Source organism: Bacillus sp. AG4(2022) (assembly GCF_031844465.1).
GTDB classification, from domain to species: Bacteria; Bacillota; Bacilli; order Bacillales; family Cytobacillaceae; genus Bacillus_AB; species Bacillus_AB infantis.
In genome coordinates this window covers 284,727-341,553 of sequence record NZ_JAUZVH010000001.1, presented here as the reverse complement: position 1 = coordinate 341,553, position 56,827 = coordinate 284,727, and the positions used below count along the sequence as shown (strand labels likewise).

General features: G+C 45.7%; 57 protein-coding genes, 1 pseudogene and 1 riboswitch (2 of these 59 only partly in view). Of the genes and pseudogenes, 49 read left to right on the top strand and 9 right to left on the bottom strand.

The annotated features are described in order from the left end of the window. The 8 genes from Q9R36_RS01705 to Q9R36_RS01670 all read left to right on the top strand — a co-directional run. Window positions 1-582, top strand: partial view of a carbon starvation CstA family protein gene (locus Q9R36_RS01705; RefSeq protein WP_009791052.1) — the final stretch only. It extends 1,164 nt beyond the left edge of the window; only the last 582 of its 1,746 coding nucleotides appear in the window; its start codon lies off the left edge, out of view; the stop codon is at window positions 580-582. 55 nt (window positions 583-637) lie between these two features. Continuing rightward, window positions 638-901 carry a cory-CC-star protein gene (locus Q9R36_RS01700; protein WP_009791053.1) on the top strand — a complete coding sequence of 88 codons (264 nt, stop codon included), beginning with the start codon at window positions 638-640 and terminating at the stop codon, window positions 899-901. A 10-nt stretch (window positions 902-911) separates the two neighbouring features. After that, window positions 912-1,865, top strand: a complete 954-nt coding sequence (locus Q9R36_RS01695; RefSeq protein WP_311224436.1) for an ArsA family ATPase — start codon at window positions 912-914, stop codon at window positions 1,863-1,865. A gap of 96 nt (window positions 1,866-1,961) precedes the next feature. Next, on the top strand, window positions 1,962-2,255 hold the full coding sequence (locus Q9R36_RS01690; protein ID WP_022543779.1) for a DUF3817 domain-containing protein: 294 nt from the start codon (window positions 1,962-1,964) through the stop codon (window positions 2,253-2,255). A gap of 514 nt (window positions 2,256-2,769) precedes the next feature. Further along, complete coding sequence (locus tag Q9R36_RS01685; protein ID WP_094767325.1) at window positions 2,770-2,988, top strand: DUF1659 domain-containing protein; 219 nt, start codon at window positions 2,770-2,772, stop codon at window positions 2,986-2,988. 30 nt (window positions 2,989-3,018) lie between these two features. Continuing rightward, on the top strand, window positions 3,019-3,237 hold the full coding sequence (locus Q9R36_RS01680; protein ID WP_022543780.1) for a DUF2922 domain-containing protein: 219 nt from the start codon (window positions 3,019-3,021) through the stop codon (window positions 3,235-3,237). 91 nt (window positions 3,238-3,328) lie between these two features. Beyond that, complete coding sequence (locus Q9R36_RS01675) at window positions 3,329-3,496, top strand: YvrJ family protein (protein ID WP_022543781.1); 168 nt, start codon at window positions 3,329-3,331, stop codon at window positions 3,494-3,496. Window positions 3,497-3,696: 200 nt separating this feature from the next. Continuing rightward, the gene (locus Q9R36_RS01670) at window positions 3,697-3,897 is read left to right on the top strand and encodes a cold-shock protein (protein ID WP_009791059.1); all 201 of its coding nucleotides are present in this window, start codon (window positions 3,697-3,699) and stop codon (window positions 3,895-3,897) included. Between the two features lie 69 nt (window positions 3,898-3,966). Here Q9R36_RS01670 and Q9R36_RS01665 read toward each other — a convergent pair whose 3' ends face one another. Then, a complete protein-coding gene (locus Q9R36_RS01665) occupies window positions 3,967-4,119 on the bottom strand; it encodes a hypothetical protein (protein WP_009791060.1) in 153 nt (50 codons plus the stop codon). A 255-nt stretch (window positions 4,120-4,374) separates the two neighbouring features. Here Q9R36_RS01665 and Q9R36_RS01660 point away from each other — a divergent pair, with 255 nt between their 5' ends. Together Q9R36_RS01660 and Q9R36_RS01655 are read left to right on the top strand one after the other, a co-directional pair. Further along, entirely contained in the window at window positions 4,375-5,520 is a 1,146-nt protein-coding gene (locus Q9R36_RS01660) for an exonuclease SbcCD subunit D (protein ID WP_311224435.1), read from the top strand. Continuing rightward, window positions 5,517-8,657, top strand: a complete 3,141-nt coding sequence (locus Q9R36_RS01655; RefSeq protein WP_311224434.1) for an SMC family ATPase — start codon at window positions 5,517-5,519, stop codon at window positions 8,655-8,657. The genes Q9R36_RS01660 and Q9R36_RS01655 overlap by 4 nt, the downstream gene beginning before the upstream one ends. Before the next feature lie 425 nt (window positions 8,658-9,082). Here Q9R36_RS01655 and Q9R36_RS01650 read toward each other — a convergent pair whose 3' ends face one another. Together Q9R36_RS01650 and Q9R36_RS01645 are read right to left on the bottom strand one after the other, a co-directional pair. Then, window positions 9,083-9,262 (bottom strand): hypothetical protein, encoded by a 180-nt coding sequence (locus Q9R36_RS01650; protein WP_311224433.1) that lies wholly within the window; start codon window positions 9,260-9,262, stop codon window positions 9,083-9,085. 1 nt (window position 9,263) lies between these two features. Next, window positions 9,264-12,317, bottom strand: coding sequence for an efflux RND transporter permease subunit (locus tag Q9R36_RS01645; RefSeq protein WP_311224432.1), 3,054 nt, complete (start codon window positions 12,315-12,317; stop codon window positions 9,264-9,266). 174 nt (window positions 12,318-12,491) lie between these two features. Here Q9R36_RS01645 and Q9R36_RS01640 point away from each other — a divergent pair, with 174 nt between their 5' ends. The 7 genes from Q9R36_RS01640 (at window position 12,492) to selB (ending at window position 19,484) form a co-directional block, all read left to right on the top strand. Then, on the top strand, window positions 12,492-13,373 hold the full coding sequence (locus tag Q9R36_RS01640) for a TetR/AcrR family transcriptional regulator (protein WP_101547599.1): 882 nt from the start codon (window positions 12,492-12,494) through the stop codon (window positions 13,371-13,373). A 99-nt stretch (window positions 13,374-13,472) separates the two neighbouring features. Then, window positions 13,473-14,150 carry a Dph6-related ATP pyrophosphatase gene (locus Q9R36_RS01635; RefSeq protein WP_248139256.1) on the top strand — a complete coding sequence of 226 codons (678 nt, stop codon included), beginning with the start codon at window positions 13,473-13,475 and terminating at the stop codon, window positions 14,148-14,150. 24 nt (window positions 14,151-14,174) lie between these two features. Next, window positions 14,175-14,882: a YwaF family protein gene (locus tag Q9R36_RS01630; RefSeq protein WP_311224431.1), complete on the top strand. Its 708-nt coding sequence runs from the start codon at window positions 14,175-14,177 to the stop codon at window positions 14,880-14,882. A 694-nt stretch (window positions 14,883-15,576) separates the two neighbouring features. Beyond that, window positions 15,577-16,272 carry a hypothetical protein gene (locus tag Q9R36_RS01625; protein WP_311224430.1) on the top strand — a complete coding sequence of 232 codons (696 nt, stop codon included), beginning with the start codon at window positions 15,577-15,579 and terminating at the stop codon, window positions 16,270-16,272. 103 nt (window positions 16,273-16,375) lie between these two features. Then, window positions 16,376-16,597 (top strand): hypothetical protein, encoded by a 222-nt coding sequence (locus Q9R36_RS01620; RefSeq protein WP_009791070.1) that lies wholly within the window; start codon window positions 16,376-16,378, stop codon window positions 16,595-16,597. 130 nt (window positions 16,598-16,727) lie between these two features. After that, entirely contained in the window at window positions 16,728-17,564 is an 837-nt protein-coding gene (locus tag Q9R36_RS01615) for an acetate and sugar kinases/Hsc70/actin family protein (RefSeq protein ID WP_257964152.1), read from the top strand. A gap of 36 nt (window positions 17,565-17,600) precedes the next feature. Continuing rightward, a complete protein-coding gene (selB, locus tag Q9R36_RS01610) occupies window positions 17,601-19,484 on the top strand; it encodes a selenocysteine-specific translation elongation factor (RefSeq protein WP_101547604.1) in 1,884 nt (627 codons plus the stop codon). 30 nt (window positions 19,485-19,514) lie between these two features. Here selB and Q9R36_RS01605 read toward each other — a convergent pair whose 3' ends face one another. Continuing rightward, complete coding sequence (locus Q9R36_RS01605; protein WP_101547605.1) at window positions 19,515-20,909, bottom strand: M28 family peptidase; 1,395 nt, start codon at window positions 20,907-20,909, stop codon at window positions 19,515-19,517. A gap of 417 nt (window positions 20,910-21,326) precedes the next feature. On the opposite strand from Q9R36_RS01605, the gene Q9R36_RS01600 reads away from it, so the two are divergent. Together Q9R36_RS01600 and Q9R36_RS01595 are read left to right on the top strand one after the other, a co-directional pair. After that, window positions 21,327-22,316, top strand: coding sequence for a C40 family peptidase (locus Q9R36_RS01600; protein WP_311224429.1), 990 nt, complete (start codon window positions 21,327-21,329; stop codon window positions 22,314-22,316). A 471-nt stretch (window positions 22,317-22,787) separates the two neighbouring features. Next, window positions 22,788-23,297, top strand: a complete 510-nt coding sequence (locus Q9R36_RS01595) for a M15 family metallopeptidase (protein WP_232217729.1) — start codon at window positions 22,788-22,790, stop codon at window positions 23,295-23,297. Window positions 23,298-23,332: 35 nt separating this feature from the next. On the opposite strand, the gene Q9R36_RS01590 is transcribed toward Q9R36_RS01595, so the two are convergent. Next, window positions 23,333-24,382 (bottom strand): M42 family metallopeptidase, encoded by a 1,050-nt coding sequence (locus Q9R36_RS01590; protein WP_224951828.1) that lies wholly within the window; start codon window positions 24,380-24,382, stop codon window positions 23,333-23,335. Window positions 24,383-24,538: 156 nt separating this feature from the next. Here Q9R36_RS01590 and Q9R36_RS01585 point away from each other — a divergent pair, with 156 nt between their 5' ends. After that, window positions 24,539-25,963, top strand: a complete 1,425-nt coding sequence (locus Q9R36_RS01585; protein WP_306009955.1) for a PAS domain-containing sensor histidine kinase — start codon at window positions 24,539-24,541, stop codon at window positions 25,961-25,963. Between the two features lie 63 nt (window positions 25,964-26,026). Here Q9R36_RS01585 and Q9R36_RS01580 read toward each other — a convergent pair whose 3' ends face one another. After that, window positions 26,027-27,112 (bottom strand): AI-2E family transporter, encoded by a 1,086-nt coding sequence (locus Q9R36_RS01580; protein ID WP_101547611.1) that lies wholly within the window; start codon window positions 27,110-27,112, stop codon window positions 26,027-26,029. Window positions 27,113-27,277: 165 nt separating this feature from the next. Between Q9R36_RS01580 and Q9R36_RS01575 the strand changes: the two genes are divergently transcribed. Next, window positions 27,278-28,312, top strand: coding sequence for a mechanosensitive ion channel family protein (locus Q9R36_RS01575; RefSeq protein WP_094767308.1), 1,035 nt, complete (start codon window positions 27,278-27,280; stop codon window positions 28,310-28,312). 47 nt (window positions 28,313-28,359) lie between these two features. On the opposite strand, the gene Q9R36_RS01570 is transcribed toward Q9R36_RS01575, so the two are convergent. Continuing rightward, complete coding sequence (locus tag Q9R36_RS01570; protein WP_009791081.1) at window positions 28,360-28,551, bottom strand: hypothetical protein; 192 nt, start codon at window positions 28,549-28,551, stop codon at window positions 28,360-28,362. Between the two features lie 215 nt (window positions 28,552-28,766). Here Q9R36_RS01570 and Q9R36_RS01565 point away from each other — a divergent pair, with 215 nt between their 5' ends. The 4 genes from Q9R36_RS01565 (at window position 28,767) to Q9R36_RS01550 (ending at window position 33,924) form a co-directional block, all read left to right on the top strand. Beyond that, window positions 28,767-29,213 (top strand): C40 family peptidase, encoded by a 447-nt coding sequence (locus Q9R36_RS01565; RefSeq protein ID WP_009791082.1) that lies wholly within the window; start codon window positions 28,767-28,769, stop codon window positions 29,211-29,213. Between the two features lie 103 nt (window positions 29,214-29,316). Then, complete coding sequence (locus Q9R36_RS01560) at window positions 29,317-31,608, top strand: helicase C-terminal domain-containing protein (protein ID WP_311224428.1); 2,292 nt, start codon at window positions 29,317-29,319, stop codon at window positions 31,606-31,608. A 102-nt stretch (window positions 31,609-31,710) separates the two neighbouring features. Then, window positions 31,711-31,817, top strand: a riboswitch (SAM riboswitch). A gap of 80 nt (window positions 31,818-31,897) precedes the next feature. Then, on the top strand, window positions 31,898-32,944 hold the full coding sequence (locus Q9R36_RS01555) for an LLM class flavin-dependent oxidoreductase (RefSeq protein WP_009791620.1): 1,047 nt from the start codon (window positions 31,898-31,900) through the stop codon (window positions 32,942-32,944). A 14-nt stretch (window positions 32,945-32,958) separates the two neighbouring features. Continuing rightward, window positions 32,959-33,924 carry an ATP-grasp domain-containing protein gene (locus tag Q9R36_RS01550; protein WP_101547613.1) on the top strand — a complete coding sequence of 322 codons (966 nt, stop codon included), beginning with the start codon at window positions 32,959-32,961 and terminating at the stop codon, window positions 33,922-33,924. A gap of 575 nt (window positions 33,925-34,499) precedes the next feature. Here Q9R36_RS01550 and Q9R36_RS01545 read toward each other — a convergent pair. Beyond that, entirely contained in the window at window positions 34,500-35,114 is a 615-nt protein-coding gene (locus Q9R36_RS01545; protein WP_094767304.1) for a YczE/YyaS/YitT family protein, read from the bottom strand. A gap of 369 nt (window positions 35,115-35,483) precedes the next feature. On the opposite strand from Q9R36_RS01545, the gene ltaS reads away from it, so the two are divergent. The 9 genes from ltaS to Q9R36_RS01500 all read left to right on the top strand — a co-directional run bounded on the left by ltaS (window position 35,484) and on the right by Q9R36_RS01500 (window position 43,402). Further along, window positions 35,484-37,454, top strand: coding sequence for a lipoteichoic acid synthase (ltaS, locus tag Q9R36_RS01540; RefSeq protein ID WP_094767303.1), 1,971 nt, complete (start codon window positions 35,484-35,486; stop codon window positions 37,452-37,454). A 133-nt stretch (window positions 37,455-37,587) separates the two neighbouring features. Continuing rightward, on the top strand, window positions 37,588-37,821 hold the full coding sequence (locus Q9R36_RS01535; RefSeq protein WP_009791624.1) for a hypothetical protein: 234 nt from the start codon (window positions 37,588-37,590) through the stop codon (window positions 37,819-37,821). 444 nt (window positions 37,822-38,265) lie between these two features. Further along, on the top strand, window positions 38,266-39,228 hold the full coding sequence (locus tag Q9R36_RS01530) for an RNA polymerase sigma factor (RefSeq protein ID WP_101547614.1): 963 nt from the start codon (window positions 38,266-38,268) through the stop codon (window positions 39,226-39,228). A 91-nt stretch (window positions 39,229-39,319) separates the two neighbouring features. Beyond that, the gene (locus tag Q9R36_RS01525; RefSeq protein ID WP_101547615.1) at window positions 39,320-39,691 is read left to right on the top strand and encodes a VOC family protein; all 372 of its coding nucleotides are present in this window, start codon (window positions 39,320-39,322) and stop codon (window positions 39,689-39,691) included. 22 nt (window positions 39,692-39,713) lie between these two features. Further along, window positions 39,714-40,436 carry a nucleotidyltransferase domain-containing protein gene (locus Q9R36_RS01520; RefSeq protein ID WP_101547616.1) on the top strand — a complete coding sequence of 241 codons (723 nt, stop codon included), beginning with the start codon at window positions 39,714-39,716 and terminating at the stop codon, window positions 40,434-40,436. Between the two features lie 34 nt (window positions 40,437-40,470). Next, window positions 40,471-41,655: an alanyl-tRNA editing protein gene (locus Q9R36_RS01515; protein ID WP_248138229.1), complete on the top strand. Its 1,185-nt coding sequence runs from the start codon at window positions 40,471-40,473 to the stop codon at window positions 41,653-41,655. Between the two features lie 430 nt (window positions 41,656-42,085). Continuing rightward, window positions 42,086-42,301 (top strand): helix-turn-helix transcriptional regulator, encoded by a 216-nt coding sequence (locus Q9R36_RS01510; RefSeq protein ID WP_101547618.1) that lies wholly within the window; start codon window positions 42,086-42,088, stop codon window positions 42,299-42,301. 4 nt (window positions 42,302-42,305) lie between these two features. After that, the gene (locus Q9R36_RS01505; protein ID WP_148949588.1) at window positions 42,306-42,680 is read left to right on the top strand and encodes a permease; all 375 of its coding nucleotides are present in this window, start codon (window positions 42,306-42,308) and stop codon (window positions 42,678-42,680) included. A gap of 86 nt (window positions 42,681-42,766) precedes the next feature. Further along, a complete protein-coding gene (locus tag Q9R36_RS01500; RefSeq protein ID WP_009791632.1) occupies window positions 42,767-43,402 on the top strand; it encodes an FMN-dependent NADH-azoreductase in 636 nt (211 codons plus the stop codon). 46 nt (window positions 43,403-43,448) lie between these two features. Here the strand turns inward: Q9R36_RS01500 and Q9R36_RS01495 are convergent, their stop codons facing one another. Then, complete coding sequence (locus Q9R36_RS01495) at window positions 43,449-44,075, bottom strand: FMN-dependent NADH-azoreductase (RefSeq protein ID WP_101547620.1); 627 nt, start codon at window positions 44,073-44,075, stop codon at window positions 43,449-43,451. A gap of 706 nt (window positions 44,076-44,781) precedes the next feature. Here Q9R36_RS01495 and Q9R36_RS26085 point away from each other — a divergent pair. From Q9R36_RS26085 to Q9R36_RS01420, 15 genes and pseudogenes are all read left to right on the top strand, one after another. Next, a pseudogene (locus Q9R36_RS26085) lies at window positions 44,782-45,174 on the top strand (PAS domain-containing protein); the annotation flags it as partial. Between the two features lie 48 nt (window positions 45,175-45,222). Further along, the gene (locus Q9R36_RS26080) at window positions 45,223-45,717 is read left to right on the top strand and encodes a methyl-accepting chemotaxis protein (protein ID WP_253619078.1); all 495 of its coding nucleotides are present in this window, start codon (window positions 45,223-45,225) and stop codon (window positions 45,715-45,717) included. A 223-nt stretch (window positions 45,718-45,940) separates the two neighbouring features. Further along, window positions 45,941-46,597, top strand: coding sequence for a helix-turn-helix transcriptional regulator (locus tag Q9R36_RS01480; protein WP_224951842.1), 657 nt, complete (start codon window positions 45,941-45,943; stop codon window positions 46,595-46,597). Between the two features lie 39 nt (window positions 46,598-46,636). Next, window positions 46,637-47,680 carry a PTS sugar transporter subunit IIC gene (locus Q9R36_RS01475; RefSeq protein WP_101547621.1) on the top strand — a complete coding sequence of 348 codons (1,044 nt, stop codon included), beginning with the start codon at window positions 46,637-46,639 and terminating at the stop codon, window positions 47,678-47,680. Window positions 47,681-47,709: 29 nt separating this feature from the next. Further along, a complete protein-coding gene (sdaAB, locus tag Q9R36_RS01470; protein ID WP_094767293.1) occupies window positions 47,710-48,369 on the top strand; it encodes an L-serine ammonia-lyase, iron-sulfur-dependent subunit beta in 660 nt (219 codons plus the stop codon). A 26-nt stretch (window positions 48,370-48,395) separates the two neighbouring features. Then, window positions 48,396-49,268, top strand: coding sequence for an L-serine ammonia-lyase, iron-sulfur-dependent, subunit alpha (gene sdaAA / locus Q9R36_RS01465; protein WP_009790789.1), 873 nt, complete (start codon window positions 48,396-48,398; stop codon window positions 49,266-49,268). Between the two features lie 222 nt (window positions 49,269-49,490). Next, window positions 49,491-50,543, top strand: coding sequence for an ArsR family transcriptional regulator (locus tag Q9R36_RS01460; RefSeq protein WP_224951844.1), 1,053 nt, complete (start codon window positions 49,491-49,493; stop codon window positions 50,541-50,543). Between the two features lie 15 nt (window positions 50,544-50,558). Beyond that, window positions 50,559-51,275: a class I SAM-dependent methyltransferase gene (locus Q9R36_RS01455; RefSeq protein ID WP_224951845.1), complete on the top strand. Its 717-nt coding sequence runs from the start codon at window positions 50,559-50,561 to the stop codon at window positions 51,273-51,275. Between the two features lie 10 nt (window positions 51,276-51,285). Continuing rightward, on the top strand, window positions 51,286-52,176 hold the full coding sequence (locus tag Q9R36_RS01450) for a phosphotransferase family protein (protein WP_311224427.1): 891 nt from the start codon (window positions 51,286-51,288) through the stop codon (window positions 52,174-52,176). A 109-nt stretch (window positions 52,177-52,285) separates the two neighbouring features. Further along, window positions 52,286-53,233 (top strand): Gfo/Idh/MocA family protein, encoded by a 948-nt coding sequence (locus Q9R36_RS01445; RefSeq protein WP_101547625.1) that lies wholly within the window; start codon window positions 52,286-52,288, stop codon window positions 53,231-53,233. Between the two features lie 23 nt (window positions 53,234-53,256). Continuing rightward, window positions 53,257-54,105 (top strand): GNAT family N-acetyltransferase, encoded by an 849-nt coding sequence (locus Q9R36_RS01440; protein ID WP_311224426.1) that lies wholly within the window; start codon window positions 53,257-53,259, stop codon window positions 54,103-54,105. Window positions 54,106-54,164: 59 nt separating this feature from the next. After that, window positions 54,165-55,094, top strand: a complete 930-nt coding sequence (locus Q9R36_RS01435; protein ID WP_311224425.1) for an aminoglycoside phosphotransferase family protein — start codon at window positions 54,165-54,167, stop codon at window positions 55,092-55,094. Next, window positions 55,085-55,531, top strand: a complete 447-nt coding sequence (locus tag Q9R36_RS01430; RefSeq protein ID WP_311224424.1) for a GNAT family N-acetyltransferase — start codon at window positions 55,085-55,087, stop codon at window positions 55,529-55,531. The genes Q9R36_RS01435 and Q9R36_RS01430 overlap by 10 nt, the downstream gene beginning before the upstream one ends. A 146-nt stretch (window positions 55,532-55,677) precedes the next feature. Further along, window positions 55,678-56,085 carry a GNAT family N-acetyltransferase gene (locus Q9R36_RS01425; RefSeq protein WP_101547628.1) on the top strand — a complete coding sequence of 136 codons (408 nt, stop codon included), beginning with the start codon at window positions 55,678-55,680 and terminating at the stop codon, window positions 56,083-56,085. A gap of 54 nt (window positions 56,086-56,139) precedes the next feature. Beyond that, window positions 56,140-56,827 carry the 5' portion of an MFS transporter gene (locus Q9R36_RS01420; RefSeq protein ID WP_198018088.1) on the top strand. The gene runs 554 nt beyond the window's last position, so 688 of the gene's 1,242 nt are visible here — the first part of the coding sequence; it begins with the start codon at window positions 56,140-56,142; the stop codon falls past the right edge of the window.

The window sequence follows — 56,827 nt, the reverse complement described above, 5'->3', positions numbered from 1 at the left end:
AATGGAGCGGCCCAGCTGGCAACCGGCGTCTGGATACCTGCTGATATTGCAAAGACGATTGTTTCTGTCATTGTCGTCAGTTTTGCTGCGACAACGCTTGATACATCAGTCCGGCTGATGCGCTATATCATTGCGGAAATAGGCGAAGAATACAATTTCAAGCCGCTCACAAAAGCCCATGTCGCCACATCGGCAGCTGTTGTTGCAAGTGCAGCGCTGGTGCTGCTTCCTAAGGGTCCGAATGGATTTGGTTCAGGCGGGTATCTGCTATGGCCGCTCTTCGGAACAAGCAATCAGCTTCTGGCAGGAGTCAGCCTTTTGCTGATCAGCATCTGGCTGAAGCGCCAGGGCAGGAATTTCCTCGTTACTTTCATACCGATGGTTTTTGTATTCATTATGACTCTGTGGGCGATGATCAAGCAGGTTGTATTTGACTGGTCAGGATTAGGTACAGCAGACGCCAATATGCTTCTGTTTATTTTGGGAGGGCTGATACTTGTGTTTGTTTTCTGGATCATCCTGGAAGCATTTGCAGCTTTCAGGAGGGATGCCCCGCCAGCAGACACAACCCATCATTTCTAAAGCCTGGCCGGCATTGCCGGCCATTGCTTTTTCTGACTGAGAGGAGGCGAAAGTGATGGACTTGCTGTCACAGCTGAAAAAGGCTGCTGCTTTTTATGATGAGGTGCTGAGGCTCCCGCATCGGGCCGAAATTGTGAGGGAGCTCAGGGATGAAGAGGATTTATTCATTCTTTTATGCTTCTCGGAAATGGCAGGGCTGCCCAATCCAGCTTTTTATTACACGCTGGAGCTTTATCCGCATATCATCGAGAAATTCCATGAGTGGCATCTCCGGATGGGGATGGAAAAGTCTCCGCTTGACGGAATCCGCTGCTGCTGAAAAGGAGGCTATGAAACTGATACTGGATAAAAAGGTTTATTTTGTCGGAGGAAAAGGGGGAGTAGGGAAAAGCACCTGTTCTGCGGCGCTTGCCCTGCTGCTTTCAGAAAAAGGAAAAAAAGTTCTGCTCGTTTCAACGGATCCTGCCCATAATACTGGGGACCTGTTCCATCTTAAGCCTGGTCAGGGTATCATGAATGTCAGCCGGAACCTCGATATTCTTGAAATTAATTCTGAGAGAGAAGCTAAAAGATATATTGAAGAGGTAAAAGGCAATCTCAAAGGCTTGGTCAAAGCGTCTATGGCTGAAGAGGTATACCGCCAGATCGATTTGGCCGCATCTTCTCCAGGCGCCGATGAAGCGGCCGTATTCGACCGGATCACTTCCCTGCTGCTTGATGAAATGGCCGCCTACGATACCATTGTGTTTGATACTGCCCCGACAGGACATACAATCCGGCTGCTGACACTTCCTGAGCTGATGAGTGCCTGGATAGACGGGCTGCTTCAAAGAAGAAAGAAAAATAACGATAACTTCGCCCAATGGATGAATGACGGGGAACCAGTTGAGGATCCCATATACGAAAAGCTTCTCATCCGCAAAAATAAGTTTGCCAAAGTGCGGGAAATCCTCTTGGACAGCCAGTCTGCAGCCTGCCTGTTCGTCCTGAATGCCGAGCGTCTCCCGATCCTCGAAACAGAAAAAGCGGTTAGGGTCCTGGCTGGCCATGGACTTCATACGGAGGCAGTCATAGTCAATAAAGTGATACCGGAAGAAGCAGACGGCCGTTTCATGAAGATGAGAAGAGAAAATGAAAATCAGCATCTTAATGAGATCAGCAAGGTGTTCTCTGCTATGAAGAATATCCATATTCCCCTGTTTCATCATGATATATCAGAGCCTGCTCATCTAGGCGTGTTTGCCAGGCATTTAAGCTCCGAACTGGTGAAAAGCATAGAATAACAGGAGTGGTTCAAGAGCCACTGGATTTTTTGTAAGCAAGCCTATATGATAGCAATGAAAGGGCTTTGACCTTGATTGGAAAGGGGAGGATTGACCATGAACACACCGATAGGACGCTTTCGCATCATGGGGTTTCTTGAGGGAGGCTCGCTGCTGGTCCTGCTGTTTATCGCGATGCCTTTGAAGTATTTTGCCGGATTTCCGGAAGCGGTTACTGTAGTAGGTTCCCTGCATGGATTTTTGTTTGTTACATACCTGTTCATCATCGCCTATGTGACCTTTAAGGTCCGCTGGTCCTTTATATGGGTCGCAAGTGCATTGGCTGTAGCTTTTATCCCATTCGGCAATTTCGTTTTGGATTCAAGGCTGAGAAAATCGAGATTTGCCTGAAAAGCCGGTTTCCCGGCTTTTTTTGTTTTGAAATTTTTAAATTGTAAGTCCTATGGATAATGATCAGTGCTTGATCAACCTACAGCAGCTTCAATACATTGAAGTAATAGTTATATTTATTAAAGGGGGCTGCTGATTTGCGTTCCAGGCACTTCGCTTTCCGCGGGGCGGCGCTGAGCCTCCTCGTCGTACCTCCTGCGGGGTCTCAGCTCTGCCGCTGCAATCCCGCAGGAGTCTGCGTGCCTTCCACTCCAATCATCAGGGCTTCTAGAATTCGATAGCGATCTCACATATCTTATATTTTTTTAGACTCGCAGACAAATTCATTTTCTTCGACGGCTTCCCCGGCCATTACGCCTGCCTCTATCTGTATTCCGACCATTTTATTATTTTAAGCGTCTGAAACACTATTTCACACGCCCCATAAGATAGACTTCATTTTTAAAAAATTTCATCACCCATGTCCTTTTCGCCGGCAAATCTATATATAGAAGGTGAAAGGAGGTGATGCACGATGGCACAAACAGTTGCAACAGCTACCAGCCTTCGAATCTACTTCGAAACAGGAATGAACGAAAAAGGCGATCCGATTTACAAGTCCAAGACATTGTCCAATGTAAAAAACTCAGCTACCGCTGACCAGCTTCACCAGGCAGCCCAGGCGTTCGGATCTCTAAGCGAACATCCTGTCAACTCTGTTCAAAGAAACGACAGCTTTGATGTAATCGCCTAATAAAAATGAATCGGGAAAGGAGGTGAGATGATGGCTAAAACACTGGAAATCCAATTTCTCACTGAAAACGGCAAAACCGCATCCCTGACAGTAGATTCACCAAAAGAACCAATCGATACGGCCGCCGTGAAGCAGGCAATGGAAGAGCTGATCGCAGCTGACATTTTTGCAGGGCCTAGCGGAAAGCTGGTTTCTGTCAAAGGAGCCAGAGTAATTGACCGCAATGTAACTGACTATGAACTAGTGTAATAGAAGCAGGGCCGGTGCCGTCATGGGCCGGCCTCTTTCTTTATTAGAACTCTTTGAAGAAGAGACCAAAAGCCTTAGGAGGAGGAACAGTATGGACCAATTAATTCCATTAATCAGCGATGTAGGATTCCCGATTGTTGTCACTTTGTATCTGCTTCACCGGATTGAGGCGAAGCTGGATTCAGTGGTGCAATCCATACAGAATCTGCCCGGCAGTTTAAAGGAAAAAGCCAGGCATGACAGTGCTTCCGGCCTATAATGAAACAGGTGCCAATCCTTGACAGTAAATTGGAATAATGCTACATTTAAATCAGCCGTTCTGCACCGTGATAGATTTGCAAAGCTGCTTGTTCCAGAGGTTAATACTTGCTTGGAGAAGTTTAGATTCGTAAAAGCTATATGCGCTGTAAATGGTGAATTTACACATGGCTGAAGCTGGCCATTAGGAGGATTTTTCTTATGAAAAACGGTAAAGTAAAATGGTTTAATGCAGAAAAAGGTTTTGGTTTCATCGAAGCTGAAGACGGAAACGATGTATTCGTTCACTATTCTGCTATCCAATCAGAAGGTTTTAAATCCCTGGAAGAAGGCCAAGAAGTTTCTTTCGAAGTTGTTGAAGGAGCTCGCGGACCTCAAGCGGCTAACGTTACTAAACTATAATTAGAAATACCATATATCGCAGTTCAGCCTCCGCGGCTGGACTGTTTTTTTATTTAAAAAGCAGGGGCTTCAAGCGGCGCGGCCTTCATCCATATTGGCAAATGCCCTGCAGATCAGAAGGATATCTTTATAAATAGCCTTTTTGACCGGCTTTACATTGCAGCGGCAGTATTCATTCAATAACTCTTTCAATTCATTTAAAAAAATCATTTGTTCTGTCATTTTTTCTCTGCCCCCATTTTAGTCTTATATTACTACTACTATATACCCATCATGAGCCATTTGAAACCTGCCTAAGTAAATTCAGTCTTTTCTGGAAAAATTTCCTCGGTGAGAAAGTGCGTTTTCTGTTAAAATAAGAGAACAAACATTCTGGATGAAAGATTCCTATTTTTTCAGAAACCATCACTATCCTCTTTTTGATATAATGATAGGATTCTGAAATAGAAGCAATAAGGTTAAAAGAGGGGGAGAATCATGAAGTTTATCCATACGGCAGACTGGCATCTGGGCAAGCTTGTCCATGGTGTGTATATGACAGATGATCAGCGGGAGGTGCTGCAGCAGTTTGTCAAACTGGTGGAGGAAGAAAAGCCGGACGCCATTGTTATAGCAGGCGACCTTTATGACCGTTCTGTCCCGCCGACAGATGCTGTACGCCTGCTGGACGAAACCCTGTTTAAGCTTAATATTGATCTTAAAACGCCGATTGTGGCGATTTCCGGGAACCATGACAGTGCTGAACGACTGTCTTTCGGCAGCTCGTGGTATCAGCACAGCCAGTTTTATCTGAACGGCAATATTGAAGCCAGCTTTCGTCCTGTACATATAAATGGCGTTAACTTCTACCTGGTCCCTTATGCAGAACCCGGTACTGTCAGGCAGCTATTGGGAGACGATTCCATCCACTCCCATCAGGATGCCATGAAGAGCCTTATCGGAAAAATGGAAGAAACAATCAATCCTAATGAACCGAATGTGCTTGTCGGCCATGCCTTCGTGCTGGGAGGACAGACCAGCGATTCTGAAAGGACTTTATCTGTCGGCGGTTCCGGCTGCGTCACTGCGGATCTTTTTGCGCCTTTCTCCTATACGGCGCTCGGCCATCTTCACAGCCCGGACGCCATCAAGCATGATACAGTCAGGTATGCCGGCTCACTGCTGAAGTACTCTTTTTCTGAAGCCAAGCAGAAAAAGTCAGTTTCCATCATTGAGATGAATGATAATGGCTCTTTTGACATCCGCGAACACTCTCTTGCTCCCAAGCAGGATATGCGCGAGGTGGAAGGCTATCTGGAGGAGCTTCTCGATCCATCGTTTGCGGAAGGGCAGAATCATTTGGATTATCTGAAAATCACCCTGCTGGATGACGGCAGCCTCATTGATCCGATGGGCAAACTGCGGCAGTTATATCCGAACGTCCTCCATCTGGACAGAAAAATCGAACAGACCGACCTGAAAAGGAAAATAGCCTTCCAGGCTGTGAAAGAAGAGAAAAAATCCGAACTGGATCTTTTTGAGCAATTTTATAAAGAAATGACAGAAGCTGAATTCACAGAGGATAAAAAGTCAGCGATTGCGGATATCATCCAGTCTGTGCTGAAGGAGGAGGGATTGAAATGAAGCCTTTGAAGCTGGCAATGCAGGCATTCGGGCCTTATGCAGGGACCGAAGAGATTGATTTCTCCTCACTCGGCAGCAAAACCATGTTTGTGATTTCAGGAAAGACCGGCGCGGGCAAAACCACTATTTTTGATGGCATCAGCTATGCCATCTATGGAAAAGCAAGCGGGGAAGACAGGAACGGTCCTGAGCTTAGAAGCCAATTCGCTGAGAATAATCTGCTGACAGAGGTATCGCTTCAATTCTCGCTGCGCGACCGGACCTACTATATCACACGTTCTCCACAGCAGGAAAAAAAGAAGGAGCGGGGCGAAGGCTTCACGTCAATCGGCGCCAGGGCCGAGCTTTATATGTATGATGAAAAAAATGAGAAAGTGCTGCTCGCTGCCAATGTCAGGGATGTGGATGAGAAGATAAAAGAGATCATGCTCATCGACAGCAGCCAATTCCGGCAGATTCTGATGATTCCACAGGGGGAATTCCGCAAGCTGCTCACATCAGACAGCAAAGAAAAAGAGGTTATCCTCCAAAGGCTGTTCCATACGGAGATCTATAAAAAAATCGAAGAAAAGCTGAGGACTGAAGCGACAGAGCTGAAGAAGAGTGTCGAAAAGCAGGCTGACAGGAGAAACCAACTTCTGCATGGAATCCATGCCTCCTATCAGGAAGACCTGATCGTAGCTCTGGAAGAAGATACGCTGAACGACAGCAGAATCCTCCGGCTGCTCGAAAAAGAGATCGAGCTTTTAAACGGGGAAATGGATAAGCTTGTCCATGAGGGCCGTAAGAAGCAGGAGGAAAGGGATTCTCTCCAGCAGAAAATCTATGAGGCAGAAGCAGTCCTGAAGCAGCTGGCTCAAAAAGAGGAGCTCAAGGCGAAAAAAGAAGAGCTGGAAAGCCGGAAGGAATGGTCAGAAGCAAAAGAGCAGGAAATCATCCTCGCTCAAAAGGCGGCAATACTTGAGCAGCAGGAAGAGCTGTGCCATAAGCTGAAAAGTGATTTGGACTCTTGCAAAGCTGAATTTGAACGGCTCGAGAAAAGTACGGAGGCATTATATCAGCTTCTCCAGCAAAAAGAAGCCGCATATCAGCATGAAAAGAACAGGGAAGCTGAAAGAAACGAGTCAGCGGAAGCAGTCTCAAGGCTGCAGGTGATGAAAGAAGATGTCCTCGCCCTGTCCAAAACTAAATCAGAGGCTGAAATACTAAAAAAGAGGCTCGATTCCACGAGACAAACAATAGAGAATCTTGAAGCAGGCCAGAAGCAGTGGGAGGAAACATTAAAAAGGCTCAATGCTGAGAAAAAAGAGGCCGATGGAAGCCTCCTGCAATCCGTGGAAATGGAGAGGAAGCTTGAAGGCTCCCAATCTCTTCTTGAAAATATCAATAAATATGAGAGTCAGGAACAGAAGCTGGCTGATTCTCTTGAAAAATTGGAACAGCAAAAACAGCTGCTGGAAAAGCAGCAGGCCCGCGCTGAAGATGCCAGGCAGCTCGTGGCAGAGCTTGAGCAGAAATGGCTGCATGGCCAGGCGGCCATACTTGCCGGCAAGCTTCAGGATGGAGAAGCATGCCCTGTATGCGGATCCATGGAGCATCCATTGCCTGCCGTATCCGGCGGCCCGGATTTTCCCGATGAAAAGGATATTGAGGCAGCAAAGAAGCAGCAGCTCTCTTGCGAGGAGGACCGCTCGAAGGCAGAGTCACGCTATTATGAAATCCAGTCGGCAGCCACCAGCCTGAAAGAGTCGATTGCTGAACTTGCTGCCAGAGTGGCAGAACAAAAACCGGGGCTTTCAGAGGATAGCATCACGTCCTATAAACAGGAGCTCCTCTCGGAAAGAAGCAGGATGGAAAGTGAGCTTGCAGGGTTCCGCAGGAAAGCGGCTCAGGCTGACAGGCTTGAGCAGGAAATCAAAAGAGCTGAAAGTGAGAAAAGCAGGCAAGCTGATGAGCTTCGCCAGGCCGCAGCGGACAATCAGGAAGCAGGCATTCTTTTTGCGGAGAAAAATACAGTGCTTTCCAGAATGATGGAAACTGTTCCTGAAAACCTCCGCTCCCGGCAGGCATATGAGGAAGAGCTGCAGGCGGCCAAACAGCATCAGCAAAAACTTACTAAGAGGCTGGAAGAGGCACAGGCTGCCTATACCGATACAAGGGAAAAGCATTCTAATGAGAAGACTCGCCTTGAGGTTGCGGAAAACCAGCTGAAGCAGACCGGCGATAAGCTTTCCGCCGAGCGGGAGCTGTTCCGGGACAGGATGGTCGGGCAGGGCTTTACTGTATACCAGGACTATCATCATGCCAAAAGGAATGAAAGGGAGCTTGAGGGCCTGCAGGCAGAGCTCAGAAGCTATCGGGAAGAACTCCGCTCCGCTGCCGACAGGTACCATGAGCTTACAGAATTACTGAAGGATGTTAAGGAGCCTGATATCCAGGCCCTGAAGGAGCAATTCGGGGAAGTGGACAAGCTGCTGGCTGCACTGCAGGAGCAGTATACCGGCCTGCTCGTGAAAAAGCGGGAAAACGGGGAAATCCACAAAAAGGTCACAGAAATCAACGAAGACATCAAACAGCTTGAGGAGCAGTATCACCTCCTTGGCCATCTGTTTGAGATTTCCAAGGGACAGAATACATTCAGGATTACATTTGAGCGCTATGTGCTTGCAGCTTTCCTTGATGATATCCTGCGGGAAGCAAATGTCAGGCTGGGCAAGATGACGAGCGGCAGATACCGGCTTCTAAGGAAGACGGACCGTTCCAAAGGAAATGTTCAAAGCGGACTTGAACTGCTCATTTTTGACCAGTACACAGGCCAGGAGCGCCATGTAAAGACACTGTCTGGCGGGGAGAGCTTTAAGGCGGCATTGTCGCTTGCGTTGGGTCTGGCAGAAGTTGTCCAGCAATATGCTGGCGGTGTCTCGCTTGAAACGATGTTCATCGACGAAGGGTTCGGTACTCTTGATCCTGAATCACTTGACCAGGCCATAGAAGCCCTGATCGACATCCAGAGCACAGGAAGGCTTGTGGGCATCATCTCCCATGTGCCTGAACTGAAGGAGCGCATCGATGTCAGGCTTGAAGTCACCGCAACCCAGCAGGGAAGCAGGACTGAATTCCACTTTTTAAACGGATAAAATGAACGGGGCAGGAATTGGATTCCTGCCCTGTTTGGTTTGCGTTGGGATGTTTGATGATTGGAGCAGGAAGGGCAAGGGTGTTGTTTTATATAGAAAAGTGTAATTGATGAACGAGTGTAAGGGGAAAGAGCAGAGCCATGTATAGAATAGAGAGTAATCGATGCATGAGAGCAATGGAGAGAGCCGACACATGCATAGAATAGAGGGTAATCGATGCATGTGTACATTAGACCGGGCAGAGTCATGTATAGAATAAAGAGTAATCAATGCATGATACCCGTGAGAAAAGCTGCGTCATGCATAGAAAAGAGAGTAATCGATGCATGAGACTCACGAGAAAAGCTCCATCATGCATAGAATAGAGCACAATCAATGCATGAGTCCTCTGAAAAGAGCCAAGCCACGCATAGAATAAAACAAAATCAATGCACCAATACCGTAAGGAAATCCAAATCATGCATAGAAAGAATCCAAATCAAAGCAAGATCCACGTTCAAATCCCCACATGTATTGAAAAAGCCAAATTCCATCAATTCCAACCAAATAATCCTCCCCACATCAAAAAAAACATCCTGCAGCACACCGCAGGATGTTTTTCCCATTCTACTTGCTCTCAGCCGGCACTTTCTTAAATCCAAGATAAAGCATCGGCACGATGATGACAGTAAGGATAACTGAGAACAGTATCCCTGAAATGATCGTTATGGCCAGCGGTGTAAAGAGGGCATCTCCGCTGACTGCGACTGGTATCAGCGCCACGATGGATGTTAAAGCAGTCAGAAGGATCGGCCTCAGTCTCACACGGCCGGCTTCCACTACAGCATCCTTAATGGCCATTCCTTCACGCAGGCCCTGTTCCATAAATTCGATCAGGACGACAGAGTTGCGGACAACGATTCCCGTCAGTGAAACCATTCCCATGACAGCGAGGAAAGAAATCGGCGTCTGTGTAACGAACAGGCCGAGGATGCTGCCGGCAATTGCCAGGTAAACGGCTGTCAGAACCAGGAACGGAAGGCCCAGTGAATTGAATTGGAAGGCGATCAGCAGATACACCAGGAAGATGACAATGATGAACAGAACGGTGATTTCGGCAAAGAAGTCATTTTGCGCCTGGTTCTCTCCGCCTAATTGGATGCTGTAATCATTGCTGTCCAATGCTTCCCGCTCTTCCTCTACGATTTTCTGGACATTCTCCTTGAAGCCTTCCTCCTCTTTAGGGAAGGCCCTTATGGTAATCGCCCGGTCTCCATCCTGGTGGGGGATGCGCTGAATTTCTTCAGTCCTTTCCTCAGCCACAAGCTCTGAGACAGGAACAAGTTCCGGCGGCCCGGCCTGTGTGCTGCCGGCAGCCGGAATCTCGAGTTCTTCAAGGTTCAGGGGTTCTTCAGGGTCCCCAAGAATGATATTCATATCGCGCTTAGATACACCATTATCAAATGCCTGCAGCGGAATGCCTTCAGTTGCAAGGCTGATCTGTTCGCTGATCTGGTTGATGGTAATGCCGTATTCTTCTAATTTGGCACGGTCAGGGACATATTTTACAGCCGGCTCTGGAGTTCCGATATTGTCGACTACAAAGTCTGCCCCAGCGTCTTCTATTTTCCCGGACAGTGTATCCCTGAGCTCAAGGAGCCTTTCTATTTCAGGCCCCTTTACCGTGACTGTGACAGGGGCGCCTGCAGGAGGGCCCTGCTGGATGGTTTCCATGAATATTTCAGCATCTGGATATTTTTCCCTCAGAACAGATGACCAGTCGTCAATAAGCCCCTGGGCAGTCTGGTTCTTGCGGTCAACCCTTGCGACGATCTGCCCCGTATTCTCTCCGGTTGCCTGCAGGGAGCTGTTGAAAAGGTTAGGCAGGCCGGTTCCGGCAAATACGCTTGTTTCCTTGACGCCAGGGTCAGTCAGCAGCATTTCTTCAATGTCCCTAAGCTGCCCGGCTGTGTCCTCGAGGGTCACACCGATTGGGAGTGTAACGTCAATGGTCACCTCTTCACGGTCGGCGGCTGGGAAGAACTCAAAGGGAGTCAGTACAGCGAGCCCAAAGATCGCCGTTGTAAAAATTAAGCCAAGAAAACCGACAAGCTTCGGCCTTTTGGAAAATGGCTTAAGGATTTTGTCTGCATAAATATCTGCCATTAGATTGAGCGGCCTCCCGAGCAGCCCGGGAGCGTCAGAAACTTTTTTGCTCGTTTTCCGGTAAAGCATAAAGCGCATCATTGGCACGAATATCAATGCGACGAGTGTTGATGCCAAAATGGTCGTTATTAAAACGGTCGGCAAAGCTCGTATGAAAGCCCCGTTCCCCCCGGAAAGAAAGACGAGTGGAAGGAAGGTGAAAACAATCGCCAGCGATGATGTGACGATGGAAACCCAAATCTCCTTTGTGCCATTGATTGCGCCAAGCATCGCCCCTTCACCCATTTTATAGCGCCTTTGGATATTATCATTGACGACGATACTGTCATCAACAAGGATACCTAGCGCGATGATCGCCCCGATGACGGAAATCTGGTTCAAGTCGACATCGGCGAACGGAAGGGGGATCAGCCCCATCAATACGGAAATCGGGACAGCGAGTGCAACGACGAATGCCCCTGAGGCGGTCAGTCCAAGAGCCGTAGTCAGGATGACTGCCGCAACTGATATGGCAAGAGACAAATAGAGGCCGTCAAAAATATCGGATACCTGATCTGCCTGTGAATAATATGGCTGAAGTTCAATATCGTCAGGCAGTCCTTTTCCCAAATCTTCGACCAGGCTGCTGACTGATTCGTCAACGGAGGGGATATCCTGTCCTGCTTCGACAAAGGCAGTAAAAGATATAGAAGGCTTTCCATCAATAGTGACAATATCCTCCGTTTCCTGCTGCACGACTTCAGCTTTTCCGATGTCGCCAAGCAAAACGGATTCACCCTGCGGCGATTTGCCGACAAATAATTTTTCCATATCCTCAACAGAGCTGTAATGCTCTAATGTAAGCTGCACGATTTCCTGATCCATTTCCTGCTTTCCTAATGGTGCAGGATAGAATTCATCATTGATGCTGCTGATTACATCCGGCAGAATAATGCCTTTCTCCTTCAGCAGCTCGGGATCCAGCTCAATAGAAATTTTCTCGTCAGGCAGGCCTTTGATTACAGCGCCCGAAATCCCAGGTACAGATTCAACCTCTTCTTTCCAGCGTGAAAGTTCGTCCTGAAGAGCAAAAAGGCTTTCACTGTCGCTGCCCGTCAAATGGTAAGATACAATTGGCATCTTGACATTTGCTTCACTGACTTCCGGTTCAAAGGCTTCTTCCGGGAAAGAAGCTGTAAGGTCAGAGATAGCCTGGCGCACATTGCCGAACACTTCTTTTTTGTCTTCTCCGTCGGCAACCGTTACGATAATAGAAGAAAAGCCTGCGCTTGAGGATGAGTTTAGTTCCTCGATTCCCTCAATGGACTGCAGCTTTGTTTCTATCGGGTTGGTAATATTTCTTTCCACACTATCGACCGTTGCTCCAGGATAGACGGTGCTGACCGTTCCGATATTGATGGAAGTCTCGGGAATTTCCCTTTGCGGAAGCTGAAGAAAAGTGAAGACGCCAACGATAATAAATAATAAGAACAAAATGATAAAGATTTTGGATCTCTTTAGTATCCATTCAAGCATAATGCATTCCTCCTGAGGTTTGACTGGTCGGTCAAATTTTGTTTAATGTAAAATGAAATCTAATATTATCAAGGGGAAAACTCTTGACTACATGGTCATTTTTGCATGACTCCATTTAAATAGTCAAGAATGAATGTGTTTATAGAATGTGCTGGCATAAAGATATGAGGTGTGATGATGAACAAACGCGAAGCGATTTTAGAAACAGCTGTTGAACTTTTTGCTGAAAAAGGGTACAGCCAGACATCCATGCAGGAAATTGCGGACGGTGTAGGGATTGCAAAAGGATCACTGTATTCTTTTTTTTCATCAAAGGAAGATCTGATTATTTCCATTTATGAGCATTACCAGCAGCTCGTCTTTGAAAGAGTCCTTGTCATCGGACTGGATGGGGACTTGGAGCCTAAGCATAAGCTGGAGAAGCAGTTCAGTGCCCAGTTTGAAGGGATTCTGGAATATAAGGCTTACATGAAGATGCAGATGAGGGGAGAGACGGCTGTTAACAGCGAAAAGATTGCAGGGATGGAGCACAGGATGAGGGGAAGATTGTTTTCCTGGCTTCAAAAAAGCCTGCTGGAGCTGTATGGGGAAAGAATCAGGACTTATCAATGGGATCTGCTGTTCATGATTCAATCAATCTATCGGACATATATGATGCTGATGGTGTCTGACCAGGCAAAGATCGAACCGGATGAGATCGGCGTCCATTTAGTCCGGCAGCTTGATGCGGTGGCGAATGATTTTCTTGAAAAGGGCGGATATCCGGTTCTTACGGATGAAATGATGAAGCATTTTGTCGTTCATATGGATAAGGAAGGCGCTTTTGTATCATTTGAAAAAAGGGAACAGGCATGGAAGGATCTTTATCAAAAGCTGAACAGTCTGGAACCGCAGAAATCTTCATGGTTAAAAGAGATCGCAAACCGGATTTCCGAAGAAACCAAAAAATCCAATCCTGAACAAATCATCCTGGAAGGGCTGTTTGCTTTGCTGAAGGGTGAGGAAGATATCCGGAAGGAAGCCAAGGAACTGGAAAGGGAAATCCTGAATGACTGACTGTGGAAGTGAATACAGGCAGTCAACACTGTTCTGCCATACAGTGCCTTTTCATGGTAAAATGGTGGCAGAAGATTCAAATAACAGGGAGTTGGAAAGATGAAGAAAGCAGCACTTTCGTGGAGCGGAGGCAAGGACGGCTGCATGGCTCTTGATCTAATGGTCAAGAAAGGGATAAAGGTTGAGTGCCTTCTGACAACAGTCCCTAAAGAGCTGGGAAGGACTTTTGGACATGGTGAGAAGCAGGAGCTTATATCCCTTCAGGGGGAAGCTCTCGGGATTCCGGTCCGCTTCATAGAATGCACGTTTGACGGATATACGGATTCCTTTGTCGCGGCTTTAAAAGAGGCAAAAAAGGAATACGGACTTGATGCGATTGCGTTTGGGGATCTTTATTTAGATGAGCACAGAGATTGGGGCGAAAAGGCGGCGGCAGCGGCAGGCCTGGAAGCATCCTATCCCTTATGGATGAAAAAAGAGGAAGCGCCATCAGCCCTGGAAGCATTCACGGATTCTGGATACAAGGCTAAAGTGATCAGGGTAAGAGATGAGATTCTTGCTACTGAGTGGCTTGGCCGCGAAGTGGATGCATCCTTTGCCAGGGATATTAAAGATACAGCCAGCTGTCCGATGGGTGAAGCAGGGGAATATCATACTTTTGTCTATGACGGCCCTCTATTCCGTAAAAAAGTCAGCTTTGACACTGGAGAAATTATTCAGCTGGAGACAACCAAGCGGCTTGAGCTTGAAAACTTCGCTTTAAAAGAAAAAGCTTAATACATAAGTAAGGAGGATCCCCCTGTGGCAGAGCTATTCGGGCAAAATTCGGATCTCTATCCTTTTGCGGCTTTTTCGGCAGGCCATTGGACCATGCTGTTTGTGTTTGCGGCAGGCTCTTTTGCTTTATACTATTACCGGCAGTTTTTCGCAGCAAATGAATTAGCGGTCAGATGGACGTTCTTTTCAGGCTTATTCATCCTGGAGTCGCTTTATCACTATTGGCTGTATCGTGCAGGAATATGGGATGTTTCCTTCACACTGCCGCTTCAGCTGTGCTCCATCAGCCTGATTCTTTGCATGATCCTTCTCGCATCAGGATCAAGACTCGTTTTTAACATTGTTTATTTTATCGGGATAGCAGGTGCCTTAATGGCGGTGCTGACGCCAGAATTATTTTTTGGCTATCCGCATTTTCGTTATTTCCAATTTTTCATCACTCATATACTGATCATATGGACCTGCCTTTTCTATGTATTTGCAAAGGGCTTTGCACCAGATCATAAAGGGATGTGGCTGAGTTTCCTGTTCCTTAATTTATCTGCAGGCATTGCATACCTGGCCAATAAATGGACCGGGGGAAATTATATGTTTCTTGCCTATAAGCCTTCCAATGGCTCGCTGATTGATTTTCTGGGGCCTTATCCATTTTATATCCTGTCCCTTGAAGGGATTGCACTTTTCTTATTTTATGTGCTGCTTGCTCCGTTTGGTTTTCGGAAGAGAAAGTAAAAGAAAAGCCCTGCCTCTGGCAGGGTTTTAATTTTGGCTCTTTTGGTAAGAGCGTTGTTAAGGAAGAGAGGAAGGAATGATTTTGCAAAAAGTCTTAACCTTATTTGAGTGAGTGACCAGCAGGCCATTAAATAAGCGGAGAATTTTCGGTTAAGCTGTTGAAAATGGCACTAGTGGGTGTAAATAAAGGGAGAATTTCCGCTTAAACGAAACGCAGTAGCCCATTTTCCAGTTTTTTGGGTTGATAGCCGGAATTTCTCCGTCTATTTGAGCTATTTTTAGAGGTTTTTCGAAATTAGGGGAAATTTCTCCGTTTATTTTTACCCTGTCCCGGACTTCCTCTTCTTGTCCGGGAAGGTCCGTTCTTTTATGTCAGTACGGGGGAATGACCCATCAACTAGCTTAATGAACAAACGGGAGTTATTTCGTAATAAGAAATACAGTCATTCCATCATAGAAGTGGCTGCTTTTTACACCTCATGCAGGAAGGGTATGGGAGTTGAATGTTAGCAAGCACGAGCAGCATCCGCCTCCTGGAAGAGTATTTTAGCACCTTTTTTAAGGGTGGCAAAATAGCAGCAAAATATGCGTATTTATGGCAGGCTGACTGCACATGCCGGGATTAGAAGGCATCTTGCTGGGGTAGAGCAGGAGAAACAGCCAAGATGAAATCATTTTAGAAAGAAGGGTGCATATGAAGAAATTTTACATCCTGCACAGCATCAGCTGCCTGGCATTCCTTTTCGTTTTATGGGCTTCTTTTTTGTCTCCAGTATCAGAGAGCGGGGATAACAGGCAGATGAATGAAACGCTATTCCAGCCGGCGCCCTATGCTTTTTCCATCTGGGGGCTGATATATGTGCTGATCGCCATCTGGCTGGTCAGGGGATTTCTCTCATCAGGAGATGAAAGGGAGCTTTATAGGGACACAGCACCTTGGTTTTCAATCAGCGCCGTCTTGAGCGGGCTGTCGATTACAGCTGGATTGGCTGTAAAAGGTCTAGATGCCATTCTGCTCATTGCTTCACTGGCAGCACTTTGTATGGTTTATGTAAAAATCAAGAAAAGCCAATACCATCGGACTTTTTTCAGAGTTCCGTTCTCATTCTATCTTGGATGGACCTCCATTGCTGTTATTGTGATTATCTTTCAGCAGTTTACAGACTTTGGCATCGGGGAGTTCCTTGCTATAGGAGAGCTGGGGTGGACAAACATCATGCTTATTGCGGGAGCTTTGCTTGCTATTGGCTTTATGCTGCTGCAAAAAGATATCATCTACCCGCTCGTATTCATATGGGGATATATTGGGATTGCGGTTGAGCAGCGCGGGCAGGCTTCAGTGGTCTGGACTGCTGCTGATTGCTGCTGCTGGGTTGATTTACATTTTTAGAAAGAACAATAAAGCGGGAAATCAGGCAGAGCAGAAAGTATAGTTTGTCTCTTCCGGCCCAATAATAAGCGTTAGAAACTGAGTTGGAAGGAGCTTTGCCTACATGAAAAACCTTCGTTTTTTATTGAAAGATGGAGCGGAAAGTGCGCAGATTGCAAAAGACCTCCGCGTCCAGCTGGATGTCAACCGCTATCAGAATGTGAGTGTAACACCGGTCACGGGCAGAAATGAAGTGATTGTCCAGGTTCCTGATGAAAGCGGCATGATCGAAGAAACAATTGAGAGCTTCATGAAGGATTATCAGACCGGCGAGATGCTGGAGTAGTAATTGGCCCCCTTTCTGCAAGGGGGTTTTATTTTTAGCGAGAACTATCACTGGATAAAGGCCTTAATGCTGGCAGGCCCCTCCTAAGATTGCTTATAATGAGGTTAATATATTCAGGGGAGGCATTCGTGTGAGAATAGGGATTGATGCTGGCGGGACTCTGATTAAGATCGTTTACGAAGAAAATGGCCTTCATTTTAAAAGAATTGAATATAATGAGGCTGAGCAGGCGCTGAATTGGCTTAAGACGTTGGCTCCTTCTGCGGATTATGTCCTTACTGGCGGTAAAGCCGCCATCCTTAAGGAGGCCTTTTTTCCCGAAGCCGCTATCATCCCTGAATTTACGGCCACTTGTGAAGGGGCTCTCCATCTGATCAAGGAAGCGGGCCACCCGCATAAAAGATTGCTGCTCGTTAACATCGGCACAGGGACTTCCTGGTATAAAATAGAGGATGGAAAGCATGAAAGAATCCTGGGCAGCGGTGTGGGCGGAGGTACTTTTATGGGGCTTGGCAGGATTTTCACTGGAAAAGCGGACCATCAGAGGCTGGCCGGGCTGGCAGCTGAAGGTAACAGGGAAAAGGCCGACCTGCTGGTGAGCGATATTTATGGAGACAGAAGCTGGCTTCCTTCGACAGCAGGCCAGAATAAAAGGGTAAAGGATGTTGAAGCTCCTATTGACGGCAAGCTGACGGCAGGCAATTTTGCCAATATCACGGGTGAGCCTTCCGAAGAGGATCTTATGGCAGCGGCTGCTAACATGATTGCCGAAACAACGGTTCTTTTGACCAAAGGGGCTGCTGATATCCATCATTCTGAAAAGATTTATTATATCGGAAGTTCCCTGCAGGGTAATGAAATACTGAAAAAGGGACTTCTTACATACAGCAGGATGACAGGCCTGGATGCCGCCTTTCTGCCTAATGGGGAATACAGCGGTGCACTTGGTGCGTACTTATCCAGTTGAAATGATAAATTAATGAATTAAAGTAGGTGCACATTTGTGGGAAAGAAATACTTTACGATTGGTATGGCCGGCCATATTGACCATGGCAAAACATCGCTGACCAAAGCGTTGACCAATATAGATACAGACAGGCTGAAGGAAGAAAAAGAAAGGCAGATATCCATTGAGCCGGGATTTGCTCCCTTGTATGAAGATGAGGATTTGGAAGTATCTGTTATTGATGTCCCAGGGCATGAGCGGTTCATCAGGCAGATGATTGCCGGAGTTGCGGGCATTGATCTTGTGATCCTCGTCGTTGCAGCCGACGAGGGTGTGATGCCGCAGACAAAAGAGCATCTCCAGATTCTTGGGTTCCTTGGCATTGAGAAAGGAATCGTCGTTATCTCTAAAGCTGATCGGGTGGATGAAGAATTCATCGGCCTTGTTGAGGAGGAGATTCTGCTGGAGCTTGAAGGAACGGTCTTTGAAGGCTCGCCTTCGGTTCTCGTGGACAGCCTTTCTCTAAGAGGGATAGAAGAACTGAAAGTGCTGATTGAGGATGAACTCAAAGAAATCACCCCCCGCGGCACAACAGGCGCCTTCAGGCTGCCGATCGATCAGGCCTTTTCGGTAAAGGGGCAGGGGACTGTGGTCCGCGGAACCGTCTATGAAGGATCTGTTGAAGAAGGCCAGCAGCTGAAGATCCTGCCCTCAGGCATTGAAACGAGGGCAAGGCAGATCCAGGTGCACCGGAAGCAGGCAGAAAAGGCATTTGCAGGGCAGCGGACAGCCATCAACTTATCCGGGGTCGCAAAAGAAGATGCCGCCAGGGGGCAGGTCCTTGTCTCCGCTGACAGTTTTACAGTGACAAATGTGTTTGATGCAAGCATCAGGACAGCAGAGGGGCTGGAGTCTGCCATCAAGCAGCGGATGCCTGTCAAATGCCATATCGGAACTGCAGAAGTGATGGGCCGGATTGTATTTTTTGACCGCAACGAGCTCAAGGAAGATAAAGAAGAAATCTTGTGCCAGATCAGGCTGGACGAAGAGGTGGTTACAAAGCGGGGAGACCGGTTCATCCTCAGGAGGCCCAGCCCGGCTGAAACCATCGGCGGAGGATGGGTCATTGATCCTCATGGCCGGAAATATAAGTTTGGCAAGCATACCGTTGAGCTTCTCGATAAGAAAAAACAAGGTTCTCCCCACGAAAGGATCAGCGATGCCCTTAGAATAAACAGCAGCATGAAGCCTTCAGAGCTTGCCCATTTAACCGGTGTGGACGAAGAAACTGTCCTGCAGGTGCTTCAGGAAGACGGCTTTGTAAAAATCGGGCCCAATGACTTTGCTCACAGCGAAACGGTGCAGAACGCCTTCATGGAAGCAGCAGGGAAGCTTGGCGAATTCCACTCTGCTTTTCCGATGAGGAAAGGGATCCTTAAAGCAGAGCTGGTCCAGTCGCTGGCTGGCACCTACGGCAAAAGCCTGGTGGGTTTTACGGTTGAAAAAGGGATCCTGGATGGAAAATGGATAAAAGAAGAGCAGTGGCTGTTTTCTTCAACCTTTGAAAGGAATATTCCGAAAAGCTGGCAAAAACGGGCTGGCAATATGCTGGACCAGTTAAGGGAAGATGGACTGCAGGTTCAATACCTAGACGACTACTTCGCCAAATCGGGTATTCCGGGAGATTTAAAGCCAGATATGATCCGCTTTCTGACAGATACTGATAAAATCGTGCCGATTGATGGCCAGTATTACTATCATGCAGACATTTTCAATGAAGCGGTTGAAAAGCTGAAGGCTGGAACCGGAGGCAGCTTTGATGTAGGTGTGGCTAAAGATCTTTTGGGCTTATCGAGGAAATATATCATCCCTCTCCTTGAGCGGCTTGATGAGCTGAAGCTGACCGTGCGGGAAGATAATAAAAGGATCTGGAAAAAATAGAGAAAAGCACCCAGTGAGGGTGCTTTTCTATTATTTTACTTCCTGTTCTTGATATAAATGAGGCGTTTTATGCTTTTTCCCTTTTTTCGGCTTAGGCAGCTTCCGGTCGAATTTTGCCTGATCATAAATTGCTGATCCCACAATTTCAGCTACATCCTGAAGCTTGTCCTTGCTGATTTTATCAATGGTGTCTTCCGGTGTGTGGTACCATGGCTCACTCGGGCTGTGGATGAAAAGTGCTGCCGGAATCCCTGCTTCTGCAAAAGGCACATGGTCGCTCCGTCCTCCCTGTCCATACGGTGTTGCTGTGCCATTCAGCTTTAAGCTGGATTTCTGGGCAAGTTCTGTCACCAGATTCGGTTCGCCATCAGCCGTCAGCATCACCAGGTCGCCTGCATCCCTGCTTCCGACCATATCAAGGTTGAAATTGGCAATGATGCTATCCTGCTCCTTGTCTGACAGATTCTCTACATAATGACGTGATCCAAGCAAGCCGAGCTCTTCAGCACCAAATGTGACAAAGCGGATTTCTGAATCAGTGGGAATATTTTTGAACACTCTTGCCAATTCCAGTGTCATCGCTGTGCCTGATGCATCATCATTCGCTCCCGGTGCACCTGCGACAGAGTCATGGTGTGCGCCAAGCACAATGACTTCTCCTGTATCTTTCTTCTTATTAGTTGGTTTTTTAACGGCAATTACATTATGAGATGTTTTTTCACCGGCGTCAGCTCCCTCAATGACAAGGTTTGCTGTGAAGGTTTCTCCCTCTGCAAGTCTTGCTGACAGGCTTTCACCTTCAGCTTTTGATAAAGCTGCAGCAGGTATGTACTCCTCATTGGCTTCTCCAAGTGTCCCGCTGAGAGGGCCATCAGCATTATTATAGATCAGAACGCCTGCAGCACCTTGTTCAGCTGCATTCAATACCTTTTCGGCAAAGCTGATTTCCCCTCTTTGGATCAGTGCAATCTTACCCTCCAGATCAGCAGCTGCAGCGTCCTCCTTTGTTCCCAGGCCTGCTTCTGCCAATTCAGCAGTGACATTCCCGTTGACTGTATAAGTGAAAGGGGCAGGGGATAATGGCTCTTCCGCTCCCTGGACGGTTAATTCAATCTTCTCAGGCGGCGTATAGCCATAGAAGGTGAAAGGCTGGATTTCTGTTTTATAGCCATAACTTTCGAATTTTTGCTTTATATACTGTACTGCCTGATCTTCTGACGCAGTTCCTGCCACGCGCGGAGACTGCGAGAGATCTGTGATGGATTGATAGATTTTTTCCGCTGATATCCTTTTGATAAGACTATTCTCAAGGCCATGAATAGCTTCCAGCTTCGGAGCTTCCTTTGGCTGGGCCAGCGCAGGAACATGTACTGCCCCAAAGGCCAAAACGCCTGCTAATGACATAGAAACAAAAGTTTTTTTCATAGTATTCCTCCCTGGATAAAATTAATAGGCAACTAATAGTCTAGAATATTCTCAATTTTTCTATAAGGTAAAAAACTCCTGCATTTTTTAGTCCTTTGCATTCATTTTTCGGCCGGCATCCTGCTGGAGCGACTATTTAATCAGGAGGTGCTGACTAGAAAATTCATTAAGGAATAAATTTCCTTCCGGATATTGTCGTAAAATTTGAGTCTTAAGAAGGTAGAAATTATTTTTGTATAAGTTTAGAAGATGAAAGCATGGGGTATATAACCTATTTGTTTGTGGGAAATAGAAGATGATATTCCTTAATTAACCTATAAAAATAGTTAATTCCAAGCACTCCATTTTTTACACATACTATTCTAGTGTAATGATTACTAAAATTAGGATGTGAAAGAAATTAAAGGAGTGTACACCATGAAAAAACAACTTATAACAATTGCAGCCGCAGCAGGCTTGATGCTGACTCCTTTTCAAGGTTCAGCAAGCGCACATGAAAAGACACATAAAGTAGCCTCCGGAGATACGCTTTGGAAGATCTCGAGGCAATACAATATAAATGTAGGCGAGCTTCAAAGCTGGAATAAGCTTAGCGGTGCTGTCATCTATCCGGGGCAGGAGCTTTCCGTCATTGCTCCGCACAGCCACACATCTCAGCCTGCAGCATCAGGCACCACAGTACATACTGTGCAGGCAGGGGACACGCTATGGGGAATCAGCCTGAAATACGATGTCAGTGTCGCATCCCTAAAGCAATGGAATCGTCTGTCAACTGATACGATTTATAAAGGCCAGAAGCTCTCAATCAGCGCTTCTGCAAGCAGCTCTGCCAATGCTCCAGTGCTGAATCCGGCACCAGCCCAAACAGGGTCAAGTTATACTGTGCAAAAAGGAGATTCGCTTTGGAGCATTAGCAGCAGGAACAATACCTCTGTACTTCAATTAAAAGCATTGAATAATCTATCCAGCGATACAATCTATGCAGGGCAGAAGCTTCAATTGAATGGCACAGCAGCAGCTGCAAAGCCTCCAGCACCAGTATCTGTTTCCTCCAAAGCCGATGCGATTATCAGCGAAGCGAAAAAGTATATCGGCGTCCCGTACAAATGGGCAGGAAGCACACCGGCAGGTTTTGACTGCAGCGGCTATATCAACTATGTCTTCAAGCAGTCGGGAGTATCAATCCCAAGAACTGTTGCAACGATCTGGGGCGCCGGAAAAGCGGTATCTTCACCGTCACCGGGAGATATCGTCTTCTTTGAGACCGGGACAGGCCCTTCACATGCAGGCATCTATCTTGGCGGAAACAAATTCATCCATTCTGGCTCTTCCACGGGTGTAACAATCAGCGATATGAATTTATCTTATTGGAAGACTAGGTATCTTGGGGCAAAGTCTTTGCTGTAATGGGCTGCAAGTATTCTAGTGTTGAAGCTTTGCAGTGTTAAGCTACGGGCAAAAAGAAAAAAATCGGAGAAAGATACAATTAGCTGCAATAAAATTTATGGGAATTACATTAGACAGGCTCTTTTCGAAAGAGCTGTCTTTTTTTATAATAATTCAGCTGCAAAAGATTCCTTCATATATCCCTTTTAATCAGAAACGCCATTTTATTTACCTGAAATTTTACAGCCAGCACGCTAAGCAGCTTCATTCTAGACTGAATAAACAATTTCCTAGTATAATAAGAAACAAGATGTAAGGCATATTTCCAGATGATGCCCCGCATCTTTTTTTATATTTATTTGTATACGGCTTTATTCAACAGCATTGTTTAACACAGCCTTATATATAGAAAGGACTGACAAAGTGCCGGTTAAAAGATCAGGCTTCTGGATTTTTATATTGATTGCCGGGATAATTTATCTGCTTTTTCTCATGAAGGCAGAGCAATTTCCGGAAATTGATTTTCATATTGATATGGATAATGGCTTTGATGAGGATGCGCCCCTGCCGGTCCAGCTTCATCCGGTGGTAAGTGCCAAAAAGGATGAACTGATCAGCCTGGCGGCGGATAAAGGGATCAATATTGTCATTACACAGGATTTCCGCAGCATTGAAGAGCAGAATGAATTATACGCAAAAGGCAGGACGGCAGAAGGAGAAATCGTGACAAATGCCAAAGGCGGGGAGTCATACCATAATTTCGGCCTCGCCATTGATTTTGCCCTTCTTTCCTTAAACGGAGCTGTCATATGGGATATGAATTATGACGGCAACGGCAATTCCCGTGCTGACTGGGATGAGGTCGTCGAGATCGCAAAGGGTCTCGGATTTGAATGGGGCGGCGATTGGCGCAGCTTCAAAGATTACCCTCATCTGCAATATGATTTCGGGCTGAGCATATGGGAGCTTCAGAGAGGGAAGAGGCCTCCTGAGGAGGAATAAAAAGGAGGATGCGCCGAAACGCATCCTCTTTTGCATTAGTTGACAAGCTCAGATTGTACATAATGGAACAGCAGTCTTGCTGTGTTGTCCAGGGATTCCATGTGGGTCCTCTCATAGGCATGCGAGGAGTCGATCCCCGGACCGATCAGTCCGTGAATAATATCATGACCGGAACGGATGGCAGCAGAAGCATCAGACCCATAATAAGGGTAGATGTCAAGCTTGTAATCGATATGATTGTCCTTTGCAATCTTAACAAGATTCTTCCTCAATCCATAATGATACGGACCGCTTGCATCTTTCACACAGATGGACACCGTATATTCATCTGTTGACTGGCCTTCACCCATCGCGCCCATATCGACAGCCAGGTATTCAACAGTCTCCGGTGTAATATTGGAGTTTCCGCCATAGCCGATTTCCTCGTTGTTCGAAATCAGGAAGTGGGTCGTGTAAGGCAGCTCGATATTCTTTTCTTTTAAAGTCTTGATCAGCTGAAGCAGGATCGCGACGCTGGCTTTATCATCCAGGTGGCGCGATTTGATATATCCGGATTCTGTTTCCTGGACACGCGGATCAAAAGATACAAAATCTCCCACTTCAATGCCAAGAGCAAGTACATCCTCTTTGCTGTGAACCTTTTCGTCTATGCGCACTTCCATGTTCTGCTGATTTCTTTCAGCTTTCGCAGCATCCTTATACACATGTACAGAGGTTTGCTTCATGAGGATGGTGCCGGTATATTTATTTCCTTCTGCCGTTTCAATCTCGCAGTATTCGCCTTCAATCGAGTTGTATGTAAATCCGCCGATCAAATCGATTTTAAGCCTGCCATTTGGTTTGATTTCCTTTACAATCGCCCCTAATGTGTCAACATGAGCCGTAAGCATCCGGTGCTGCTTTTCATTTTTTCCTGGAAGTGTGGCGATCAGGCCGCCTTTCCTGTTCTGGTATGTATGTACGCCAAGCTGTTCAAGATAGTTCTGGACAAAGGAAATTACTTCGCTGGTATTCCCGGATGGACTGGGTATGGAAACGAGTTCCCTGATCAGGTCTGCCGTTTGCTTTACATTGCTGTTAGTCAAAAGATCACTCCTAATATGATTGGATTCCTTTCCATTATACTAGGAAAAAAACTTTTGTTAAATCTGATGATATTCAGGTTTTCCAGATTATGATTGAGTGAAAAGGTTAATATTTAGTAAGATGAGAGTAACGCTTAGAGGTTTATCGGAGGCAATATGAAGAATTCTAACATGTTTATGCAGCTGTTTTATCAATCCAGGATCCCGCAGACTGTAGTGATCGGCCATATAGACCAAGTGATTGTAAATGAGGCATTCTGCAAATTTCTCGGCTATTCAATGGAAGAGTGGGCAGGCCTTACAATTGAGGACATAAGCCACCCGGATGATTATAAAAAAGATTTGGAGCTGCTCAATGAAATCCTGGACGGAAAACGGACAGAATATGAGCTGGAAAAGCGTTACATTTGCAAGGATGGCTCACATAAGACAGGGCAGCTCAATCTATCCCTTGTTAAGGGAGAAAGTGCCGATGATCAATATATGTTCGGCCAGATCGTGGATATTACCGAACAAAAGCGATTGGAAAGTAAAAGAGAAGAAAGCGAGCAGAATTACCGGCTTCTGGCAGACAATATCTCTGATTTGATTATCCTGCACAAATATGACGCTACGTATTTATATGCTTCACCATCAGTGAACCGGATCTTGGGGTATGAGCCTGACGAGATGCTGGAGCTGAATGCCTTTAAGCTCATTCATCCTGATGATATCGAAGAAGTCCGCAGAAGATATCAGCTTATGCTGAGAATCGGAGAGCCGTTATTGATCACTCATCGTGTAAAAAAGAAGGATGGGAGCTACATCTGGATGGAATCCCATGTTAAAGGAATAGATGAATATACATTTGAAAGCGGCGCTCAGATTTTATCCGTTTCCCGGGACATTCAGCAAAGGATTGAGACCAATGAACTGCTGAGAAGGTCAGAAAAGCTGGCTGTTGTAGGCCAGATGGCTGCTGCAGTTGCACATGAAATCAGGAATCCGCTGACGCCTATCAAGGGATTCATGCAGCTGTTTTCAGATGGCCGGAGCTTCAATCCTGCTTTTTCTTCCATCATCATCAATGAAATCAACAGAATAGACAATATCATCACTGAATTTCTGGCTCTTGCAAAGCCCCACAGCACAAAGGTCGAAGTTCTTGATTTAAATGATGTCATCAGGCATGTTGTTGACCTGATGATGCCGCAGGCGCTCATGAACAATAAAGAACTCACATTCGAGCCAGGAAATGGACCGTATCCACTGCTTGGAGATCCTAATTCATTAAAGCAGCTTTTTATCAATATCATTCAAAATGCGCTTGATGCCATCGAAGAAAAAGGGAGCAGCATCATTAGCACGGTAAAGGCGGATGGGGAGTTATGCGCCATCATCAAGGACAGCGGATGCGGCATCCCGGCAGAAAGGCTTGCAAACCTGGGAGAGCCTTTTTATTCAACAAAGGAGAAAGGAACCGGCCTTGGCCTGATGACAAGCTACAAAATCGCTGACGATCATCATGGGAGGGTGAAAGTCGAAAGCGATGAGGGCAAAGGGACTACGGTAAGAGTATATTTTCCGGTCCACGGTATGTGAAAAAACCTCGAAAAAGAACAAGAACCGCCTGGCTGCGTCTCCAGGCGGTTCTTGTTCTATCTATCATTCTTTGTTTCCAATTGAGCCTGCCAGGTGGCGGAGCCTGTAGAACTTCCAGAAATCCCTCACAATCACCTTAACAACAGAATAAAATGGAATGGCCACCAGAATGCCGATGAAGCCATAAAGGGAACCTGCCACCAGCAGGACAAGGATGACTGTCAGCGGATGGATGTTCAGTCTTTTTCCCATTACCTGCGGTGTTATGAGATTCCCCTCCAGCTGCTGGACCGCAACAAGGACAATCAGGATTTTAATCACCATGAAAGGTTCCTGCATCAAACCGACAAAAATGGCAGGAATGATGCCTAGAAGCGGTCCGAGAAAAGGGACGACTGTCAGGAACGTGGCGAACAATGCCAGCACTAAAGCATAATCCAGGCCGATGATCAGATAACCGATATACATCAGGACACCATCGGCAAAAGCTATGATAAACTGGCCGATAATATAAGTTGATAAGGTTTTGTCGATGTCCAGCAAAATCCGGTTGCCTTCTATTTTATGCTCATCCGGTATCCATTTCAGCAGTTTCGGCCGGAGTTTTTCGTCATCTTTTGAAAAATAGAAAAGAATGAAGGGAACAACTACCAGGACGGTTGCGATGCTGGTTATGGCTGAAATGATCCCGGTAAGGTTGCTGCCGACTGTATTAATGAATGATTGCGAATAGGAAAGGACCTTCTGCTCGATCTCCTCATAGGAAAGGAAGCCAAAGTCATTCTCATCCACCATTTCCTTTGTCTCTGATGTAAGATCCTCCATTTTGTCAGGGAAAGAGTCTGATATTTGGGTGATCTGTTCTGCTATCAGGCTTCCGCCGAAATAAAAAATTCCGGTTCCAATGCCAATCAGCGTACCGAATACAATAAGGATGGAAGCGGTCTTCGGCATATAGCCGCTCAGCCAGCGGATGACTGGCCTGAGGATATAATAAAGAAGACCCGATATCAGGATGGGGAAGAAAATGGTCGCCACAAGCTTCCGGAATGGCCAGATGAACCAATCGATCTTACCCAATAGAAAAATAACAACCAGCACGAGTATGGCTCCTGTTATATACATAAAAAACGGCTTTTTAATCCACATATTATCCCCCTGGAATCCCTGAATTCAATTGATAGTATCCTTCCTTTTTTCCCTTGCCGCCGGGACCGAAACCCCTTCTTTTATCGGCTTTTAAAATTATCCCTGTTTAGAAAGCGGCCCTATAAGGAATACAAAGAGAAATAAAAGAAGTAAAGGTGAACGGCAATGGACTTTTTTAAAGAATTAACAAGAGAAGAATATATTCAGTTTTTCTCCTGGTTTGCGGCTATTTGGCTTCTAAAGTTCATCCTGCAATTTTTTGCTGCAAGAAGGCGATGGGCCCAGCCGGAAGCAAAAGAAGGCATGCTCTCGGTCCTCAATTGGGCGGCCTTTTACGCTTCCCTGATACTGTTCCTGAACTTTTTTTCAACGCAGGACTGGCTGAATTATACGCTCTATCAGGCAGGGGACGTTAAAGTCTCACTGCGGCTGATATTTACGGCCTTCCTTATTGTTTCTCTGGCGAATAAGTTTGTCAGGGTTCTTACGCTGCAGATTCTGTCTTCTGTCTATGAACATTATCATGTCGACAGGGGGCTGAGATATACATTCAACCGCTTCATCTATTATGCGATCATGATAGCGGCGGTTGCCGTCAGCCTGACAACGGTCGGTCTTGACCTTACTGCGGCAGGAGCGGCTCTCGGGGTGCTGGGGATCGGAATCGGCTTTGGGATGAGGAATATTGCCGGCAACTTCATTTCAGGCATCATCATCCTGTTTGAACGGCCTGTGGAAGTAGGGGAACTGATTGAGATCAATAATAAAATCGGAACCATTGAAAGCATACGGCTTCGTTCCACGATAGTAAGAACTGCGAAAGAGGGAACGCTGATCGTTCCAAACCAGCATTTTATTGAACAGATCATCAAAAACCGGACTGGATCGGAAATGCTTGCTTCTGTGGAGGTCAATATAAAATTCGGAGAAGATACAGGCAGAATTGAAAACTTGCTGAAAGAGGCGGTCCTTCAGGAAGCTGATCATTTTTCAGCGTATTTAAAAGTAAACCTTGCTGAAATCAGGCTGGTTGACTTTAAGTATGATACGATGCTGTTTTTAATCGAGGTCCCGGTCAAAAATTTCGATACTAAGCAAAAATATGAAAGCCGCCTGCGCCATGCTATAGCCGGCATCTTTTATGAACATGATATCAGCCTTGCCTCCTTTCCTGCTGCAGAGAAAGAGGCAGGTATGTAAAACAGAGGCCAGGGCACCTGGCCTCTGTTTTTTGCAAGTAATCAAAACTAAAGCTTGCGGCCCAATAAAGCCTTCAAGCCGAGGAAAAGCAGGGCAGCTGCAAATATTATCATGGCTGTTACACCAACAGCGGTAATAAATGCGGCAAAGCCCCCTGTCACAAAAGCCAGTCCGGCTGTTTGAATCAGTGCATACCCTGCAAGGATGCAGGCAAGATATAGAAGGGGAAGCTGCTGCACTAAGAACACCTCCTTTATTTACAGTATATGTATCTACTAAATTGGAGGATTGGGTACTTTGTAATCGCTTACTATAATTTTATTGGTCGAAAAACGTCAATATTTGTAATCCTTTTGTTACATAACAAACATGTTTTTGTAAATTATTTTTCAGGAAGCATGTGAGAAACTAAGTTCATCACAAAACAGAGAGAGAAAATTACTTGGGGGACAACATGAAGAAGCTGATCACAAGCGTTTTTCTTTGCACTAGCCTGCTTTTTGCCGGATTGTTTGGGGGAGAAAATACAGAAGCGGCTTCCTATGGTTCTTCTGCGGCTGCAGTGGCCCAAAAATACATAGGAGTTCCTTATAAATGGGGCGGCACTTCGCCTAAGGGCTTCGACTGTTCCGGCCTTGTCGGATTCACCTACAGCAAAGCCGGAAAAAAGATTCCCAGAACTACCGGGCAGCTTTATAAAACGGGACAAGCCGTACAAAAGAAAAGCCTGAAAAAAGGGGACGTCGTTTTTTTCAGCACCTATAAAAAAGGTCCATCACATGTCGGCCTTTACCTTGGAGGCAACAAATTCATCCATGCGTCAAGCTCTAAGGGCGTTAAGATTGATTCTATGTCCAATCCTTATTGGAGCAAAGCCTATTATGGAGCTAAACGAATTTAATTATGATAACCAAGGGCGGGACAATCCCGCCCTTTTTGTTTGCCTGAATTCGGGAACATATGTGCTATAATGGTACTATCATAGATGGCAAGGAGACCTTGTGATGACTAAAAGCTGGAGAATTTCTGCCAGAAGCCTGGCGGAATATGTCTATCGTTCCGGAAGCATTGAGTCCGGGTTTGCAGCAGCTTCCTCGATGGCTGAAGGAACGAAAGCGCACAAGAAAATTCAGAGTACTTATAAGGAAGAAGATGAATATGAGGTTTTCTTGAAGGAAGCACTTCAGCATGAGGAGATTGAGTTCCTTCTTGAGGGGCGATGTGACGGGATTATTCAGGAGGATGGGGAACTGGTTGTAGATGAAATCAAGTCGACGGCAAAGGATTTGTCAGCTTTCGATGAAGATACCCATCCTGTGCATTGGGCTCAGGCAAGATGCTATGCTTTTATGCTTGCAAAAGAGCGCGGGCTTGAGAGAATCACCGTTCAGCTTACCTACTTGCAGATCCACACTGAAGAAGAAAAGCGCTTCAGGAAGGTGGAGACTTTATCCTTCCTCGAAGGTTATGTGAAGGGGCTGATTGCTGACTTTTATCCTTACGCACGGCTCATGCTCCATCATAGGGAAAAAAGGGATACCAGCATTAAAGCCCTGCCTTTTCCCTTTCCGGAATACAGGAAGGGACAGCGAAGGCTTGCAAAAGCTGTGTACAAATCAATTCTGGATGAAAAGGACTTGTTTGCCCAGGCGCCGACCGGGACAGGAAAGACCATTTCAACTGCTTTTCCCGCCATCAAGGCGATGGGAGAGGGGCTGCTGTCAAGGATGGTCTATCTTACAGCCAAAACTATCACAAGGCAGGCAGCCGAAGAAGCTTTTTCATTGATGCAGCAAAAAGGCCTCCATATGCACACGGTAACAATAACGGCCAAGGACAAAATATGCTTTCAGGAGCAGACGGTCTGCCAGAAAGAGCATTGTCCGTTCGCTGACGGGTTTTATGACCGCCTCAATGAAGCAGTCCTTGATATCCTCTCTCATGAATCCATCATTGACCGGAGTGTTATTGAAAAATATGCCATGAAGCACACAGTCTGCCCGTTTGAATTTTCCCTGGAACTTGCATATGCCGCAGACGCAGTCATATGCGATTACAATTATATCTTTGATCCCCGGGTGTCCCTGAAAAGGCTTCATACAGAAGGCAAGAAAAAGACAGCTCTTCTGATCGATGAGGCGCATAATCTGGTGGACCGGGCGAGGGATATGTTTTCGGCGGATCTGGGGAAGCAGAATTTCCTTCAGCTGAAAAGGGCTTATAAAAACACGGCCCCGCAGCTTTCTGCAGCAGCTAAAAAGATGAATGATGTTTTTATCTCTTTCAATAGAGAATTAAAGGAGGAAAGCTATCGCATTCACGAAGAGCTGCCGGAAAATCTGCTGGAGCATCTTGAGGACTTTGCTCATTGCTCAGAAAAGGAGCTGATCAGCGGCAGGGGAGATGAGGGCCAGGAACTGCTGCTTGATACTTATTTTTCTGTACAGGCTTTCCTGAGGATATCAAGGCTGGCAGATGAGCGATTTGTCATTTATACAGAAAAGTCCGGAAAGGATGTAGTACTCAAGCTGTTTTGTTTAGATCCATCCTATCTTGTCCAGAAAATGGGCAAGGGCTTCCGCAGCAAACTCTTTTTTTCGGCTACCTTCCAGCCATTCGATTATTTCAAGAACATGCTGGGCTGGAATGAGGATCATTATTCCCTGTCATTGCCTTCCCCGTTCCCGAAAGAAAATGCAGAAGTTCTTGCTTTGCCGCTTTCAACTAGATATAAGGACAGAAGCGCGACAGGTGAAGCTTTGATCCGATCGGTAGAAAAGCTGGCAGCTGAACGGCCCGGGAATTACTTAAACTTTTTTCCGTCTTACCAATATATGAGGGAAATCCATGAACAAATGAAAGAATCCAGCACTATCAGGATGATGGTACAGGAACAGGGGATGGCAGAGGGAGAAAAAGAAGAATTTTTGTCTTCCTTTAAGGAGGAACCTGAAGAAAGCCTTCTTGGGTTCGCTGTGCTGGGCGGAATTTTTTCAGAAGGGATCAACTTGAAGGGAACCCGGCTCGGCGGTGTCATTATTGTTGGTGTGGGGCTTCCACAGCTGAGTCTTGAGCGTAATCTGATTAAAGATTATTTTCAGGCTGAAGGAAAAAACGGCTATGATTATGCGTATACTTTTCCGGGAGCCAATAAAGCAGCCCAGGCTGGCGGGCGCCTCATCCGTTCAGAGGAAGACACAGGAACCATCCTGCTGATTGATGACCGCTTCCTTCAAAAAAGATATGAACAACTGCTCCCTGCAGAATGGTTTCCGCTAAAAAGGCTCACACGATAAAAAAGGCTTGCAGGAAAAAAAACATTTTTAAAAATAGTTAGACTAGTCAGTTGACAGAAAGCCGACCTTTGTTGTAGGATTACTATGAAATCAATTGAATATTTCTTATCGAGAGTGGTGGAGGGACTGGCCCTGTGATACCCGGCAGCCGCTGACTTAGTCAGAATGGTGCTAAATCCAGCAAAGCGCAATGCTTTGGCAGATAAGATAGAGGCATACAAACTTCTTCTTATCGGAGAAGTTTTTTTTATTGCTGACAACAAGGTGCAAGTGAGAGGAGAAGAGACAGATGAAATACGGATTTTGGCTGCCGATCTTTGGCGGCTGGCTGCGCAATGTAGAAGACGAGAAGATGCCCCCGACCTTCAGCTATGCGAAAGAAGTCATCCAGGCAGCAGAGAAGTGGGGATATGATACCACATTAATAGCAGAACTTTACTTGAATGATATAAAAGGCCCGGAGCAGGATTCACTTGAAGCATGGTCAACTGCGGCCGCTCTTGCTGCGGTGACTGAGAAAATAGAAATTATGACGGCTGTCCGCCCAGGCTTCCATAATCCTGCGGTGACGGCAAAAATGGCAAGCAATATCGACCATATCAGCAATGGCCGTTTTACCCTGAATGTTGTATCCGCATGGTGGGAGGAAGAGGCGCGCCAGTATGCCGGCATCTTTACTGAACATGATGAGCGCTATGACCGGACAGAAGAATTCGTCAAGGTCATGAAGGGTTTATGGGAAGAAGAAACCTTTAATTTTGACGGCAGCTATTATTCTATTAAAAACGCCCATTTGTCCCCTAAGCCGGTGCAAAGGCCGAATCCGATCCTTTATGCAGGCGGAGAAAGCCCCCGCGGCAAGGAAGCAATTGTTAATCACTGCGATGCCTATGTGATGCACGGCGGGACAGTTGAAGAGGTAAAAACTAAAATTGATGACATGAGAGCACGCAGGCAGGAAAGCGGGAATGAGCCATTTAAGTCTTTTGGCATGGCAGCCTACATTGTCTGCCGCGACACAGAAGAAGAGGCGCAGGAAGAGCTTGCCCGCATCACCAATGTAAAAGAATCAAGCGGCTATGCAGGCTACAAAGATTTTGTAGGCAAATCGCAGCTTGAGCAGCAGGTAAAGCTGTACGATTATTCCGTTTCCAACCGGGGCCTCAGGCCAAATCTGATCGGAACCCCTGAACAGATTGCTGAACAGATTATTGCTTATGAAGAAGCCGGCGTCGATCTGCTTCTGCTTCAGTTCTCTCCACAGCTGGAGGAAATGCAGAGATTTTCGGAAAAAGTCATGCCGCTGGTTGAAGCCAAAAGGAAAATCTTAAAGTAAAAGAGGGAGAACATATGAGCAAAATACACATCATACACGAAAACAGCGAATGGACTGCCCATTTGACAAAAAGGCTGGAAGAGCTGGGTCTTCCTTATGAGGAATGGTTTTTGAATGAAGGGATTGTTGACCTGACCAGTGCACCTCCGGAGGGGATTTTCTACAGCAGGATGAGCGCATCTTCCCACACAAGGGGGAACCGCTTTGCACCGGAGCTGACGGAATCTGTCCTGTCATGGCTTGAGCAGCATGGCCGCACCGTTTTCAACGGAAGCCGCGCTTTAAGGCTGGAGGTCAGCAAAGTCAATCAATATACAGCGCTGAATGCTGCAGGAATCGCCACTCCGAAAACAATAGCAGCTGTCGGAAAAAATCAAATTCTTGAAGCAGCTGTAAAGCTCGACAGCGCTCCGTTCATCACGAAGCATAACCGCGCAGGCAAAGGGCTCGGCGTCCAGCTGTTCCATTCTCTGGACGCATTGAGGGAATATGTCGAAGGGCCGAATTTTGAAGAGCCTGTCGATGGCATCACTCTGATCCAGGAATATATTGAGTCGCCAGAATCATATATTACCAGATGCGAATTCGTGGGCGGAAAATTCGTCTATGCCGTCCAGGTGGATACATCAGAAGGCTTTGAGCTTTGCCCGGCCGATGCCTGCCAAATCGGGGATCTGTTCTGTCCTGTTGGCGAAGAGGTGGAAGAAAAGCCAAAGTTTAAGATCATTGAAGGCTTCAACGACCCGATCATTGAAAAATACGAAACCTTCCTCAGGAATAACGGCATTCAAATCGCCGGCATTGAATTTATTAAAAATGCCAATGGGGATATTTATACGTATGATGTCAACACAAACACAAATTATAATTCTGACGCAGAGGCAAAAGCAGGCAAATACGGCATGCTTGAAGCCGCCAAATTCCTCGGTGCCGAGCTTGAAAAAGAACAGGCTAAGGTTAGGGAATACAGCAGAGTGTGATAATAATAGAAGAAGGCCGCTCATTTGGGAGCGGCCTTTTTTGATAGTGTGACTTCAATTCCGGATGGAAGGAGCAGGATAGTGAAGGAATGGAGTGGGTTGCCAACAAAAAATTAATAAGCGGAGATTTTCCGGTTAAATTGATAATAGGGCTCGAAAGGGTATAAATAAGCGGGGATTTTCCGGTTAAGCGAAGCAAAATGGTGAATTTTCCTTTTTTTCGGGTCGATAGCCGGAATTTCTCCCTCTATTTAAGCTGTTTTTAGAGCTCTTTTGAAATTAACGGGAATTTCTCCGCTAATTTGTCAAACCGCGCTGAACCTCATCCTGTCCCTGGAAGGCCAGCTCTTTTAGTAGGGTGGGGTGGGGAAAAATTGCTCTTTTAGCTGGTATTCCTGCCTCACAACAAAATCGTTAATTGAACATACGGTTGCTTATCTTCAACAAAGTGCAATCTCTATAAAAAAAGCTCAGAGCATTATAGCTCCGAGCTTTTTGTGTGCTAATTTCACTGCTAAAGAGTCTGCTGCAAGTACTGCCAATTCGGACTTTATACTGACAGAACCCGAAATATTTTATACAACAGCTTTCTTCAACCCATTTGCCATTATAATTTCCAGCTTAGGATGGAAATACTGCACCACTAGGCCGAGTGTCAGTGTGACCAGGATGGTTCCAGGGCCGATCGCTCCCTGGAAAAGAAACGCCAGAATAAGGGCAAATCCTTCACTGGCTATACGGGAAGTCCTTAAAGAAAGGCCAAACCTGGTGTGAACGGCGACCATCAAGGTATCCATCGGGCTTGGAGGGAATTTTGCCTGAAGGTAGACGGCGATCCCCAGACCCATTGTCAATATGCCTGAGAGCAAAGTACAGGACTGGGTGAGCAGCATGCTTGGAGAAAAGTCCTTGAATACTGCCAGCAGCCAGAAATCAATCAAAGCACCAATGACCAGAATGGTTCCTGCCGCCAGGATTTCCGGCTTTTTCTTCAATAATATAGAGTTGATGATGATCAGAGCAATTCCATTTATGAATACACAAGTCCCTACGGTCAGCCCGAAAAGATGGGACTCGCCAACTGCCAGTGCATCCCAAGCAGAGGCGCCGAGGGCAGATTTGATAATAAGCGCCACACCTAACGTGAGGACAAGCAGCCCTGCTGCAAAAAATAAAATTCTTTCCTTCATGTTGTTCTCCTTTATCAGGCTGTTACACCTTATTTTCCTGTTTTAGCCGCATGAGAGAAAGCGGATTCATGCGGAAGATACATTGTATCATCACCATTTGCCTTATGAAAAGATTAATTTTTTCCCAACATAAACTTTGCTTCAAATTTGATGAATGTTTTCAAGTGGGTTAAAATATGGTATAGTATTTAACATTCGTTCACTATTAATTAACGAATCTTTTACAAAAACTAGGTTCTGAGCCCGTGGGTTTGGAGTATAACGTTTTTCCGAACTTAGCGGCTGCTAAGTTTTTCTAGTTTTGGCAGGAAGTATGAAATAGGAATTTGTGCTCTTGCAATAACTTTACAAATTAAGAGGTGTAAAAGGATGAAATCGATCTTAAAATCGCCTAAGGAGCTATTTAAAAACAGCATGAGCGTTTTTTTCCTGGCAGTTGTTTTGCTGTGGCTGAAAACATATGCTGCATACCAGATTGAATTCAATTTAGGAATCGACAACAGCATGCAGGAATTTTTGCTTTTCCTGAACCCGCTGAGCTCATCCCTTCTATTCTTGGGGATCGCACTATTTTTTAAAGGAAAGATACAGTCAGGCGTACTGATTGCTGTTCAGTTTCTGCTGTCTTTCCTGCTGTACGCCAATGTGGTGTACTACCGTTTCTTCAATGACTTTATTACAGTACCTGTCCTTATGCAGACAAAAACAAATGCCGGACAGCTTGGAGACAGTGCACTTTCGCTGATGTCACCGTTTGATATCCTGTACTTTGCCGACACGATCCTTTTGGTTGTGCTGGCAGCAGTCAAATGGTACAGACCGGCGAAGCATACACGGAAGAGAATGACGGCAAGCCTGGTGATTGCTGCTGCTGTCATCACATTCTTCATTAATCTTGGGCTTGCTGAAAAAGACCGTCCTGAACTCCTGACACGCTCATTTGACCGCAATTATCTGGTCAAGTATCTGGGCGCCTATAATTTCACGGTTTATGACATTATTCAAAATGCCAGATCTGCCAGTCAGCGCGCCATGGCAGACAGCAGTGATATCACAGAGGTTGAAAACTATGTGAAAGCCAATTATGCAGAACCGAATCCTGATTATTTCGGAAAAGCAAAAGGCATGAATGTGATCTATGTTTCACTGGAATCTTTCCAGACATTCCTGATCGACTATAAGCTGGACGGCCAGGAAGTAACACCGTTCCTGAATTCCCTGGCTCATAATGGACAGACTTTTTACTTTAAGAACTATTTCCACCAGACAGGGCAAGGTAAAACATCCGATGCCGAGTTCATGATGGAGAATTCACTGTATCCGATGTCCCAGGGGGCTGTTTTTGTCAACAAGGCCCAGAACACCTACCAGGCAGCACCTGCGATACTGAAGACGCGCGGCTATACGTCGGCCTCTTTTCACGGGAATTATAAAACGTTCTGGAACCGGAATGAAATTTACAAATCCTTCGGCTATGACCATTTCTTTGATGCCGAATATTACAACATGACAGATGAGAACACCAAGAACTATGGCCTGAAGGATAAGCCTTTCTTTAAAGAATCCATGCCGATGCTGGAAAGCCTGAAGCAGCCGTTCTATACAAAGTTCATCACTCTGTCCAACCACTTCCCATTCAAAATGGATGAAGGGGACACAGAATTCCAGCCGGCAGAAACAGAAGACAGTGTTGTTAACCATTACTTTACTTCTGCCAATTATATGGACCAGGCGCTTGAGCAGTTCTTTAACGACCTTAAAGCATCCGGCCTGTATGATAATACAGTGATCGTCATGTATGGTGACCATTATGGCATTTCTGAAAATCACAACCCTGCAATGGAGCAGGTTCTAGGCAAGGAAATCGATTCCTTTGAATATGCCCAGCTGCAGAGAGTCCCTCTTTTCATCCACGTACCTGGGGTAAAAGGCGGCGCGATGGACACATACGGTGGCGCGGTGGATGTAATGCCGACCCTGATGCATCTTCTTGGCGTCAGCACAAAAGACTATATGCAGATCGGTTCAGATTTATTGTCTGAAACCCACCGGGAAGTTATTCCTTTCCGCAACGGCGACTTCATCAGCCCGGAATACACTTCTGTTGATGAAAAATGTTACTCCACGGAAACCGGTGAAGAGCTTGAGGAAGGCAGTGCTTGTGTAAGGCTGTCAGAACAGGCGAAAAAAGAACTGCTGATGTCTGACAATATCGTGTACAAAGATCTGCTGAGATTCCACAATCCAGAAGGCTTTGAACCAATCAACCGCAAGGATTACAAATATATCAAAGAAGAGCCTGCCGAGGAAGCGAACCCAATGACAGGGCTTCAAAAATAAAACACCAAAAAGCAGAAGCCCCGGCTTCTGCTTTTTCCATGTTAGGATACTCCAAGGCAGGTGTAAATCCCCTTAAAATAGGGAAGCTATCTAAATAGCCACAGACTTTATATAACAGGAAGGAGAGGTAAACATGAGTGAATGCCAACTGAACCATTCAGCAGAAGATGTTAAAAATAAATATGAACAGCAAAAGGAACATCTCCCCAGCCAGCTCCAGCCGCTGATGGAAGAATTCCTGCAAAAAGAACACACACAGGAAATCCTGAATGACGTATTTCATCTATTGAAGAAATATGACCTGGCTTCTGAAGACGAGAAGGAAGAACGGGAGAGAAGGCTGTATTTGGTTGTTAATAATGTCTAACAGCAGATTAGAGAGCTGCTGTAATCGGGTTAAGAATGCATCATGTATTTTTAAATAGCCACAGTGATATGAGCAGCTATCTATGTTTGAAGAAGTGAGCTTCATACAGCTGCAAAATCGCCATATAATTAAAAAAGCCCTGGTGTTTGCAGTGGAAGGCACACAGACTCCTGCGGGAAATAGCGGAAGAGTTGAGACCCCGCAGCGCGCGGCGCGAGGAGGCTTAGGCTTCGCCCCGCGGAAAGCGAAGTGCCTGGAACGGAAAACACCAGCCCCATTTAAAAGTAAAACAAATTTTAAAACCATACTTATAATTTTCTGAGTATCAAAAAGAGCCACAATGGCTCTTTTTTGCTGTCTGTTAAAGGAAATTGCCGAAAATCGTCGAAGTTGTTAGGTGAGAAGCAAAAAAACGAATTTTTTCATTTTAACAAAGGAGTCTCCATGGAAGGTAATCAAGGTTTACACACAATAAGCACGGAAATCAAAGACCTGGAAAAAAGATTCAAGCAGGAGATAGAACCTTATCGCTCTTTACTGTGGAGATATTGCTACAGACTGACGGGCTCTCCATGGGATGCAGAAGACCTCGTCCAGGATACATTGCTGAAATCCCTGGCTATGCTCTCAAAGGTCTTTCAAGAGCTGAATGTAAAATCCTACTTATTCAAAATCGCCACTAATACATGGATCGATCAGCAAAGAAGAAATCGGATTGCCTATACAGATTCATACCCTGTAGAAATTCTGGAAAGCGGCAGCGAGAAGGAGCTTGAGATTCTCCCAGCCCTCGATTATCTGGCCCGCCAGCTGAGTCTGAAGCAATTTGTCTGCCTTCTGCTTACAGACGTTTTTCTTTTTACAGCAAAAGAGGCTGCAGATATCGTCAGTCTTTCGCCTGGTGCTGTCTATGCAAATGTACAGAGAGCAAGAGATGTGTTGAAGAATATCCCTGAAAGAGAGCAGAATCATAGACTGCAGGAAGGGATAGCTATATCTGCCTCACTTGACAAAACAATCAGCACCCTGCTCGAAGGCTTCCGAAGAAAAGACATGGCCATGATTGCTTCTCTTCTTGACGAGAATCTTCTCACAGATATTACCCATGCTGGAGTGGAATTTGGAAAAAGAGAAACAGAACGAAATTCGCTCAAAGACTGGGCAGAGGTGGTATCCAGGCAGGAAGGGGCCGAAGCCGCCATCACGACGCTATGGGGCAGGCAGGTCATTTTGGAGTTTGCTCTTAAATCCGGAGAGAAGCTGCTGCAGAACATTCACTTTATGGAACTGGAAAATGATAAAATAGTGTATTGGAAATTTTATTGCTTTTCCTGGGATTTAATGAATGCAGCTGCAAAAGAGCTGGATGTGAAACTGGGAGCTGAATATTTTTATCATATTTTTTAAATCCCGCGTATAATTTGGCATCTTTTTCCCGTTATAGATCTTGAAGAGCTGTTGTTCAGGTTCTATTTAAAAGACAGGGAGAGATGGGAAGATGAAAACACCTATAGTCAATAGGATGAATACCGTTTTTGTACATGTGGCAGATCTGGAAAAGTCAGCAGGATGGTACTGTAAGCTTCTTGGCCAGAAAGTCACAGAGCCGGTTGAGAACCCGGTATATAATGTAAAAATGAATGGGGCAACCGGTCTTACCCTGGATGCAGGACCTTACGGTGAAAGGGAAAGACCGCAGGCAGGGCTTTATCCATTGTTCAACCTGCATACTGAGGACATTCAAGAGGCATACAGCTGGATGGAAAGCGAGGGTTTTGCCGTTGACCCAGAGATAACCCGCTTTGACGATTTCAGCTTTTTCAACGTAAAAGATCCTGACGGCCATATCATTATGATTTGTACAGGATAAAAAGCATGGGGAGACAGAAAAAATGACAGAGATAATAGTAAGGCTGCCTGCGGTCGAAACTGCACAAATGCTCATCAATGAAAGATTCCCGGACTGCAGTGGGGCCATCCTTGGAGGAAGTGTCGTAAGGGGAGAAGCAACCTCCACTTCAGATCTGGATATCATTGTAATCTATGATAAAACTGGTTCTGTCAGAAGAGAATCCTTCTATTATAAAGGATGGCCGGTTGAGCTTTTTGTACACACCAAAGATTCGTGCAGGGGATATTTCCAGAAGGATGCAGAAAGGGCCAGGCCGACGCTTCCACGGATGGTGGCGGAAGGGTTGGTGCTTAGAGGTAAGGACTTTCTTGGCGGGGTTAGGAAGGAAGCTGCCGCCTTGATGGCTGCGGGCCCTGCTCTGTGGACAGATGCTGAGCTGACATTTAAGCGCTATTTCCTGACTGATGCACTGGAGGATTTCATCGGCAGCGCCAAAAGGCATGAATCTCTTTTTATTGCTGGAAAGCTGGCTGAGCTGGCGCATGAATTTCTTCTTAGAACCAATAAACAATGGATTGGCCAGTCTAAATGGATTTACAGGGAATTATCCTATTATGATCAAGCTCTGGCATACAGGTTTGCGGAATGCTTCGACGGCTTTTATCAATTCGGGGAAAAACAGCCCGTCATTGAGCTTGTGGATGACATCATGAAGCCATTTGGCGGCAGATGCTTTGACGGTTTTTCGCTAAGTGGGAAATAATCATAAGAAATAATAAAAAGGAATGAAAACCCAGATGGAAAAGTTATATTATCAAGATCCTTACATAAAAGAATTTACAGCTTCGGTCATCTGCCAGGATCAGAACTCTGACGGTAAGTGGTATGCAGTTCTTGACCGGACTGCTTTTTATCCGACCGGAGGAGGCCAGCCCTTTGATACAGGGACGATTCACGGTATCTCTGTAACTGATGTTGAAGAAGAAGAAGGCGAAATCAGGCATTATCTTGAAGAGAGGCTTCCGGAATCAGGAGAAGTCGATGGAAGGGTTAACTGGCAGAGAAGATTCGATCATATGCAGCAGCATTCAGGCCAGCATATTCTATCTGCTGCCTTTGATGAGCTGTTTGGGTACAGGACTGTCAGCTTTCATCTTGGAAAAGAGACTTTGACTATCGATATTGAAACAGAGAACCTGAGTGAGGAAGAAGCAGCAAGGGCAGAAAGAAAAGCGAATGAAATTATTACCGATAATCTTCCGATCGAAACCAAATGGGTCAGTGAGAGTGAGCTTGCGGCCTACACATTAAGAAAAGAAACTAAGGTAAAAGAGAATATCCGCCTTGTTATCATTCCTGAATTTGACTATAACGGCTGCGGCGGAACCCACCCAAGAGCTACCGGGGAAGTCCAGGCGATAAAAATTCTCGGCTGGAGCCGGCAGAAGAAGCAGACCAGGGTAGAATTTGTCTGCGGCGGCAGGGTGCTGAAGCAGCTGCACACTAAGAATGTAATTGTGAATCGGACAAGCCAGCTGGTCAGTTCGCCTGAGGGTGAAATACCCGATGCCATCATCAAGCTGCTCGATACGCAGAAACAGATGGAAAAAGAACTGGAGGAACTAAAGAACCAGCTGCTTGAGCAGGAAGGAAAGGAATATGCCAGAAGCGTCCTTGATGGATCACCCATCATCCGGAAGGTTTTTCGCGATAGAAATGTTAAGGAGCTTCAGAAACTGGCCAAGTCTATTGCCATTCAAAATGACCAGGCGATTGTCTTGTTTGCAGCGGAAAACGGCCGGCAGCTGCAGGCCGTATGTGCGAGCGGAACAAAAACGGAGGCAGATATGAAAAAGATCATCCAGTCCATTCTTCCTGCCATTCATGGCAGAGGCGGGGGAAACAAGCATTTTGCCCAGGGAGGCGGAGAAACTGAAATGAGCGGAGAAAGGCTTCTTGAGCTGATGGGGGATAGTCTTTGATTGATATTTTGTGGAAGGTCCTGGGAAATATGGGGTCTTCCTTTTTTTGATGTGTTGTTTTCAGCTTTTCTTTTGTCAGAAAAGTGATTTTTGGGAGTATGGCTGGCTATTTTAGTGGTCTTTCAGCGAAGTAGTGGACCCAGCGTGTTAGCCTGGAACCGCTATTTTGGCTATTCGCAGAAATAGTGGTTACAGCGAGCGTGGCTGGAACCGCTATTTTAGCTTTACACAGAAATAGTGGTCCCAGCGAGCGTGGCTAGAACCACTATTTTAGCTTTACACAGAAATAGTGGTCCCAGCGAGCATGCCTAGAACCACAATTATGGCTATTCGCAGAAATAGTGATTACTGTCCACCCCTCAGTATCATATGTAAAGCACGCTTGACGTAAAGTTCCCTTTACAATATAGTAAAACCAAGGAGGACGTTTATGAAAAATAATTTGGCAGAGCTGAGAAAGAAGCATGGTTTTTCGCAGGACCGGCTTGCGGCCAGGCTGGGTGTCTCAAGGCAGACGATCATTAGCATTGAAAAAGGAAAATATTCACCTTCTCTTCCGCTTGCATTTCAAATTGCGAAGACCTTTGATACAACGATTGAACATATTTTTATCTATGAAGAAGAAACAAACAAGAAAGGAGAATGAACGGATGGAATCAAGACTGACTTTCTATATATGCGGGGGCTTATTTTTAATCATGACCCTCTTTATGGCCGTCATTGCTATATCGGCAGGGGAAAGCATCCTGCCGCAGACATGGACACTTCTTTCGATGACAGTTATGAGCTTTTCAATGGGATACCTTTATCCTCAATTCAAGCAAAAGGACGAAAGAATGAAGATGATCCGCCAGAAAGGCCTCTTTTACGCTTATTTTGCCCTCATTGTCTATTTCTTCATCTTTTTTCTGCTGCTTGGTCTTGGGATTATTGATATTTCTGCGCTTGAGCTGATGGAAATTTTATCCAGCCTGACAATCAGCACGGTCTTTTTGTCCATGGTATACGTTTCTAAAAGGATTTGACAGGGACGGCGGAATTTAACAGAACTGAAATCCTGCCATTTTGAGAAAGCTAAAAAGGTAAATCTCAATAAAAAGGCGGGTATTCTATGGCAACTTTATTATATATCACTGCACATCCCCATGATGAAACACAATCATTCAGCATGGCTGCCGGAACGGCATTTATTGAATCTTACCGTGAATCCAATCCAGGGGATGAAGTCATAAGGCTTGATCTGTATAAAGAGCATATTCCCCAGATTGATGCAGATGTATTCAGCGGATGGGGCAAGCTTCGCACAGGCAGCTCTTTTGATGACTTGTCTCAGGAAGAAAAAGAAAAAGTGAACAGGCTTTCTGAACTGACTGAGCAATTTGTTTCTGCGGATAAATATGTTTTTGTTACTCCTTTGTGGAACTTCTCATTTCCTCCAGTGATGAAGGCATATCTTGATTCTGTTTGTACAGCAGGGAAGACATTCAAATATACAGAACAAGGGCCGGTAGGTCTTCTTCCTGATAAGAAGGCCCTTCATATCCAGGCGCGCGGCGGGATCTATTCCGAGGGTCCGGCTGCAGAGATGGAAATGGGCCACCGCTATATAGGAATCATTATGCAGTTCTTTGGGATTCCTTCTTTTGAAGGCATCTTTATCGAAGGCCACAATCAATTCCCGGACCGCGCCCAGCAAATTAAAGAAGAAGGCGTGGCAAAGGCGAAAGAGAAAGCCAAAACCTTTTAAGCATGAAAAAAAGAGATTTCTGCCAGGCAGAAATCTCTTCTTGTATTTAGAATTTTGCAGCTGTATCAGCAGCCTGCTTGATGCCTTCAGAAATGATTTCTTCCGCTTTATCAGGGAACTGGTTGTGCCCCTCGGTCACGATGGAAGTGACGTCCTGTACTCCGAAGAAAGCCAGAAGTGTACTTACATACTTCTCAGACATTTCGACCTCTGCAGCAGGGCCTTCTGAATAAACTCCGCCCCTTGCATTCAAGAGAGCGACTTTTTTATCAGTAAGAAGTCCTACAGCACCGTTTTCAGTGTATTTGAATGTTTTGCCGGCTTGTGCCAGATAGTCAAAGTATGTGTGAAGGACAGCTGGGACCGTAAAGTTCCAGAGCGGGAATGCGAACACAGCTTTATCCGCCTCAAGGAATTGGTTCAAATACTTTGTGACGCGGGCTGCAGCAGCTTCTTCTTCTGCAGTCAGCTCCATGCCCTGGCCTAGCTTGTACATTGCTGTAATATGAAGATTATCATAATAAGGAAGATTTTCTTCAAACAAATCCAGTTCAGTGACGGTATCTTCCGGGTGGTTCTCCTTATAGCTGCTTAGGAATGCATCGTACATTTGCACGCTGACTGCCTGATCAGCTGGGCGTGAGTTTGCTTTGATGAATAATACGTTTGACATAAGAATAATTCCTCCGTTAGTTACTAAGAAGTTTTCCGCAGATTAAATACTTTTAATTCAAGATAATAAGCGGATATTGGCTATTATAGCTAGTCAGGCTGAATGGGTCAAAGCATCTGCTTATCCAAAAAACATCTAACTCCTCTCCAATCCTGAAGCTGTCAATAAAAAAAGAAGGCGCCGGTCTCCCGGCCCAACTACTTCCTTCGATTACTCACAACTATGACGATGCTTTTAACTGGCGCGCTTTCCTTTTTCCCCACATTTTTTTCACGATCGGATAGGCTATAGGAGCCCATTTAATGATATTTTTCACCAATTTCTTCATAGCGGGATACCTCCTCGGTTTATTTCCATTTCTATTCCCTTTCAGTGCCGGGGACAAACCTGCAGAGGGTAAGAGACAGTCCTGCTTTGAAAGGCGAAAATCTATTTTGAGATGTGAGAGAATAGTTTTAAAAATGGCATGTCAAATCTAGCTGTGTAGCTGTTTTGTTACATTTAGCGGAACACTCCTGGTTGTTTACTGCTTACACTGGCTAGTACAATAGTCTTATATAGGTGGAGGCGTGGAGTTTACGTATGTTTCGGCGCTTTCATGAGCAGGAGCCGGCAGTGCAGCCGGCCTGCAGGATCAGGCTGACATGCTTCCTCGGAGACTCTGCCGCAGAAGCATCGGCCTAAATATAAGGAGAAGAGGAAAAGCATGACATTGACTGTCCCAGCTAACAATATTCCAAGCACATCACAGGTTCTGGACGAGGGTGCCGTATTGGCTGCCATTGAAAGGTCACATGCGATGATTGAGTTCAGCCCGCAAGGCACTGTGCTATGGGCAAATCATCATTTTGCAAGTACCATGGAATATGATGTGAACGAAATGAAGGGCATGCATCACCGGAAATTTTGTACAGATGAATTTGCCAGCAGTCCCGCTTATTCTGTACTATGGAAAAACTTACGGAGCGGCAAAAGCTTTCAGGAAAAAATCCAGCGTGTGACGAAGAGAGGAAACCTGATTTGGCTTGAAGCTACATATACCCCAGTGAGAGATGAAGAAGGAAATGTCATCGCCGTGGTAAAACTGGCTACAAATATAAATGAAAGAGAAAGCAATACGGTTGCGGTTGCAAATGAACTCCAAAACATGGCGGGAGAGCTGCTAAATCGGGCCGAGCTCGGGATTACCAGGAGCGAAGAAGCTGCGGAAGCATCCGAGAAGCTTGCTGGAGATTCAAGAGAGAATCTGAAAATGCTGGATACTCTTAAAATGCAGGCACTGTCCATTGGCGATATTGTCAAAACAATCCGCGAAATAGCTGCCCAGACAAATCTTCTTGCACTCAATGCAGCCATCGAGGCAGCCCGTGCAGGCGAGCATGGGAGAGGGTTCAATGTTGTTGCCGGCGAGGTCAGAAAGCTTGCCACCAGGGTCCAGGAATCCATCGGTGAAGTGAACGCCCATATCGAAGGCATTTCAGGCGAGGTAAAAAATATCAGTGAAGCCACCAGGCAATCAAGGGATGGAATTGAAAAAAGCAGGCTGCTGAACGAACAGGCAATGGCGGAATTCAAGGGCATAGAGAGTGCAGCCCGATCGCTTGATAGCAGGGCAAAGGCGTTCAAGGACATTTTGAAGTAAGTAATTTAAGGGAAAGAAGACCGGCTGCCTGCTGACAGGCAGCCGGTTTTAGCTGCCGAGAGTTTCTCGACAGTCTGAGAATTTCCATTGATGGAGATTCTTTTTCTTTTGAATGTTACAATTTTTTTGTAACGGTTAAAAAATTATTTTAACATTATAGAATCTATGTTATTATGAACCTGCGATAATTTGAAAGCGATTACAGGAATTGAGGTGCAATGCTGTGAAGGAGTCTGCTAAGCCTGTATTTGATTTAGCCTCGAGAACAGCAGACATGCTGGTTGCCATGTTCGGGAAGCGCTGTGAAGTAGCCGTCCATGATTTTTCGAGCCTGAAGAACTCGCTTGTGTATATAGCAGGCGACCTGACAGGCCGTCAGATCGGATCGCCTATTACAGATCTGGTGCTGAATGAATTGGCAAAGAAAAAAGATAAAGTTGATGACATCCCAAACTACCGCACACAGACAAAAAAAGGGGCGATTTTAAAATCCTCTACCATTTTTCTGAGAGATGGGGAGAATCATGTGGTCGGCGCCCTTTGCATCAATTACGACATTAGTCTATTCATGCAATTCGGAGGGGAAATAGAAGATTTTATTTCTATCCATTCGGGCGAAACAAAAGAAGAGAATTTTTATTCGTCTGTGCAGGACGTAATCCACGGGATGGTAGAACAGGTGCTTAACGGGTTTAAGAAATCTCCCTCTATCATGCAGCTGGAAGAAAAAGTAGAATGCGTCCGGCAGCTTGAGGAAAAAGGCGCCTTTTTAATAAAAGGAGCAACAGATTATGTAGCGAATGTACTGGGAGTTTCCAAGTTCACGGTCTACAACTATCTGCAGAAAATCCGCACCGAAAGTGAATTTCAAAAGCAGTGAACAGCAGCAGGACTATGACAGCTTAGAGGAGTGTTTGCAATGGAAATCTTAAAAGGAACAGTCTTATTATTAATTGTACTAGCCTTCTTTTCACTATTCAGCTTTAAAGCACCTAAAGGGATGAAAGCGATGGGGGCTCTTGCCAGTGCTGCAGTAGCTGCCTTTTTGGTAGAAGCTTTTCAGCGATATGTTGGGGGCGATCTCCTCGGGATTGCTTTCCTGGGGGAAGTAGGGGATGCAGCCGGGAGCATGGGCGGAGTTGCAGCTGCAGCACTCGTGGCGCTTGCAATCGGCGTCTCTCCGGTGTATGCTTTAATGCTTGGGGTATCTTGTGCCGGGCTCGGACTATTGCCTGGATTTATTGCAGGATATCTGGTAGCTTTTATTGTGAAAAAGATAGAAGAAAAAGTGCCTGCGGGCTTTGACTTAATTGTGACCATCATTGTGGCGGCGCCTTTAGTCAGGCTGATTGCCGTATATCTAAAGCCTGTTGTAGATGCTACACTATTGAATATCGGCGGTATCATTACAGAAACAGCCAGCAGCAGCCCGATTCTTATGGGCATCATACTCGGAGGAGTCATTACTGTCGTGGCAACAGCACCATTAAGCTCCATGGCGCTTACAGCCATGCTGGGGCTGACCGGGGTTCCCATGGCCATCGGGGCACTCGCAGTGTTCGGCTCATCTTTCATGAACTATGTGCTGTTCAGCCGCTTAAAATTCGGTGACCGCAAGACAACGATTTCCGTAGCCATCGAGCCACTGACACAGGCTCATATCATTTCAGCCAATCCAATTCCAGTGTATGTGACAAATTTCATTGGAGGCGCTGCTGCCGGCGTTATTGTTGCCTTGTCAGGCTTGATCAATAATGCGACAGGAACAGCGACTCCAATTGCCGGCCTGGCTGTTATGTATGGTTTTAATGACCCTGTAAAAGTGACAATCATTGCCCTATCATGTGCAGCTGCCGGAGCAGTCAGCGGCCTTGTTGGGTCAATCTTGTTTAAAAATTATAAAATAAGAACAGTAGCTGAACTAAAAGAAGGAAAAAACCAAAGTGTTCAGGAAGTTGCCTGAAAATCATCTGATATTGCGAGGGTTGCAAAATGAAATATAGATCTGCGTTTGATATTATTGGTCCGGTCATGATTGGTCCATCGAGCTCACATACTGCTGGTGCTGCACGCATCGGCAGGGTGGCAAGGACCCTTTTTGGAAACATGCCAAACAAAGCGGTCATTTCCCTGTACGGTTCATTCGCCAAAACATATAAAGGGCATGGAACAGATGTGGCCATTGTAGGCGGGCTTCTCGATTTCGACACATTCGATGAAAGGATTCCGCAGTCCTTGGGCCTGGCAAAGGAAGCCGGCCTTGACATTGAATTCAGAATAGAAGACACTGTCATGGACCATCCGAATACTGTATCCATTCACTTGACTGATGGTAAGCATGAGCTTGACCTGACAGGCATCTCCATCGGCGGTGGCACTATAGAAATTACAGAGCTTAACTCGTTCAAACTAAAGCTTTCTGGAAATCCTGCCATACTGGTCATCCACAACGACCAATTCGGCGCCATATCCGCTGTCACTCATGTACTGGCGATGCACCGGATCAATATCGGCCATATGGAAGTTTCCCGCAAAGAAAAGGGCCAGATGGCAATGATGGTCATTGAAGTGGACCAGCGCATCGATCTGGACGTGATCAGAGAATTGGAACAGCTTCCTAATATCACACAAATCATCAGAATGGCAGAATAGAAGATTAGGAGCCGGGAGGGAATACAATGTTATTTCGCAATGTAGCAGAAGTAGTCGAACTTGCCGAGAGCAAGGGCGTTAAAATAGCTGAAATCATGATTCAGCAGGAAATAGAAGTATCAGGGCGGACACGCGAGGAAATCATTGCCCAGATGGACCGTAACCTGACCGTAATGGAAGAAGCGGTCGAACGCGGCCTGAAAGGCGTCAAGTCGGTTTCCGGCCTTACAGGCGGAGACGCGGTCCTCTTGCAGAATTATATCAAAAGCGGAAAAGCTTTATCCGGAAACCTGCTGCTTGATGCTGTCAGCAAAGCGGTTGCCACCAACGAAGTCAATGCCGCAATGGGCGTCATCTGTGCCACACCGACAGCCGGATCAGCTGGTGTAGTGCCTGGCACCCTGTTCGCAGTAAAAGAAAAGCTGAACCCGACAAGGCAGGAAATGATTGAATTCCTGTTCACATCAGCAGCCTTTGGATTTGTTGTCGCCAACAATGCTTCCATTTCCGGAGCTGCCGGCGGGTGCCAGGCTGAAGTGGGCTCAGCGAGCGGAATGGCTGCGGCTGCCATTGTCGAGCTGGCAGGGGGAACTCCTTCCCAGGCAGCAGAGGCTATGGCCATCACCTTGAAGAATATGCTCGGCCTTGTATGCGACCCGGTTGCAGGTCTGGTTGAAGTCCCGTGTGTAAAAAGAAACGCTATGGGAGCATCGAATGCCATGACGGCTGCAGACATGGCCCTTGCCGGCATCACCAGCCGGATTCCATGCGATGAAGTCATCATTGCTATGTATAAAATCGGACTGACAATGCCATCCTCACTGCGTGAAACAGCAGAGGGCGGGCTTGCTGCCACTCCAACAGGAAAAAGGCTGCAGGCCGAAATATTTGGAAAATAATATGCTGGAGAAATCCTCTGCTTTTATAAGCGGGGGATTTTTTTGTTTTATAACCGTAATTAAAGGTAGGTAAGCAAGCGGAATGGTCATCAAATATTTAAAAAAACATTCCTTGTTGAAAACAAATAAAACTTTCTGAAAAATCAAGATCATTTGTAGATATTATGCTATTATGTAATTACGTAATAACATAAAAGGTGATGCAGAACTACGGAGGTCATTATGCCATTCAAAGAAGAACTTAACCATATCAAGCAGCAGCTGGAGATTCTTATAAAGAAAGCAGACAGCATAGATGCAGTTTCTTTGATCCAAGAAAGTGAAGAAGAGAGCCTGTTTACCAGTATCTCCTATAGAGGGACAATAACAACCGATGAAGGAAGGAGAAAATGGAGGCCGGCGTCCAAAACCCTCGGGGAAGTGCTGGCGCCAGACAGCGGCAGCCTTGCGAATATTCTCTCCTCTCTTGGCCACAAACAAAGAATAGAAATAATCAAGTCTCTCCTGCAGGAGCCGAAGAATGCAGCGGAATTAGTCAAAGAACTCGGGATGGGGACGACCGGCCAGCTCTACCACCACATGAAGCCGCTGCTGCATGCCGGCATTATTGAACAGAAGGAAAGGGGAGGAAGCTATTCAATCGCAGGCGATAAAATTCTTCCAATACTTCTCCAGCTGGCTGGCGCAGCAGAAATGTTTGAGAGCAGCCGCTATTTAGCACTGGAAGCGCTTAGGGAAGAACCAGAAAAAATGGACATGAAAACTGAAGGAGATTTTGACGCAAACATATTGCTGTTTTCACTCATCCATCACGCAGTCCAGGAGTATGAAGCAGGTTATGCGTCCAGAATAAATATATACCTGCATAGTGATGGAAGTGCGACTGTTTCCGATGATGGCCGCGGCATCCCGGTTTCCCTGCTGGAGGGAACCAGCATGAGCAGGCTGCAGGACGTACTGACAGATGTTGAGAAAAACTATCTGGAAGATTCATCGAATGAAAAAGCCGGTATTCCTGTTGCGGCAATCAACGCTTTTTCAGAAAAGCTGACAGTCCTGATCAAAAAGGACACGATGATTTACAGACAGGAATATCAATATGGCAAGGCTTTTACCCGGGTGGTTCCTATAGGGGAAACAAATGAAACGGGAACGAGCATCACCTTTCTGCCGGATAAAAAAGTGTTTAAGAGCGGATTTGATGCTGCAAAGCTGGAGGAAAAAATAAACGAGCTGCAGGGACTTCACCCAGATTTATTACTGTCTCTGCAATGAAGGGGGGGAAGAAAGATGTCTGGCTTAGAAACGATTAGAACAGCAGAAGATGTAATGAACATGCTGGATCTCCTGCTTAAAGAGAAAACTTCATTTCAATGGGACCAATTTTATGAAAGAAGGGAAAACCATGTCCCATTTTTCAGGAATGTTCCTGATGAGAATTTGGCTGCTTATTTCAATAAGGGACAGGTGAGAGCAGGCAGGGTGCTGGAACTCGGCTGCGGACCAGGAAGGAACGCCATTTACATGGCAGAAAGAGGGTGCACGGTGGATGCTGTAGATTCTTCTAAAGAAGCACTGAATTGGGCAAGGGAGAGAACGAGGGAGAATCTTGCGAATATACGTTTCATTGAAGCGGATATTTTCCAGCTGGACCAGAGCTTTGCCGGATACGATTTTATTTACGATTCAGGCTGCTTTCACCATATCCCGCCGCATCGGAGAGCCGATTACTTTGCCATCTTGCGTGACAGGCTGAAGCCAAATGGCTTTTTTGCGCTAACTTGCTTTGAAGAAAACGGGGAGCTGGGCGGCTCGTCTCAATCAGACTGGGATGTCTATAGAGAACGCAGCATGAAGGGCGGACTCGGCTTCACAGAGGAAAAACTCCTCCATTTATTCAGAGATTACAGAGCAGTTGAAATCAGACCGATGAAAAAGAAGAACGGGGATGATGCAGAGTTCGGTGTTTCCGGCCTGCTGACTGCGCTTTTTCAAAAGAAAGAATAGGAGACCTGCTATGGATGAGAGAATAAAAGGATTATTAAAGAATGTACAGGAAGAATGCGAAGGAAGAACCCACATTTCAGATATTGAACCATTTGCGTTTGGTGTTGAAAATTGCGTGTTCAAGGGCTATTCACCTGAGTGGGGAAAGGTAGCCATCCGGACTCCCTGGTCCCGGCAGATTGATAGGGAAACAGATACCATCAGCGATTCAAGGGTGGGATTACTGAAAGAATATGCATTGACTGGCCATGGCAGAAAGTATGGCCTGCCGGTGCCGGCCATCTGCCATCTGCACCTTGGTGAAACAGCAGATTTTCTGGTTCAGGAATTTGTGGAGGGAGATCAGAGTGTCTCCATTGAAGAAATAGGAAGAATTGCAATGGAGCTGCACAGCATTGAAATCTTGCCAGAGTCAGGCATCTCTGAGCAGGATGTACACCAGTCATTGGCTGAGAGGATTGCCTTTAGGGCAAAAGCAGCTGAAAGGGTTCTGAAGTGTAGCCTGCCGCTGCCTGACCCGGAAGATATATTCGGGATCTTATCTTCATTCAAGCAGAAAAAGCGGCTGCTGCATATGGATCTGAGGCCGGAAAACCTTATTTTCCAAAAAGGAAAGGCGGCTGCTGTCATCGACTGGACAAATGCGCTGATTGGAGATCCTGTCCTGGAGCTTATGAGAATAAAAGATTATGGGCTTCTGACAGATGAATTTATCCTGGGATATGCAGGGGCGGAGTTGGAAATAGCAAGGGTGCCAGAGGCTGTTCAGTATCTTTATCAGTTTGATACAGCCACAATGCTTGCCGTGTTATTTCATACTGAAAGCATTGATCCAAAACAGGGGGAAGCAGCGGGGATAAGAGTTAAGGAGCTTCATAGAAGAATAGCCTATCTATTGTAGTTTATAATATTATTATGTAAACTACAAAGGCTCAAACATTCCAATCCCCATTTCCGCCGCAATAAGCTATAATAGAAATTGTCAAAAGATTAGAAATAGGAGTGTTAGCATGTCTAAAAATGTGGGGATTATCGGACTCGGTGCCATCGGAGAGAGAGTGCTGAGAAATTTTCAGTATAATGAAGGAACAAGAGTCGCAGCACTTTGCGATACGAACGAAACCCGGCTCGAAGCTCTTAAAAGCGAACTAGGGGAAGTTGCTTTGTACAGCAACTATGAGGAACTATTAAATAATGAAGAAATCGAACTAGTATACATAGCCGTGCCTCCAAAATTCCACCATCAGATCGCTTTGGATGCAATTAAAAAAGGAAAACATATTCTTTGTGAAAAGCCGCTTGCCAATTCAATTGAGGAAGCAAAGGAAATGGCAGAGGCTGCAGAGGCGGCCGGCATCGTCAATGCAATCAATTTTCCAATGATGTACAGCAATGTGTTCCGCCTTTTCAAGGAAAAAGCAGCAGATGGGTCGCTCGGTGAAATTAAGCGTGTGGAAGTAAATCTTCATTTCACTGAATGGCCAAGGAAATGGCAGAAGAATAATTGGATCGCCGGCAGGGAGCAGGGCGGATTCATCCGCGAAGTCGGGCCGCACTATATCCAAATGATCATGGACGTTTTCGGCGATATTAAGGATGTCCGTTCCTTTGTTGACTATCCTGAAGATACGGATTTATGCGAGACAGGTTTTGTGGCAGTGATGACGGCTGGCGAGAATATTCCTGTCGTCTTCAACGGTGCGAGCGGGATCGGCCAGCAGGAAAAGATTTCTTTCAAGATTTTTGGAGAAAAAGGGACCATTGATCTGCAAAACTGGAGCCAGCTTGCTGAAAGCACGATTGATGCTGAAGCAGAAATGCTGCCTGTCGAGCGTGAAAATGATATGGATCTTGTCAGCGAAATCTGCCATAGCATTGATGGGGGAAAAGCAAGGATAGTCAGCTTTAATCAAGGATACAAAGTGCAGGAAGTCCTTGAGCAGCTGCTGAATACATAATTAAAGGACTTGGGGGAAGCAGAATGGGACTGCGTTTTACAATATATGAAAACCCGCAGGAATTTCTGCAGAGAACAGAAAGGTTCCTGCTTAAACGTGAAGCTGAAAACAATCTTCCGCTTGGGCTGCTGTACCAGGCTGCAGAACCTGACAGCCCTTATAAAAATCCCTTCCTTGCATTGGCAGAAAGGGAGGCAGAAATCATAGCAGCACTGATCATGACACCGCCGCACTATCTGATATGGTCTGCAGGAGACATTCCTGATGAAGCGGCTGCTTTGGTCCTGCGCGAGCTTTTTGAAAGAAACATATCTTTTCCCGGAATCGTGGCACCAAAGGAAACAGCGCGGAAGGCTGAAGCGGAATGGAAGAAATTGACCGGTGCAGGCAGCGAAACTGTGATGGATCAGAGGATTTATATCCTGGAGAAGGTGAACGATCTTCCATATGCAGGCGGAACATTGTCACTGGCTTCTGAAAAGGATGAGGAGCTCGCTGCAGGCTGGATATCCGATTTCAGCAGAGCCACTCCTGAAAATACCCTGAGCATAGAAGAGGGAAGGAAAAAGGCGCGGCAGTTTATCTCGGAAAGATCCCTTTATTTATGGCTGGAGGATGGAAGGCCTGTTTCCATGGCGAAAAAAGCAAGGCCAACCAAACATGGTGTTGTTGTCAATCTCGTCTATACGCCTGACGAGGAGCGGAAGAAAGGCTATGCTTCAGCCTGTGTGGCGGCATTGAGCAGGGAATTGCTCAAATCCTATAAGTTTTGCTCACTCTACACAGATTTAGCCAATCCAACCTCCAATCATATCTACCAGGAAATCGGCTATAAGCCGGCAGCTGATTCTGTGATGCTGAAGTGGGTTTAAATTGAAAACGGAAGGCCAAATCACGGAGATTTGGCCTTTTTATCATCGGAGGTGACAGGATGCTGGAAAGGCTGGCAGAGGAAATACCGCTGCTCAAGAAGAGCATCGGAATTGTCCGTTTACAGAAAGGATTTTCACAAGATGAGAAGTATATGGTTTCTTTGGATAAAAGCAAATTACTTCTGAGGCTCTTTGATTTGTCAGGACTTCCATCAAAAAGACAAGAGTTCACGATTTTAGAAAAAATGCATGGTTATGCTATCCCCTGCTCCCAGCCAGTAGAGATTGGCGAAGCAGGAGGGAGAGGATATATGATCACCACCTTTATCGAGGGGAAGGATGCGGAGGAAGAAATAAAGTTCCTTTCTGATCAGGATCAGTATGCAATAGGGTTAGAGGCCGGAAGTCAATTGAGGAAAATGCATCAGCTTCATGCTCCTGAAGGAATGCCTTCCTGGTATAAAAGGAAAGCAGAAAAGCATAAGAAGTATATGGAAGCATATTCTTCATGCGGTGTAAAAATCAAACATGATGATAAAATCATCCAGTTTATTGAAAAAAACCTTCACAGGATGAAAAAACGTCCCAGCCTTTTTCAGCATGATGACTACCATCCTGGTAACCTGATTATTCAAAATAAAAGTCTGGCCGGCATTATTGACTTTAACCGGTTTGACTGGGGAGATCCGATACATGAATTTCTAAAAATCGGCATCTTCAGCCGTAATATAAGCATTCCTTTTTCAATTGGCCAAATAAAAGGCTACCATGATCAGGAAGAACCGGGAGAGGCGTTTTGGACCTTATATTCCGTTTATCTGGGAATGTGTGCTTTTTCCACGGTTATCTGGACATTAAAACATACCCCTGAAAACCTTGAGGGGATGATGGAAAAAGTGTATCTGTTTTTGGAAGACCATGATTATTTTTCTAAAATGAGGCCTAAGTGGTACGATTTGCATCAGGGGGGACAGCGCCAGTGGAAGTAAACTATCAAATTTATGCCGGAATGCCAAAACAGGAAATGCTGGACAAAATCCTTCCATTGCATGCTTCCATTTTCGGGGAATCGGGCCAGCTGGAAAGTAAGATGGCTGATAAGCCTAAGCTGCTTGTTGCAGTTGCGGCCTGTCAAGAACGGGTAATTGGCTACAAGATGGGCTATGAATTGGAGGAGAGCAAGTTTTACAGCTGGCTTGGCGGTGTGGATGAGGAGTTCAGAGGGAAAGGAATCGCTTCCAGGCTGATGGAGATGCAGCATGAATATATCAAGGGGTGCGGGTACAGGGTGATCCGAACAAAAACGATGAACAAGTGGCGGGACATGCTGACCCTGAATACAAAGCACGGATTTGATGTACTGGAAACATATATAGATGAAAAAGGAAAGCATAAAATCATCCTTGAGAAAAAGCTGCGGGACTAGCAAGAATATTACTGGAAGAAAAAGGTTTTGAGAGATTTTTGTCGAAATACTCCTTATTACACATTTCGGAGGTAGTCTGTGTTCTTATTATTTTATTGAGATCCGGGAAATCGACATACCTAATAAATGACAGGGGTTGAATTCTTATGATCTATACATCTTCCTTAAAGGGCATTTCATCTGACATGCTGAATGGTTTTTTTGCAGATTGGCCGAATCCTCCCTCCCCGGACACGCATCTGAAATTGCTGGAAAACAGCTTTAAAGTGATCCTCGCCATTGATGAAAAAGCGGAGCAGGCAGCCGGCTTCATCACTGCCATCAGTGACAATGTTCTATCTGCGTATATCCCATTGCTCGAAGTCCTCCCGGAATATCAGCACCAAGGGATAGGAAAAGAGCTGTTAAACAGGATGCTTAAAGAACTTGATGGCCTTTATATGATTGATCTGCTTTGTGATGATTCCCATGCTCCGTTCTATGAGAAGGCGGGAATGACTAGGGCCGGCGGAATGGTATTCAGAAATTATGAGAGGCAATCAGGTGTAGAATAGGGGGAGCACAGGGGTATACTCTGTGCTTTTTTCTAAATTAGCGAGGAGAAATATATGAAACAATTTTTATCTTTTGATGTAACCATCCGGGTAAGAATGCTATTGAAATTTTTCACCGTGCTTGCTCATACGATGGTCATGCCTTACACGGTTGTCTATTTTGCAGCGAAAATTGGCCCTTCTTTAACAACTATGATGATTATCATCATTGGAATCATTAGTATCATAGGATATCTTTTAGGCGGACAAGCAGCTGACCGGATCGGACGGAAAAGAGTCATCATCACCAGTGAAATGATGACTGGAATCGGCTTTTTAATTGTGTACTGTTTTGATTCACTCCACCATTTTTACGCCATTCCCATTGTAGTTGCATTCAGCTTTATTTATTTCTTTGAAAGTGCCTCAAATCCCGCCTATTCTGCTTTGATCATTGATGCGAGCAATGAGAAGGACAGAAAAATCATCTATACCTACTTTATGTGGATTACAAGTACTGCATTTGCCGGCGGAAGCTTATTGGGCGGATTCTTTTTTGAAAATCATTCTTCCATGCTGTTCTTTATAGTTGGCCTGACTTCCATATTATCCGCTGTATTGACCTCCCTGCTGATAAAAGACATTCCTCTTAAAGCTGCTGATGCAATCACTGAGCTGCCAGCCGCACCGGCAAAGAAACTAAGTATTTTTGCCTCACAATTATTTCTTTTCTTATGCATAGGACAGCTGCTTATCAATATAT

Excerpts from the sequence above, each read along its gene's own strand:
- Q9R36_RS01640 (WP_101547599.1), top strand. The coding sequence starts at position 12,492 with ATGATGAACAAACGCGAAGCGATTTTAGAAACAGCTGTTGAACTTTTT.
- Q9R36_RS01550 (WP_101547613.1), top strand. The coding sequence starts at position 32,959 with ATGAGCAAAATACACATCATACACGAAAACAGCGAATGGACTGCCCAT.
- Q9R36_RS01565 (WP_009791082.1), top strand. The coding sequence starts at position 28,767 with ATGAAGAAGCTGATCACAAGCGTTTTTCTTTGCACTAGCCTGCTTTTT.
- Q9R36_RS01595 (WP_232217729.1), top strand. The coding sequence starts at position 22,788 with ATGAAGGCAGAGCAATTTCCGGAAATTGATTTTCATATTGATATGGAT.
- Q9R36_RS01580 (WP_101547611.1), bottom strand. The coding sequence starts at position 27,112 with ATGTGGATTAAAAAGCCGTTTTTTATGTATATAACAGGAGCCATACTC.
- Q9R36_RS01555 (WP_009791620.1), top strand. The coding sequence starts at position 31,898 with ATGAAATACGGATTTTGGCTGCCGATCTTTGGCGGCTGGCTGCGCAAT.
- Q9R36_RS01670 (WP_009791059.1), top strand. The coding sequence starts at position 3,697 with ATGAAAAACGGTAAAGTAAAATGGTTTAATGCAGAAAAAGGTTTTGGT.
- Q9R36_RS01645 (WP_311224432.1), bottom strand. The coding sequence starts at position 12,317 with ATGCTTGAATGGATACTAAAGAGATCCAAAATCTTTATCATTTTGTTC.
- Q9R36_RS01520 (WP_101547616.1), top strand. The coding sequence starts at position 39,714 with ATGACAGAGATAATAGTAAGGCTGCCTGCGGTCGAAACTGCACAAATG.
- Q9R36_RS01505 (WP_148949588.1), top strand. The coding sequence starts at position 42,306 with ATGGAATCAAGACTGACTTTCTATATATGCGGGGGCTTATTTTTAATC.
- Q9R36_RS01475 (WP_101547621.1), top strand. The coding sequence starts at position 46,637 with ATGGAAATCTTAAAAGGAACAGTCTTATTATTAATTGTACTAGCCTTC.
- Q9R36_RS01585 (WP_306009955.1), top strand. The coding sequence starts at position 24,539 with ATGAAGAATTCTAACATGTTTATGCAGCTGTTTTATCAATCCAGGATC.
- Q9R36_RS01510 (WP_101547618.1), top strand. The coding sequence starts at position 42,086 with ATGAAAAATAATTTGGCAGAGCTGAGAAAGAAGCATGGTTTTTCGCAG.
- sdaAB (WP_094767293.1), top strand. The coding sequence starts at position 47,710 with ATGAAATATAGATCTGCGTTTGATATTATTGGTCCGGTCATGATTGGT.
- Q9R36_RS01605 (WP_101547605.1), bottom strand. The coding sequence starts at position 20,909 with ATGAAAAAAACTTTTGTTTCTATGTCATTAGCAGGCGTTTTGGCCTTT.
- Q9R36_RS01660 (WP_311224435.1), top strand. The coding sequence starts at position 4,375 with ATGAAGTTTATCCATACGGCAGACTGGCATCTGGGCAAGCTTGTCCAT.
- Q9R36_RS01685 (WP_094767325.1), top strand. The coding sequence starts at position 2,770 with ATGGCACAAACAGTTGCAACAGCTACCAGCCTTCGAATCTACTTCGAA.
- sdaAA (WP_009790789.1), top strand. The coding sequence starts at position 48,396 with ATGTTATTTCGCAATGTAGCAGAAGTAGTCGAACTTGCCGAGAGCAAG.
- Q9R36_RS01620 (WP_009791070.1), top strand. The coding sequence starts at position 16,376 with ATGAAAAACCTTCGTTTTTTATTGAAAGATGGAGCGGAAAGTGCGCAG.
- Q9R36_RS01650 (WP_311224433.1), bottom strand. The coding sequence starts at position 9,262 with ATGGGAAAAACATCCTGCGGTGTGCTGCAGGATGTTTTTTTTGATGTG.
- Q9R36_RS01625 (WP_311224430.1), top strand. The coding sequence starts at position 15,577 with ATGAAGAAATTTTACATCCTGCACAGCATCAGCTGCCTGGCATTCCTT.
- Q9R36_RS01700 (WP_009791053.1), top strand. The coding sequence starts at position 638 with ATGGACTTGCTGTCACAGCTGAAAAAGGCTGCTGCTTTTTATGATGAG.
- Q9R36_RS01425 (WP_101547628.1), top strand. The coding sequence starts at position 55,678 with ATGATCTATACATCTTCCTTAAAGGGCATTTCATCTGACATGCTGAAT.
- Q9R36_RS01460 (WP_224951844.1), top strand. The coding sequence starts at position 49,491 with ATGCCATTCAAAGAAGAACTTAACCATATCAAGCAGCAGCTGGAGATT.
- Q9R36_RS01560 (WP_311224428.1), top strand. The coding sequence starts at position 29,317 with ATGACTAAAAGCTGGAGAATTTCTGCCAGAAGCCTGGCGGAATATGTC.
- Q9R36_RS01535 (WP_009791624.1), top strand. The coding sequence starts at position 37,588 with ATGAGTGAATGCCAACTGAACCATTCAGCAGAAGATGTTAAAAATAAA.
- Q9R36_RS01500 (WP_009791632.1), top strand. The coding sequence starts at position 42,767 with ATGGCAACTTTATTATATATCACTGCACATCCCCATGATGAAACACAA.
- Q9R36_RS01530 (WP_101547614.1), top strand. The coding sequence starts at position 38,266 with ATGGAAGGTAATCAAGGTTTACACACAATAAGCACGGAAATCAAAGAC.
- Q9R36_RS01680 (WP_022543780.1), top strand. The coding sequence starts at position 3,019 with ATGGCTAAAACACTGGAAATCCAATTTCTCACTGAAAACGGCAAAACC.
- Q9R36_RS01665 (WP_009791060.1), bottom strand. The coding sequence starts at position 4,119 with ATGACAGAACAAATGATTTTTTTAAATGAATTGAAAGAGTTATTGAAT.
- Q9R36_RS01455 (WP_224951845.1), top strand. The coding sequence starts at position 50,559 with ATGTCTGGCTTAGAAACGATTAGAACAGCAGAAGATGTAATGAACATG.
- Q9R36_RS01690 (WP_022543779.1), top strand. The coding sequence starts at position 1,962 with ATGAACACACCGATAGGACGCTTTCGCATCATGGGGTTTCTTGAGGGA.
- Q9R36_RS01575 (WP_094767308.1), top strand. The coding sequence starts at position 27,278 with ATGGACTTTTTTAAAGAATTAACAAGAGAAGAATATATTCAGTTTTTC.
- Q9R36_RS01695 (WP_311224436.1), top strand. The coding sequence starts at position 912 with ATGAAACTGATACTGGATAAAAAGGTTTATTTTGTCGGAGGAAAAGGG.
- Q9R36_RS01515 (WP_248138229.1), top strand. The coding sequence starts at position 40,471 with ATGGAAAAGTTATATTATCAAGATCCTTACATAAAAGAATTTACAGCT.
- Q9R36_RS01435 (WP_311224425.1), top strand. The coding sequence starts at position 54,165 with ATGCTGGAAAGGCTGGCAGAGGAAATACCGCTGCTCAAGAAGAGCATC.
- Q9R36_RS01440 (WP_311224426.1), top strand. The coding sequence starts at position 53,257 with ATGGGACTGCGTTTTACAATATATGAAAACCCGCAGGAATTTCTGCAG.
- Q9R36_RS01635 (WP_248139256.1), top strand. The coding sequence starts at position 13,473 with ATGAAGAAAGCAGCACTTTCGTGGAGCGGAGGCAAGGACGGCTGCATG.
- Q9R36_RS01495 (WP_101547620.1), bottom strand. The coding sequence starts at position 44,075 with ATGTCAAACGTATTATTCATCAAAGCAAACTCACGCCCAGCTGATCAG.
- Q9R36_RS01525 (WP_101547615.1), top strand. The coding sequence starts at position 39,320 with ATGAAAACACCTATAGTCAATAGGATGAATACCGTTTTTGTACATGTG.
- Q9R36_RS01600 (WP_311224429.1), top strand. The coding sequence starts at position 21,327 with ATGAAAAAACAACTTATAACAATTGCAGCCGCAGCAGGCTTGATGCTG.
- Q9R36_RS01675 (WP_022543781.1), top strand. The coding sequence starts at position 3,329 with ATGGACCAATTAATTCCATTAATCAGCGATGTAGGATTCCCGATTGTT.
- Q9R36_RS01450 (WP_311224427.1), top strand. The coding sequence starts at position 51,286 with ATGGATGAGAGAATAAAAGGATTATTAAAGAATGTACAGGAAGAATGC.
- ltaS (WP_094767303.1), top strand. The coding sequence starts at position 35,484 with ATGAAATCGATCTTAAAATCGCCTAAGGAGCTATTTAAAAACAGCATG.
- Q9R36_RS01545 (WP_094767304.1), bottom strand. The coding sequence starts at position 35,114 with ATGAAGGAAAGAATTTTATTTTTTGCAGCAGGGCTGCTTGTCCTCACG.
- Q9R36_RS01655 (WP_311224434.1), top strand. The coding sequence starts at position 5,517 with ATGAAGCCTTTGAAGCTGGCAATGCAGGCATTCGGGCCTTATGCAGGG.
- Q9R36_RS26080 (WP_253619078.1), top strand. The coding sequence starts at position 45,223 with ATGGCGGGAGAGCTGCTAAATCGGGCCGAGCTCGGGATTACCAGGAGC.
- Q9R36_RS01445 (WP_101547625.1), top strand. The coding sequence starts at position 52,286 with ATGTCTAAAAATGTGGGGATTATCGGACTCGGTGCCATCGGAGAGAGA.